Source organism: Polyangiaceae bacterium, from assembly GCA_016715885.1.
GTDB lineage: Bacteria > Myxococcota_A > Polyangia > Polyangiales > Polyangiaceae > Polyangium.
In genome coordinates this window covers 115,343-173,013 of record JADJXL010000028.1, presented here as the reverse complement: position 1 = coordinate 173,013, position 57,671 = coordinate 115,343, and the positions used below count along the sequence as shown (strand labels likewise).

The 57,671-nt window shown below is 60.5% G+C and carries 52 protein-coding genes and 2 pseudogenes (2 of these 54 running past the window's edge); 20 read left to right on the top strand and 34 right to left on the bottom strand.

Annotated features, from left to right (window positions below; genetic code table 11):
* Positions 1 to 245, top strand: partial view of an ankyrin repeat domain-containing protein gene (locus IPM54_41955; protein MBK9266338.1) — the final stretch only. The gene continues 448 nt to the left of window position 1, outside the view; only the last 245 of its 693 coding nucleotides appear in the window; its start codon lies beyond the left edge, outside the window; the stop codon is at positions 243 to 245.
* 203 nt (positions 246 to 448) lie between these two features.
* A complete protein-coding gene (locus IPM54_41950) occupies positions 449 to 2,725 on the top strand; it encodes a VCBS repeat-containing protein (GenBank protein ID MBK9266337.1) in 2,277 nt (758 codons plus the stop codon).
* 54 nt (positions 2,726 to 2,779) lie between these two features.
* Here the strand turns inward: IPM54_41950 and IPM54_41945 are convergent, their stop codons facing one another.
* The 9 genes and pseudogenes from IPM54_41945 to IPM54_41905 all read right to left on the bottom strand — a co-directional run bounded on the left by IPM54_41945 (position 2,780) and on the right by IPM54_41905 (position 12,372).
* Entirely contained in the window at positions 2,780 to 4,411 is a 1,632-nt protein-coding gene (locus IPM54_41945) for a serine/threonine protein kinase (GenBank protein ID MBK9266336.1), read from the bottom strand.
* 97 nt (positions 4,412 to 4,508) lie between these two features.
* Entirely contained in the window at positions 4,509 to 6,116 is a 1,608-nt protein-coding gene (locus IPM54_41940) for a DUF2330 domain-containing protein (protein ID MBK9266335.1), read from the bottom strand.
* Positions 6,117 to 6,198: 82 nt separating this feature from the next.
* Entirely contained in the window at positions 6,199 to 6,825 is a 627-nt protein-coding gene (locus IPM54_41935; GenBank protein MBK9266334.1) for a hypothetical protein, read from the bottom strand.
* 107 nt (positions 6,826 to 6,932) lie between these two features.
* Entirely contained in the window at positions 6,933 to 8,153 is a 1,221-nt protein-coding gene (locus IPM54_41930) for a metallophosphoesterase (GenBank protein ID MBK9266333.1), read from the bottom strand.
* 163 nt (positions 8,154 to 8,316) lie between these two features.
* Positions 8,317 to 8,811, bottom strand: a complete 495-nt coding sequence (locus IPM54_41925) for a hypothetical protein (GenBank protein MBK9266332.1) — start codon at positions 8,809 to 8,811, stop codon at positions 8,317 to 8,319.
* A gap of 337 nt (positions 8,812 to 9,148) precedes the next feature.
* A pseudogene (locus tag IPM54_41920) lies at positions 9,149 to 10,296 on the bottom strand (acyl-CoA dehydrogenase family protein).
* Positions 10,297 to 10,331: 35 nt separating this feature from the next.
* The gene (locus IPM54_41915; GenBank protein ID MBK9266331.1) at positions 10,332 to 11,165 is read right to left on the bottom strand and encodes an enoyl-CoA hydratase family protein; all 834 of its coding nucleotides are present in this window, start codon (positions 11,163 to 11,165) and stop codon (positions 10,332 to 10,334) included.
* A gap of 24 nt (positions 11,166 to 11,189) precedes the next feature.
* Positions 11,190 to 11,595: pseudogene (locus tag IPM54_41910) on the bottom strand (RidA family protein).
* A gap of 15 nt (positions 11,596 to 11,610) precedes the next feature.
* Entirely contained in the window at positions 11,611 to 12,372 is a 762-nt protein-coding gene (locus IPM54_41905) for an SDR family oxidoreductase (GenBank protein MBK9266330.1), read from the bottom strand.
* Positions 12,373 to 12,489: 117 nt separating this feature from the next.
* Here IPM54_41905 and IPM54_41900 point away from each other — a divergent pair, with 117 nt between their 5' ends.
* A complete protein-coding gene (locus IPM54_41900; protein MBK9266329.1) occupies positions 12,490 to 14,568 on the top strand; it encodes a hypothetical protein in 2,079 nt (692 codons plus the stop codon).
* The gene (locus IPM54_41895) at positions 14,568 to 15,311 is read left to right on the top strand and encodes a hypothetical protein (protein MBK9266328.1); all 744 of its coding nucleotides are present in this window, start codon (positions 14,568 to 14,570) and stop codon (positions 15,309 to 15,311) included. Before IPM54_41900 ends, IPM54_41895 begins: the two co-directional genes overlap by 1 nt.
* A gap of 3 nt (positions 15,312 to 15,314) precedes the next feature.
* Here the strand turns inward: IPM54_41895 and IPM54_41890 are convergent, their stop codons facing one another.
* Both IPM54_41890 and IPM54_41885 read right to left on the bottom strand, forming a co-directional pair.
* Positions 15,315 to 16,013 carry a hypothetical protein gene (locus IPM54_41890; GenBank protein ID MBK9266327.1) on the bottom strand — a complete coding sequence of 233 codons (699 nt, stop codon included), beginning with the start codon at positions 16,011 to 16,013 and terminating at the stop codon, positions 15,315 to 15,317.
* Positions 16,014 to 16,085: 72 nt separating this feature from the next.
* Complete coding sequence (locus IPM54_41885; protein ID MBK9266326.1) at positions 16,086 to 16,607, bottom strand: tetratricopeptide repeat protein; 522 nt, start codon at positions 16,605 to 16,607, stop codon at positions 16,086 to 16,088.
* A 150-nt stretch (positions 16,608 to 16,757) separates the two neighbouring features.
* Here IPM54_41885 and IPM54_41880 point away from each other — a divergent pair, with 150 nt between their 5' ends.
* Positions 16,758 to 16,970, top strand: coding sequence for a hypothetical protein (locus tag IPM54_41880; GenBank protein MBK9266325.1), 213 nt, complete (start codon positions 16,758 to 16,760; stop codon positions 16,968 to 16,970).
* 666 nt (positions 16,971 to 17,636) lie between these two features.
* On the top strand, positions 17,637 to 19,211 hold the full coding sequence (locus IPM54_41875) for a hypothetical protein (GenBank protein ID MBK9266324.1): 1,575 nt from the start codon (positions 17,637 to 17,639) through the stop codon (positions 19,209 to 19,211).
* Positions 19,212 to 19,224: 13 nt separating this feature from the next.
* On the opposite strand, the gene IPM54_41870 is transcribed toward IPM54_41875, so the two are convergent.
* On the bottom strand, positions 19,225 to 20,199 hold the full coding sequence (locus IPM54_41870) for a hypothetical protein (GenBank protein MBK9266323.1): 975 nt from the start codon (positions 20,197 to 20,199) through the stop codon (positions 19,225 to 19,227).
* A 140-nt stretch (positions 20,200 to 20,339) separates the two neighbouring features.
* Entirely contained in the window at positions 20,340 to 21,368 is a 1,029-nt protein-coding gene (locus IPM54_41865) for a class D beta-lactamase (GenBank protein MBK9266322.1), read from the bottom strand.
* Between IPM54_41865 and IPM54_41860 the strand changes: the two genes are divergently transcribed.
* A complete protein-coding gene (locus IPM54_41860; GenBank protein MBK9266321.1) occupies positions 21,367 to 22,005 on the top strand; it encodes a hypothetical protein in 639 nt (212 codons plus the stop codon). The genes IPM54_41865 and IPM54_41860 overlap by 2 nt on opposite strands.
* Positions 22,006 to 22,444: 439 nt before the next feature.
* Positions 22,445 to 22,984, top strand: a complete 540-nt coding sequence (locus IPM54_41855) for a hypothetical protein (protein ID MBK9266320.1) — start codon at positions 22,445 to 22,447, stop codon at positions 22,982 to 22,984.
* Positions 22,985 to 23,006: 22 nt separating this feature from the next.
* Here the strand turns inward: IPM54_41855 and IPM54_41850 are convergent, their stop codons facing one another.
* Positions 23,007 to 23,717 (bottom strand): hypothetical protein, encoded by a 711-nt coding sequence (locus tag IPM54_41850; GenBank protein ID MBK9266319.1) that lies wholly within the window; start codon positions 23,715 to 23,717, stop codon positions 23,007 to 23,009.
* A 459-nt stretch (positions 23,718 to 24,176) separates the two neighbouring features.
* Here IPM54_41850 and IPM54_41845 point away from each other — a divergent pair, with 459 nt between their 5' ends.
* The 3 genes from IPM54_41845 (at position 24,177) to IPM54_41835 (ending at position 26,921) form a co-directional block, all read left to right on the top strand.
* Complete coding sequence (locus IPM54_41845) at positions 24,177 to 25,469, top strand: AAA family ATPase (GenBank protein MBK9266318.1); 1,293 nt, start codon at positions 24,177 to 24,179, stop codon at positions 25,467 to 25,469.
* On the top strand, positions 25,466 to 26,275 hold the full coding sequence (locus IPM54_41840) for a hypothetical protein (protein ID MBK9266317.1): 810 nt from the start codon (positions 25,466 to 25,468) through the stop codon (positions 26,273 to 26,275). The genes IPM54_41845 and IPM54_41840 overlap by 4 nt, the downstream gene beginning before the upstream one ends.
* A gap of 61 nt (positions 26,276 to 26,336) precedes the next feature.
* On the top strand, positions 26,337 to 26,921 hold the full coding sequence (locus IPM54_41835) for a hypothetical protein (protein MBK9266316.1): 585 nt from the start codon (positions 26,337 to 26,339) through the stop codon (positions 26,919 to 26,921).
* Between the two features lie 168 nt (positions 26,922 to 27,089).
* Here the strand turns inward: IPM54_41835 and gcvPA are convergent, their stop codons facing one another.
* The 9 genes from gcvPA to IPM54_41790 all read right to left on the bottom strand — a co-directional run bounded on the left by gcvPA (position 27,090) and on the right by IPM54_41790 (position 37,401).
* Positions 27,090 to 28,463, bottom strand: a complete 1,374-nt coding sequence (gcvPA, locus tag IPM54_41830) for an aminomethyl-transferring glycine dehydrogenase subunit GcvPA (protein MBK9266315.1) — start codon at positions 28,461 to 28,463, stop codon at positions 27,090 to 27,092.
* 35 nt (positions 28,464 to 28,498) lie between these two features.
* Complete coding sequence (gcvH, locus tag IPM54_41825; GenBank protein ID MBK9266314.1) at positions 28,499 to 28,897, bottom strand: glycine cleavage system protein GcvH; 399 nt, start codon at positions 28,895 to 28,897, stop codon at positions 28,499 to 28,501.
* A 20-nt stretch (positions 28,898 to 28,917) separates the two neighbouring features.
* Positions 28,918 to 30,039 (bottom strand): glycine cleavage system aminomethyltransferase GcvT, encoded by a 1,122-nt coding sequence (gene gcvT / locus IPM54_41820; GenBank protein ID MBK9266313.1) that lies wholly within the window; start codon positions 30,037 to 30,039, stop codon positions 28,918 to 28,920.
* A gap of 134 nt (positions 30,040 to 30,173) precedes the next feature.
* Entirely contained in the window at positions 30,174 to 30,683 is a 510-nt protein-coding gene (locus IPM54_41815; protein MBK9266312.1) for a hypothetical protein, read from the bottom strand.
* Positions 30,680 to 34,315, bottom strand: coding sequence for a hypothetical protein (locus tag IPM54_41810; GenBank protein MBK9266311.1), 3,636 nt, complete (start codon positions 34,313 to 34,315; stop codon positions 30,680 to 30,682). Before IPM54_41810 ends, IPM54_41815 begins: the two co-directional genes overlap by 4 nt.
* An 11-nt stretch (positions 34,316 to 34,326) precedes the next feature.
* Positions 34,327 to 34,965: a pilus assembly PilX N-terminal domain-containing protein gene (locus IPM54_41805; protein ID MBK9266310.1), complete on the bottom strand. Its 639-nt coding sequence runs from the start codon at positions 34,963 to 34,965 to the stop codon at positions 34,327 to 34,329.
* Positions 34,962 to 36,239 (bottom strand): prepilin-type N-terminal cleavage/methylation domain-containing protein, encoded by a 1,278-nt coding sequence (locus IPM54_41800; GenBank protein ID MBK9266309.1) that lies wholly within the window; start codon positions 36,237 to 36,239, stop codon positions 34,962 to 34,964. Before IPM54_41800 ends, IPM54_41805 begins: the two co-directional genes overlap by 4 nt.
* Positions 36,239 to 36,847, bottom strand: a complete 609-nt coding sequence (locus IPM54_41795; GenBank protein ID MBK9266308.1) for a prepilin-type cleavage/methylation domain-containing protein — start codon at positions 36,845 to 36,847, stop codon at positions 36,239 to 36,241. Before IPM54_41795 ends, IPM54_41800 begins: the two co-directional genes overlap by 1 nt.
* The gene (locus tag IPM54_41790) at positions 36,844 to 37,401 is read right to left on the bottom strand and encodes a prepilin-type N-terminal cleavage/methylation domain-containing protein (protein ID MBK9266307.1); all 558 of its coding nucleotides are present in this window, start codon (positions 37,399 to 37,401) and stop codon (positions 36,844 to 36,846) included. The genes IPM54_41795 and IPM54_41790 overlap by 4 nt, the downstream gene beginning before the upstream one ends.
* Positions 37,402 to 37,727: 326 nt before the next feature.
* Between IPM54_41790 and IPM54_41785 the strand changes: the two genes are divergently transcribed.
* On the top strand, positions 37,728 to 38,780 hold the full coding sequence (locus IPM54_41785) for a hypothetical protein (GenBank protein MBK9266306.1): 1,053 nt from the start codon (positions 37,728 to 37,730) through the stop codon (positions 38,778 to 38,780).
* Between the two features lie 109 nt (positions 38,781 to 38,889).
* On the opposite strand, the gene IPM54_41780 is transcribed toward IPM54_41785, so the two are convergent.
* The 4 genes from IPM54_41780 to IPM54_41765 form a co-directional block, all read right to left on the bottom strand.
* The gene (locus IPM54_41780) at positions 38,890 to 39,747 is read right to left on the bottom strand and encodes a peptidylprolyl isomerase (GenBank protein MBK9266305.1); all 858 of its coding nucleotides are present in this window, start codon (positions 39,745 to 39,747) and stop codon (positions 38,890 to 38,892) included.
* A gap of 96 nt (positions 39,748 to 39,843) precedes the next feature.
* On the bottom strand, positions 39,844 to 40,692 hold the full coding sequence (locus IPM54_41775; GenBank protein MBK9266304.1) for a MaoC family protein: 849 nt from the start codon (positions 40,690 to 40,692) through the stop codon (positions 39,844 to 39,846).
* 40 nt (positions 40,693 to 40,732) lie between these two features.
* Positions 40,733 to 41,494: a hypothetical protein gene (locus tag IPM54_41770; protein ID MBK9266303.1), complete on the bottom strand. Its 762-nt coding sequence runs from the start codon at positions 41,492 to 41,494 to the stop codon at positions 40,733 to 40,735.
* Positions 41,491 to 43,506, bottom strand: a complete 2,016-nt coding sequence (locus tag IPM54_41765) for a protein kinase (GenBank protein ID MBK9266302.1) — start codon at positions 43,504 to 43,506, stop codon at positions 41,491 to 41,493. Before IPM54_41765 ends, IPM54_41770 begins: the two co-directional genes overlap by 4 nt.
* A gap of 72 nt (positions 43,507 to 43,578) precedes the next feature.
* On the opposite strand from IPM54_41765, the gene IPM54_41760 reads away from it, so the two are divergent.
* Both IPM54_41760 and scpB read left to right on the top strand, forming a co-directional pair.
* A complete protein-coding gene (locus IPM54_41760) occupies positions 43,579 to 44,670 on the top strand; it encodes a segregation/condensation protein A (protein ID MBK9266301.1) in 1,092 nt (363 codons plus the stop codon).
* Positions 44,660 to 46,336, top strand: a complete 1,677-nt coding sequence (gene scpB, locus IPM54_41755; protein ID MBK9266300.1) for an SMC-Scp complex subunit ScpB — start codon at positions 44,660 to 44,662, stop codon at positions 46,334 to 46,336. The genes IPM54_41760 and scpB overlap by 11 nt, the downstream gene beginning before the upstream one ends.
* A gap of 78 nt (positions 46,337 to 46,414) precedes the next feature.
* On the opposite strand, the gene IPM54_41750 is transcribed toward scpB, so the two are convergent.
* Entirely contained in the window at positions 46,415 to 46,765 is a 351-nt protein-coding gene (locus tag IPM54_41750) for a helix-turn-helix transcriptional regulator (GenBank protein ID MBK9266299.1), read from the bottom strand.
* A 1,119-nt stretch (positions 46,766 to 47,884) separates the two neighbouring features.
* On the opposite strand from IPM54_41750, the gene IPM54_41745 reads away from it, so the two are divergent.
* Together IPM54_41745 and IPM54_41740 are read left to right on the top strand one after the other, a co-directional pair.
* Positions 47,885 to 48,361, top strand: a complete 477-nt coding sequence (locus IPM54_41745) for a lamin tail domain-containing protein (GenBank protein ID MBK9266298.1) — start codon at positions 47,885 to 47,887, stop codon at positions 48,359 to 48,361.
* A 424-nt stretch (positions 48,362 to 48,785) separates the two neighbouring features.
* On the top strand, positions 48,786 to 49,430 hold the full coding sequence (locus tag IPM54_41740) for a helix-turn-helix domain-containing protein (protein MBK9266297.1): 645 nt from the start codon (positions 48,786 to 48,788) through the stop codon (positions 49,428 to 49,430).
* 51 nt (positions 49,431 to 49,481) lie between these two features.
* Here IPM54_41740 and IPM54_41735 read toward each other — a convergent pair whose 3' ends face one another.
* The 4 genes from IPM54_41735 to IPM54_41720 form a co-directional block, all read right to left on the bottom strand.
* Positions 49,482 to 49,802 (bottom strand): hypothetical protein, encoded by a 321-nt coding sequence (locus IPM54_41735; protein ID MBK9266296.1) that lies wholly within the window; start codon positions 49,800 to 49,802, stop codon positions 49,482 to 49,484.
* An 11-nt stretch (positions 49,803 to 49,813) separates the two neighbouring features.
* On the bottom strand, positions 49,814 to 50,131 hold the full coding sequence (locus tag IPM54_41730; protein MBK9266295.1) for a hypothetical protein: 318 nt from the start codon (positions 50,129 to 50,131) through the stop codon (positions 49,814 to 49,816).
* Between the two features lie 94 nt (positions 50,132 to 50,225).
* Entirely contained in the window at positions 50,226 to 51,608 is a 1,383-nt protein-coding gene (locus IPM54_41725) for a TldD/PmbA family protein (GenBank protein ID MBK9266294.1), read from the bottom strand.
* A gap of 39 nt (positions 51,609 to 51,647) precedes the next feature.
* The gene (locus tag IPM54_41720) at positions 51,648 to 52,289 is read right to left on the bottom strand and encodes a hypothetical protein (GenBank protein ID MBK9266293.1); all 642 of its coding nucleotides are present in this window, start codon (positions 52,287 to 52,289) and stop codon (positions 51,648 to 51,650) included.
* A 145-nt stretch (positions 52,290 to 52,434) separates the two neighbouring features.
* On the opposite strand from IPM54_41720, the gene IPM54_41715 reads away from it, so the two are divergent.
* The 4 genes from IPM54_41715 to IPM54_41700 all read left to right on the top strand — a co-directional run bounded on the left by IPM54_41715 (position 52,435) and on the right by IPM54_41700 (position 56,209).
* Positions 52,435 to 53,109: a glutathione S-transferase N-terminal domain-containing protein gene (locus IPM54_41715; GenBank protein MBK9266292.1), complete on the top strand. Its 675-nt coding sequence runs from the start codon at positions 52,435 to 52,437 to the stop codon at positions 53,107 to 53,109.
* A 123-nt stretch (positions 53,110 to 53,232) separates the two neighbouring features.
* On the top strand, positions 53,233 to 54,021 hold the full coding sequence (gene larB / locus IPM54_41710; protein MBK9266291.1) for a nickel pincer cofactor biosynthesis protein LarB: 789 nt from the start codon (positions 53,233 to 53,235) through the stop codon (positions 54,019 to 54,021).
* Between the two features lie 22 nt (positions 54,022 to 54,043).
* The gene (gene larC / locus IPM54_41705) at positions 54,044 to 55,441 is read left to right on the top strand and encodes a nickel pincer cofactor biosynthesis protein LarC (protein MBK9266290.1); all 1,398 of its coding nucleotides are present in this window, start codon (positions 54,044 to 54,046) and stop codon (positions 55,439 to 55,441) included.
* Positions 55,442 to 55,471: 30 nt separating this feature from the next.
* Positions 55,472 to 56,209: a glutathione S-transferase gene (locus IPM54_41700; GenBank protein ID MBK9266289.1), complete on the top strand. Its 738-nt coding sequence runs from the start codon at positions 55,472 to 55,474 to the stop codon at positions 56,207 to 56,209.
* 182 nt (positions 56,210 to 56,391) lie between these two features.
* Here IPM54_41700 and trxA read toward each other — a convergent pair whose 3' ends face one another.
* Positions 56,392 to 57,033, bottom strand: a complete 642-nt coding sequence (gene trxA / locus IPM54_41695; protein MBK9266288.1) for a thioredoxin — start codon at positions 57,031 to 57,033, stop codon at positions 56,392 to 56,394.
* Between the two features lie 40 nt (positions 57,034 to 57,073).
* Positions 57,074 to 57,671, bottom strand: the 3' end of a protein-coding gene (locus tag IPM54_41690; protein MBK9266287.1) for a DUF790 family protein. It continues 614 nt past the right edge of the window; the window shows 598 of its 1,212 coding nt (coding positions 615-1,212); its start codon lies off the right edge, out of view — the gene reads right to left on this strand; it ends in the stop codon at positions 57,074 to 57,076.

Below are 57,671 nucleotides of genomic sequence, written 5' to 3'. Positions count from 1 at the left end.
TCCAAGCTGGTGTGCCGGTTGACGTAAAAAACGCCATGGGTCAAACGCCGGCATTACGCCTCGCGTACTTGAACCAATACGAAGACGTTTATCGTTTGCTCGACTTGGGCGCCGATCCCGATGCCCAGGATCAGGTCGGTCTGACCATTCGCAAGCTCGCAGCGCGTCCCGTACCGAAAGCGGACTCGCCGCTCGAAGGGTGGCGAAAACAAGTCGCGAAACGATTGGGAATCGCGGTGGATTGAATCGAGCCGCCTGCGCCCAGCAGCCCGTTGAATTATCGTCGTGAGCGCCCGAAAGCTAGGGCGACTGAGCGAGGAATACTTCAGTATTTCGAGCGATGTCGACCGACGATTTTGGGTGCGAGCAGATAAATCGACGGGCTGCTAACGGCTTGACATTTCCGCGCTCGAGTGCTCCAATGGATGGTCTTTGGAGAGGTGCGTAAATGCTTCGATCATCGAATGGAATCGACTGGCGCTTGCTTGGGGTATCGCTTGGTGCAGTGGTTGCCGTCGCCGCTTGTGGCGATACCGGCAGCAGCACGTCGTCATCGACGGGATCCACTGGGACTGCTGCGGGCGGCAATGCGGGATCTGCGGGGTCCGGCGGAATGGGTGGCTCTGCGGGCAATGGCGGAATGGCCGGTGCCGGCGGCGACGGAGGTGGATTCGTCGTGGGATGCCCGTCGGGCATCGTTTGTGGATCAGGCGAATGCTGCGGTGCCAATCAGGAATGCGTCATCAGCGCTTGCTTGCCGACGTGCGCGACGGAGGTGCGTTGCGGCGCCGACTTGTCCGTGTGTTGCGGCGCTGGCGAAGTGTGCGTGGCGGATCAATGCGCAAAACCGGGCGCCACGTGCCTCGATTGGGCCGATTGCAACGATGGCGAATTTTGCGAACCGACCCTTGGGCAATGCATTCCTCAACCGCCCGCGGGCGAGAAAACCTGCGAATACAAGCCTCCGCCCGGGCCGCTCGAACCGGTGCTCGAATGGTCCTGGGAATCGACCGCGATTCATCCGACGTTCGTGCAAGTGATCAATATGCCCGTCGTCGTGGATCTGGAAAAAGACGGCACGCCCGATGTCGTCATCGTCACGAGCGACAATTTCAACGCCTCGGGAGCGGGATATCTACGTGCTCTCAATGGCAAAGACGGCGTCGAGAAGTGGAATGAAGCATCGGACACGTACAAAACGGAAAACCGCGTCTCTTCGCGCGTCACGCCCGCTGCGGCCGATATCGACGGCGATGGGTTCGTCGAAATCGTGACAGGCAAAACGGGCGGGGGACTCATTGCTTTCGAGCACGATGGGACATTCAAATGGAACGCGACCAACAGCGACGGAACGGCTTGGACGACGGGGATCGAATCGGCCACCGTGGCGATTGCGGACCTGGAAGGAGACGGCAAACCCGAAATCGTCGTCGGCGGCGCTGTATTCGAATCGACCGGCGTGCTCCGATTCAACGCGGGCGTGCACGTGGGCGGAAACAATGGCACGTATGGGCCCGTGAGCATCGTTGCGGACCTCGATGGCGTCATGCCGCAAGAAATCGTTGGCGGCAGGAGGGCGTTCCGTGCAGATGGATCGCTGTATTGGGACAATGGTCTCGTCGATGGATATCCGGCCATTGCGGATTTGGACCTCGACGGCAAACCCGAGCTCGTCGTGATTTCCGCGGGCAACGTGCGCGTGCACGACCCGCTGACCGGCGCGCAGCTCGCATTGCTCGACATGCCTGGAACGGGGCAGGGCGGGCCTCCCACGATTGCCGATTTCGACGCGGATGGTGTTCCCGAAATATCTGCGGCAAATGGCACGGCGTATTCGGTGTTCGAATACGTTGGAGGCGGCACACCGATGCTTTCGGTCAAGTGGAATCAGCCGACGCAAGATGGTTCGTCGAATCGCACGGGGTCGAGCGTTTTCGATTTCCAGGGCGATGGGGCTGCCGAAGTCGTCTACAATGACGAGTGTTACTTCCGCGTGTATGCAGGTGCGGATGGCGCCGAGCTTTACAAGGAGCCGAATTCATCGGCGACCATTCATGAATTTCCCGTCGTGGTCGACGTCGATGGTGACAACAATACCGAAGTCGTCGTGGGCGGCAACGATTTGAACCACAAGGGCGGCTCGCCGGCGTGTCCGTACGGCGTTGCCGGGGCGCGGCACGGGGTTTTCGTGTATGGCGACAAGGGCGACAATTGGGTGCGCACGCGGCGCATTTGGAACCAGCATGCGTATCACTTGACGAACATCGAAGCATCCGGAGCGGTGCCTGCGCCGGAGCATCCGAGCTGGGTTGCGCCGTTTGGTTTGAACAACTATCGGCAATCCAATCAAGGCGCTGGCGTCTTCAATGCGCCCGACCTGAAAGTGAGCCTCGAAGCGTCGCTCGAACCGTGTCCATCGGCGGTCATTCTACGTGCCTTCGTGCAAAACAAGGGTGCGCTGGGCGTGCCTGCCGGCATCAACGTCAGGTTTTACCGCGGAAGTGATGCGACGGGGCAATTCATTGGCGAGGCGCAGACGACGAAGGCGCTTTTGCCTGGCCAATACGAGCTCGTCACGATGAATTACCTCGTGCCGGGGATGGACGTCATGTCGTTTTACGTCGAGGTCGACAAGGACGCGATGGGCGGCGGCAGTCAGAATGAATGCCTCGAGGACAACAACACGGCCACGCTGGATGGCGTGGAGTGTGGAAAGTTCAATTAGGCGACATCGGTGCCGCCTGCCTGACGTGGGTCGGCGCGCCTGTCGAGCAGCTCGCTATTCCCATTGAAACTCGGAAGGCTGATAGGGCTCGAGGCCGTCAATCGGAATAGGCCCTTCGGGGGTGCCGTTGCATACCTTGACGCCCTCCTCATCCGTGCGTACTGGATAGGCATTCTTCAATTTCGACGTCACGCAAAATGGATATTTGCCGTCTTTGAGGAGGAGGCGATACTTGCTGGTTGGGGCGGCCCGGCGCGTCGATGAAAGCCCAGTGGTCGAGGATGGCGTGCGGGTATTGGAAGACGTGGCCATTGCGCGAGAGCTACCGCTCGCCTTGTCCTCTCGAGGTGTCGCATCGTCCGCGCTCGCACGCGTGTCGTTGGCGGAGTCTTGCGAACGAAAAACGAAGAAGACAATGGCGAGGCAAACGACGAAAAGGAAAGAGCCAATCACTGCAATCATTACAAAGGGCGGTTTCGAGCTTGCTCGTGCGCTGGTTGCAGCAGCTCGAGGCTGCGCGGACGTGTCCATGGGGGGTTGCATCGTTTGGGCGGGAGCGGCATTGGCGCCCGAAATTCGCGCAATGTCTTCACGCATGGCGCTGGCCGTTGGATAGGGAGGCGATGGACTTCGGGTCGGTAAAGGTAGCTGTTCACCGGGCGCTACCGTCGCCGCAAATGCAAGCGAATGCGTGTCCGATCCTGTCGTCGCAGGCATATTCGTCGCGTGCATGACGACCGTGTTCGACGATTTGTGTATTGAATCCGCAGGCAACGATTGCGATGGCGTTTCGCCTTTCATTGCGCGGAGGGCCTCGGTGACCGTGGCAAACCGCTCGTCGGGAAGCTTGGACATCATGCGATAAATGGCGGCATCGAACGCTGCGGGCACGTGTGGAGCGAGCTCGACCGAACGCGGTATGGGCGCGCCGACGTGTTTCATCACCAGCTCGGCATAGTTGACACTCGTGAAAGGTTGCGAGCCTGTGAGCATTTCGAAAGCAATGATGCCGATTGCATATTGATCGGCACGCCCGTCGGCGGTTTGACCCATGACTTGCTCGGGGGCCATGTATTGCGGCGTTCCGAAAACCGCGCCGGCAGCGGTCAGTGCCGTGGGGCCTGTTTTGAATATTTCGCTGTTGATGCGTGCGATTCCGAAATCGATGATTTTGACGATGTCGCGCTCGGTGCCTCGATCGAAGACCAGAATGTTTTCTGGTTTGAGATCGCGGTGTACGATCCCCATCGAATGTGCCAAGTCGAGCGCCGTGGCAATTTGTTCCAAAATACGCAGCACGCGCTCCACGGGCAAACCCTGGCCCGGTGGAATGAGTTTCCGCAGCGATACGCCGTCGACGAGCTCCATGACCAGGTACAGCGTTCCGTCTGGCAAGCTCCCGTAGTCGATCGCTTCGGCGATGTTGGGATGTCGCAGATTCGCTGCGGTCACAGCCTCGCGCTCGAAACGCGCAACCATTTCCCGATTGCTGTTGATTTTTTGTTGCAAGAACTTGATTGCAACGGGCTTGCGCAGTGCTTCGTGCACGCCGCGATACACCGTGCCCATACCGCCTTCACCGAGCGGCGCGATGATCCGGTAACGACCGGCGAGCGTCGATCCAATCCGCGGATCGTTGGGCGATGGTGCTACTGCGTCCCTCGGTCCTGTGCCTGGTTCAGTCATGCGAAGTGCTCCGTGCGAACGGTAAAGCATGCCCGATTGCCCGGGCTCGTGATTCAAGTATTCACGCCTTCTCGAGCCAGAGCCCTCGACGTGCTGATCATCGCTCGGACGAGCTGCGTCGTTTTCCTCGCCTCACTACGAATCCGGCAATCCCTGCCAAACCTGCAATCCCTGCCATCCACGCAGCTCGGCCGGATACGTCGCTCGCGCCAATGAAACACGATGCGCATCCGCCGCGCTGCAATTCCGCCGCTGGAAGCCCTCCGGCCTGGGGAACCTTGTCCGGCGCCGCGGCAACCAGTCCAATTTCGGGCACGTCGTGCTGAACGAATCCCGCAAGCTGCAATTGTCCACGCGGCGCAAATGCGAGGTCCTGCGCGACTTGCGTACCATGGGATTGCTCGCCTGCGGGAGGTCCGCCCCATACGCCGCGTTTCGGGTTCATGCAATTGATGGCGCCTTTCCAAGCATGCCGAATGGCGTACCGTCCCTGGAAATTGCTCACGCCGCCGCCCTCCATGATGCGCGCGCCCGTTTCGAGCTTCCCATTTTCCTGCAAATGCTCGCGCCCGCCGACGATGGGCGGTGCTTCGCGAAAAACCAAATCCTCGCCGAGCGACTCTTTCCCATAACGCGCATGAAGTCGCGTGAGCACCATGCTGTTGCGCGGATCGAATTGATCGCCCTTGGATGGAGGTATGACGTCGCCACCAAGCGTCGCGAAATCGGCCCCTTCGAGCGGCGAGCTCGGGCAAGGATCGCATGATTCCGCGCCCCACGAATATTCCGTAACGACGGCTCCAGGGTTTTTCGCGACGGTTTCATCGAAGAGCGCTGCGTAAAACGCACCAAATTGCGTACGCGCTTCCTCGGACACGTCGAGGTTCGTCGGAATCGTCACGTTTTTGTAGTTCGCCGCTTCATAACGCACGCCGCGCGCCAAGATGTGCACGATGAGGTCTTGCGTGCCGCCGGAATTGATGAGCCCCAAACGAATGGGCAGATTAAATGATTCGCTATCGTAATGGAAGCGAAGCGGCGAAAGTTTGGCCATTCCCTTGCTGTCGAATTTGACTTTTTTGACATCCACCTTCGCCACGAAAAACTTCATTCCACCCTGAATGTACGGCCTGAGCAAAGGCGCCGCGCCGGAAGGAATTTTGTATTTGTTGTCGACGAGCCATTCTTCCAGGCCCGTGGCAAACTTGGCGCTCAAAATGACAATTTCATATTCACCGACGGCAAACTTGGCTTCGACTGTGACGCCGGCACCTCGAGGCATCATCGCCGCGTCGTCCGCGGGCGCCGCCGACGGGTAGGCTCCCTCCATTTCACTATGTTTGTACACGGGCGGTTCGTAACAAGGATCCTGCTCCCAGTATTCGACGAGCCGCGGGGCTGCGAGCTTGTCCACGCGATCGAAAATGGCATCCGGGAGCGTTTTGACGTTGTCTTCCTGAAGCACGATCGGCACGGGCACGACCATGGCAAAATTTTCCGGCGGCCCCTGGTAATTGTTTTGCATCGAAAGCACCGTCTTCGTGCCTTCGCGCATCATCACGACCATCGTCGCATTGTTGAAAAGTTTTGCATCGGCTCCCGCGATGTAAAACCCACAGAACGCATCCGCGTCGTGCGAAGTCGTGGCTGCTGCAAGTGCGAGGGGAACGGCCAAGGCCAGGGTGCGTGCGGAAAAGTGGCGCATGGCGCGCATCGTCGCATGAAACCAAACGACTTTGCAAGCGACCGATGCGTGTGACTTTGGTATTTCCGTGGCGTGGCGGGATTCAGAACACCAGCGCCAGCGCCAATGCTTCCTCGATGTTGTGCATGACCTGGTTCGGCATGAACATCGGCGAATACGTGACGCTCACTTTGAGCGCCAGCGGCGACGCAATCCACCATTCGAACTTCGCCGTACCCTCGGGAGAGAGCGGAAACCCGAGCGCATCCTGCGCACCTTGATCCTGGGCTGTTTCGAATTGCGCATCGGCAAGCTGCTGGCTCGCCGTGAACTTGCCGAATCGAACGCCCGCACCGAGCACGATTGCAAAAGGCCAATCGGCCTCGCGGAAGCGCACGTTGGCTCCAGCCGATACGGAAACCTGAGCAAAGTCGGGCACGCCTTGATCGACACTCTGTTGCAAACGCGCGATCACGGGGATTGAAAAATGCGGGCCGAGATGCAATTCAGCACCAACGCGCGGGTAGATGCCAGGAACCCATCCTCCTTGCCCGACGACTTGATAAACCCCCGCGCCCGCTTCGACATGCAAACCGATGCCGAAGAGGCCATACGAGATCTTCTTCTTCGGAGCGTCATCATCGGCTCGGGCAGTCGTCGCCGCGAGCAGAATGGCAGTGCAACCAAGGCCGAATAGAGCGGATTTCAGTAGGCGAACGGCAGGGCGCATGCCATTTTTCTATCGACAAGAGCCGATTGCCGTCAAGCATCGAGCACGGGTGCGGGCATTTTGTGTAGACGTGCGCGAACCACGCTGTACGGACGGTCACGCGCGACTCATGGCTTGATCGGAACGGTGAACGTGTCGCGCGTGGCGCCCGTTTCGTCGATGACCGTTCCGACGAATTCCGTCGCCTTGACATCGATGACGACGCCATGTCTGAATGCGCCCGAAGCGACTCGTTGCGCGCACGTCGGCCGATCGATGTTCTCGTCGATCTTCCCAAGCGCGCCACCTCCGCCGCCCGCCGTGAGGAACGTGCGCCCGTCCAAATCGAATCGTTCGTATCCGTGCATGTGCGCCTGAATGACGATGCGCACGTTGTTCGCATTGAAAATAGGCTCGAATTGCGCCCGCGCGCTCGTGTCCTGCGATTTGTCCCCGCACGTTACCCACGGTTTGTGGAGGTACACGATGGACGCGCGAAAATTCGGCTTTGCCGATGCATCCGCGAGCTGCTGGGTGAGCCAAACGCCTTGCGGAGAATTGATGTCCAAGTCCTGTTCGGTGTCGACCGAGAAAAACCAAATGCCCCCCGATTCGAACCGGTAGTATTCGTTGTTTCCGTCGAACCCGGCTCCACCAAAAAAGCGCTTGTAGTATTGCTCGTACTCGTCCGGTTTCTCGAATTCGTGATTGCCGACGGCCGGCAAAAACGCTCCCTGCGCCAAGAGCGGCTGCATGCGAGGAAACCAGGACGCCCATGTTTCGAGCCCCGAGTCGTAATACTGAATGTCGCCCCCGTGCACGGTGAAGTCGAATCCATTCGGTAAAACTTGCTCCAAGAGTTTCTCCGTAATGCCATTGAGCCCCGGATTCGTGTCACCGATGGCAAAAAATCGGAACGACGCATCGGCCGGACGCGCCGTGCATACGCGTCCCGAGAGAGCTGCGTCAGCCTCGAGTCGATATCGGTAACACGTGCCCGCAGAAAGCCCAGTCAGCGCGGATTCGTGCATGTAATACGTGCCCGCTTCGTCCTTGGGCGCGCTTGGATCGAACGGCGCCGAGTACGTGTTCGTCACTTCGAACGCGCTCTCGACCGACGCACTCGTCTGTTTGTCCCCGCCCCCCTCGGGCTCGAAAACCAAGCCGCCCGTCGTGCCTGGTCGACACGCTTCCCAGCGCACGACCGCGGACGAGCCATCGACACGCAGCGACCACGGGCCTTTGCTGACGCCCGAGGCGCTCGTGCAGCGTTCGTCGGTTGCATCAGGACCGGCGTCGGCTCCGGTGCTGGATGCCGTCGATTTCGAATCGCATGCGGGAAGCAGCAATGCGGTGAAGAGAATGCATGTAGCGGGGGAGGGAGGGTAAAGCGCATGCAGCGACGATAGCGCATCTCGTGAGCGGATCGCTATCGTGAAGCATCAAGGTTCGGACGTGAATGTTCCGGTGCGCGTCTGCGTGAGAATGAACGAGCTTTCACTGTCGAAGATGCTATCCGCCGTGCCTTTGCGCGTGCGCTTCATCTCGACGTTGACGTCGCAGTTTTCGGGCATGTCCGCCTTGACCGACACCAGCGTGCCGCCCGTGATCGTGTGCATCCCCGGATCGCCGGGAACGTCGATGGTACGGGTTGAAGATGCAATTGCCGGTGAGTTCGATCGTCATCGCGTCATTCGTGCCCGCAGGAGCCCACGTGATGACGATGTCCTTCGCACGCGACATCGTCATGTTCGGAACGACCATCGAGAATGGTCCTGGCAGCTTGCCAACGCTCGCCGGCGCGTCGTCGTCCTCTTCGCGTTGCAAGTCCACCAAGAATTCCGTGTCGGCGGCAGCCGTATTGAATTCGGCTTCGTATTTGCCCGCGCCTTGCGACTGCATCTCGACGCGCGAGTCTCCGCCTGTGGCGAAAATCCTATCCCCGCCTGCAAGATCGACATACGTGTTGCTGCTGGCGCCACCCACTTTCAGCGTTGCGGTCACCACCGTCGCCGAATCCGTCGTTGCGTCGGCCCGAAGGAGCGCCGCGATTCCTGCGGTTCAGAATGTTTTCGAATCGACCGTTTCGGTACAGGCACTCAGCAAAAGAAGCCCCACGCAAAAGAGCCCGGTCTTCAAATTCTTGCTCATGGTAAGTTACTCTTTCTTGGTTGGAAGCTCGACCTTTCAGCTTGCGCACGCACGTGATGCCAGCGCAGCCCAAGGGCCAGCGTATCGCAAATGGACGCGAGTGCAGCAGCAAAATACGTGCTCGTGTAGTGCCAATGATCTCGGAAGTTTATCTCTGAACCCGACGGCTGGACCCAGGACGAGGCGTTTGTCCCTACGAGCGTTTGTCGTCGCTCAATAACGCACGCGATATCACCAGCTTCTGAATCTCGGTCGTGCCTTCGTAAATACGTAGCGGGCGAATTTCGCGATAAAGCCTTTCGACCTCGCTGCCTTCCAGCACACCCAGGCCCCCATGAAGCTGCACGGCCTTGTCGATGATGCCTTGTGCACTTTCGGTCGCATACATCTTCGCCATTGCCGCCTGCGCCGTCACTCGCTGCCCGCTCGTGTCGCGCAGGTGCGCAGCTCGAGCCACGAGCAGCCGGGATGCTTCGAGCTCCGTGGCCATTTCCGCAAGATACGCCTGCACCATCTGCTGCTGCGAAAGCGGCGCCCCGAATTGACGACGCCGCTTCACATGCTCGATAGATGCCCGCAGCGCGCGCGCCGCCATTCCATTGGCTGCCGCACCCACCGAAATACGAAACGCATCCAGCGTCTCCATCGCAATGCGGAAACCCGCACCGACATGCCCAATCACGTGCGCATTCGAAACCCGGCATCCTTCGAGTCGAACGCGCCCAATGGGATGCGGAACGCTCATCGGAAGCGGCTGCAACGTCAAGCCCGCCGTGTGTTTCGGAATGTAAAACGCCGTAATCCCTTTACGCCCAAGCGACGGATCAGCATTGGCAAAGACGACATAATGATCCGCAATGGGGACGTTCGATATGAACGTCTTTTCGCCATCCAGAATCCAATCGTCACCCTCGCGCCGAGCCACGGTTTGGAGTGATGCAACGTCACTTCCCGCCTCGGGCTCCGTCAGGGCAAACGCTCCGATGTGTTTCCCTCGCACCACATTCGGCAGCACGTCGGCAATCAAGTCCTGCGAACCGCCCAGCACGATGGGATACGCCCCGAGCCCCTGCACGGCAAAATCGCATCCGCAAGCGGCGAGATTTGTCCGAGCGCCTCGCGCACGAGCACCAAACTTCGTACGTCGATGAACGATACGTCCTGCGGCCGTCCCGAAGCAGCGCCGCCATACGCTTCGGGCACCACGTACGCATAAAGCCCCAGCGGATCACCCAGCAGCGCTGCAACACGCGCCGGATCTTCCACACCCGAAAGCACTTCGAGGTGCTCCGTCTGCAACTGCGCCGCGAGCGCCGTGTGACGCGCATCGAAAAACGGCATCAAATCCGGCACGGACAACGAAAACCTGTCGCTCTTCACTTCGCGCTCCCGCCGTTTGCCCCGACAATCTCCGCCCCGATGAACCGAGGTGAACGTTTGTCGCGATTCGCATCGAACGCCTCGCGAAAGTCCGGATGCGCCATGCACAGCGCTTGCGCTTGCGCCTCCGCTTCGATCGCTTCGCTCAGCGTCATCCCGTGCTCGCTCTCAAGCATCTGCTTCGTCATGCGATGCGCAAACGCGGGGCCTGCTGCGAGCCGTTCGGCCCACGCGCGCGCCGTCGGAAGCACTTCCTCGACCGCCACCACGCGATTGGCAAGCCCGATCCGATACGCCTCGTCCGCCCCGATGATGTCACCGAAGAACAGCAATTCCGCCGCTCGTCCTCGACCCACGATACGCGGCAGGAGAAACGATGCGCCCATGTCTGCACCCGACAAACCCACACGAGGAAAGATGAAACCGATGCGTGCTTTCTCCGCAAAAATGCGCATGTCGCACGCCGCCGCGATCACCGCTCCCGCACCGACCGCCACGCCGTTGATCGCCGCGATCACCGGCTTTCGCACCTCACAAATCGCCTGAATGAGCGCTCCCGTCACCCGCGTGAACTCGAGCAGCCCGCTGATGTCCTTCGCAAACAGCTCCGCAATGATCCCTTCCACATCGCCGCCCGAACAGAACCCACGCCCCTTGCCCGTGATCACGATCGTGCGCGCTTCCGCCACGCCATCGAGCGATCGGAACGTGCGCGCCAGCTCCCCGTACACCTCGAACGTCAGCGCGTTCAGGCGATCGGGACGGCTCAGCGTGATCTGCGCGATGCCACGAGATACTTCGAGCTCAAAGGAATTCGGCGATAGAGTCACGGTTTGTCCTTTTCTTCTTGTGATTCACGCGTCCAGCACGGCGACCGCTTCGATCTCGATCAGCGCTTCGCGTTCGACGAGCCCCGCGACGCCCACCAGCGCCATCGCGGGAAAATGCTTGCCGAGCCTCTCGCGCCACATGCGACCGATGTCGCGAATGGGATCCGCGATACGCATCCAGGTCCGTCACGTAGACCGTCATCTTCGCAATGTTCTCGGCTTTTCCACCAGCCGCGTGCACGACCGCCAGCACGTTGTCGAGCGCTTTGCCGAACTGCCCCGCAAGGTCCTTGCTCTCGAACACGCCCTCGGCGTTCCAGCCGACTTGCCCTGCGACGTACAGCGTCGGGCCGCGCGTGATGACGCCGTTCGAGTACCCCTTGGGCTTCGCAAATCCTTCCGGCTGTACGAAGGTGAGTTTGTCGTTCATGAACTCGGTCGCCTCCTACTTCATCACTTGCCCGCCGTCGACGGCGATCGCTTGCCCATGGATGCTACGTCCCGCGGGCGCGCACAACATCGCCACGACATGCGCCACTTCTTCGGGCTCCGTGAAGCGCCCTTGAGGTGACATGTTTTCGAGCGCCTTGCGCGCAGCATCCGCCGGTCGCCCCGTCTTCTTGGAAATGCGATCGATCGCCTCTTCGCTCATGCGCGTGCGAGTCCATCCAGGACAAACCGCATTCACAGTGACGGGCGTTTTGGCAATTTCGACCGCAAGTGCGCGCGTCATGCCCACCATCGCGTGTTTGGAAGCGCAATACGCGACGCTGTAGGCATAACCCGAAAGCCCCGCGTTCGACGCGATGTTCACGACGCGCCCGAATCCCCGCTCGATCATCCCCGGAATGAAAGCTCGACACAGCGCGAACGCGCTCGTCACGTTCACCTCGAGCAAGCTGTCCCAAAGCTCGTCGCTCGTGCGCTCATACGACACACTTTCGGCAAAGCCCGCGTTGTTCACCAGCACGTCGATGTCTTCCGACCGCACCTTGATCGCATCGATCGCGGCCCGGACGCTCGAACGATCCGCCGCATCCATCCGGATGGCGACTCCGCCCAAGGCAAGCGCCGTTTCGTCGATCTCCGTCTCCGTTCGACCCGTGACGATGACGCGGGCGCCTTCACTGACCAAGCGTTCGGCGATCGCGCGGCCGATACCGCGACCTCCACCCGTGATGAGAGCCGTCTTTCCCGCGAGCCACATGGTGGGCCACCTATAGTTCGTTCACTCGTCCCGCACAACGAGCGCCGTTCAGCCTCCGTCGGAATCGTGACATTGGGCTTTCCATCGCGGAGCAATAAAGGATGCAATAATGGGCGCATGCGCTCCAGCATTCATATTTCTTGCACACTTGCTTTGCTTCTCGGGATCGGCCTCGTCGGTTGCGGTGAACCGCCCGAGCCACCAGCGGCGCGGTCCAACGCCATCTGGATTGCCGCCGCAGGCGAGCCGGAAGCCGAGCTTCCCCTTTCGGAGCTTGGTTCCGTCAAAGCGGAGCCTGGTTTTACCGAATTCTTCGACCATCCCTGGCCGAGCGATCTGCGTCTCGACGGTGGCAAGGTCAAACTCACCCATTTCCCCGATCCTCGCTTCTCGGGAAATATCGCGTCGTACGTCAAGTATATGGACGGAAAGCTCGATGGCTTCTCCCCTGCCGCTGCGGGATTCGTTCGTTTTGACGGACCACTCGACGACGGCTCGTTGCCAATGCCCGATGCGACACTAGCGGCCGATGCATCCGTCCAGCTCATCGATATCGATCCGGCCTCCCCGGATTATGGCAAGCGAAATCCAGTCTCCCTCAAGTTCCGTTCTGCCAAGGGTATTTATTATCCGGAAAATACATTGGCGTTCATGCCATCCCCTGGTTTTCCCCTGCGCCCACGCACGCGGTATGCCTTCGTCGTCACGGACAAACTTCGCAATGCGTACGGCGGGCCCCTCGTGAAAAGCCAAGACTTGGCGGAGGCATTGGGAGAAAAACCTGCCAGCCGGTCGGCGACCGAAGCCGTTCATACGGCGCTCGAACCAGCGGTCCTCGAAATTGAAAAGGCCGGGGTCACACGTCAACGAATCGTTCATCTCGCCGTTTTCACGACCAACGACCCGACGGAAGAGCTGTTTGCCCTGCGCGATCACTTGCGCGCAAATGCGCCGGCGCCGAATGTCGATCCCACCCGATGGCGCATCGTCGCCACGAGCGACGTTTCAGCCGAATACACCGGGGTATACGGTCCCTCTCCCAATTACCAAGAGGGAATTCTTCCCTTCGCAAGCCCCAAAGACGGCGGTGGCTTTCATTATGAAAATGGCGCGCCCGCCATCGTCGATACGTTCGACCTCCGATTTTCCCTCACGATACCAACGTCGGATGCATGCCCTCCGCCGAAAAATGGTTATCCCATCGCGCTCTACGCACACGGCACGGGTGGAAGTTATCGCAGCTACGCGCGCGATGGAACGGCCAGAAGCTTGGCCGCGAAATGCATTGCGTCCATGGGCGTCGATCAGATTTTCCACGGAAAACGCCCGGGATCGCCCCCCGACGACGCGGAAAATGCCGAAGCACTGCGCTTCTTCAACGTCGACAACGTCATCGCTGCCCGCACGAGCAATCGTCAATCGGCACTCGACGAAGTCCAGCGCGCACGCCTCTTCACCGAAACGAAAATCGAAATACCCGCCGCCGTCTCCATTTGGGGCGATACCATTCGGTTCGACCCGACCCGCGTCACGTTCTTCGGCCACTCCCAGGGCGGCCTGAATGGGCCTCTCTTCCTCGCCGCGGATGACCAAGCGCTCGGAGGCGTGCTCTCCGGCTCGGGCGCAATCATGTCGATCACGCTCACGCAAAAAACCGCACCACCCCCGTCCGTGGCCGACATCGTCAAATCCGTCATGCTCGGGCTTCGTCCAGAAGAATTCGAAGAGGTGGACCTGTTCCACCCGGCGCTTTCTTTTGCGCAAATGCTCGTCGACGTCACCGATCCCATCCATTACGCACGCTACATCGTTCGAGAACCCCGCGGCGGTATGGCTCCGAAGAGCATTTACATGACCGTGGGCGTCAATGGGGACGGCCTCGGAGATAGTTATTCGCCGCCCGATGGCATCGAAATGCATGCCGTCGCCATGGGTCTGCCGCTCATCGGCAATTCGCTGCAGCGCGAAATCCCCGAAATGGTATGGTCCGGCGGACCGGGAATCGTGTATCTGCCTGCGAATGGGCTCTCGAATAACCTCGCCAGTGGCCAGGCGACCGGTGGCGTTGCCCAATGGGCACCTCAGGGTTCCGATGGGCATTTCGTCGTGTTCGATGTGCCCGGCGCCCGAGCCCAGGCAGACACGTTCATCCAAACCCTCGGGTACGACTCAGTCGCCATGCTGAAGCAATTTTGATGAACGACTACGCCCGGCGTTTGGCCGATATCCTCGCATCTCCGCGTTTGGTCGCAAAACGGCCAAATGCGGAGGCGACCTGGCCCTTCGAATTCGATCCTCCCGACGACATCGCGGCACTTCATGCGGCTTGCGACGGCATCCAGCTCGACGATGGCACGCGCATTCTAGGACGCGCAGAATCCGGCATATCCACCCAATGGCTCCGCGACGAAAAGTCCTTGGCGTGGGCTGCCGACCTCTTCGTCATCGGCGAACGGGACGATTTGGTCATCGTTCGGGACATCGATCGCCAATGTTTACGCGCAGGCGGCGGCGTCCTCGAAGCCCCCACCGATGGCCTCGAATCGCTCAGACGCATTTCCCTCGACATCGTAGGTTATCTCGAATTACGCATGGGCCTCGTCGATCCTCGACCGGCCCCCGAGCTGCTCGCAAAAAAGGCCATTGCCGACCGCAATGCCGGCGCCCTCGCGCATGTCCTCTCGTCGGCGTTCTACCCTGGAAATGAAGCAGATGCGGCCCTCGCAGCCCTCACGCTCGGCGACTTGCGGGCGCGTGACGGTGACGAAGAGGGTGCGCTCCGCGCATTCGAACAATATGCCGACATGCGCACGCGATCTGCGCGACGTGGTGCCGAGGCCATCGAGCGCGCTGCGGCATTTCGCGCCGCCGCGCGCGCCGCCGAAGCTGCGGGCGCAACAGCCCTCGCCGAAGCTTGTCGCACCCGCGGCAACGGCTGACAATCATCCCACGCGGCCGCGTACGCGCACGCGGCGGCGTCTCGCCGCAAGTCCCATGCCCACGACCACGAACAACCCCCACCCTGATGCATCCGACGCACCCGCGCTCGACATGCTGCATCCCCCTTCGATGCTTGCATCGCCTCCGCCCGATTCATTCGGATTGGGCGGCCCATCAGGAGGCGTCGAACACCCACCATAATCGAACTCGCAATCCGCCGTGCATCCAAGCATCCCTTCACCCGCTCCCACGAACGCACAATTCGTTTCTGCAAACAAAGTGCCGTCACACGCTTCGTTCGCTTCGAGCACTCCATTGCCGCAAACAGGCGGCGGCGCAGATTCATACACGCCAGGATTCGTCAAGAACCCTTTCGGATCAGGATCCCCAGGCTTCCAAACACAATCCGGATCTCCCAATTCCTGCCCATTCGTCCACCCGTCTCTGTCCGAGTCGAGCGCGCACAGAGGTGTCCAATCCACGTGCTGCGTCGATACGGCTCCCACCGGAATCAAAAAATTCCGCGCGTCCGATCCGAAATCCGTGTTGTAACTGGCCTTGAGATCCCCATGGCAGTTCAAGCACGTAAACTTGCTCCCGTTCGGAATATCGTCCACGCGAAACGGCCTGGCTTCCGCACGAGCGGCGATCATCAGCGACAAGAGCGATACGACGACAAGCGAAGTTTTTGTAAGCCGCATTGTGGTAGGGTAGAAGCTTTTACGTACCCTTGCAAGGGTATCATCCGCCGTTTCATCTCGAACGGAGGTTCGTCATTCGAACTCGACCGGGCCATTCTGATCATCGATACCCAGCATTGCGAGGATTTGTTCCACTTCCAGTTGAGCTTCCAATTCGGGGTTCGTGGCCAGGAACCCTTGGAGTTGCTTTTTGGCCGTCTTGCGATTACCTCGCGCGGCATTCGCAAGAGCTGCGGCATAAAGCGCGTCACCGTCTCCCGGAAACTGTCGCAGCGCCTCGTTCGCCTGCGAAAGCGCCCCTTGCGCATCACCGAGCTTGCGCAGCACGTGCGAAAGCGACACCCGCGCCCCCAAGTAACCCGGCCGCAGCCGCAGCGCTGCACGGTACGCATCTCGCGACGCTTCGAACTGCCCCGTCTCGTAAAGCGCACCGCCGAGGAAGTTGTACGCATATGCGTTTCTCGGATTGCGCTTGATCACGTCGCGTAGCACCACGAGCGCTTCGACGAACTTGCCTTCGTTCATCAGCTCGGTCGCTTCTTCCACTGCATCCCAGTGCGATGCATCTTCCGCGTCTCGGATTTCCGTTGCCATGCGCGCATCATACTCCGCGCCGAGACAATCGGCCGCTCATGTTGCAGAAGTTCTTTCGAACGGGGGCATGCTTACGGCGTTGTGCACGTGGTTTGTCCCAAAAGCTTTTCGTCTCGACAGACGACCTCATGGAGTGGTAGTGTCGGGGTCATGGGTCCTCGTCGCTCGAGTGTTGCGGAGCTTCTTCCCTTGGAAGATGACGAAATCGATCCCGTTTGGGCTGCGTTCGAGCGTGCGCCGTTCGCGAAGGAAGACGAGACCGACGAGCAGCGCAGGCTTGCCGATGAAGCAAAACGAGGACCGTTCCGGCCGGCGCACGTCGTGAGTGCCGAGATTGCCGCAAGATGCGAACGTGGCGGCTGAGCTGGTCCATTGTCGCTGAAGGAGCGCTTCGTGCGATACCTTGGCGCGATGCTGCCCGTGTCGATGCAGCGTTAATGCGCTTTGCCGCCACGGGAGAAGGAGACTTCGAACGCATTCCCAATGATCCGACCGGAGCATGGCTACGTGTAGGCACATATACCGTGCGCATTGTTTTAGATCGCCGTGAAAGACTCATTTCCGTTCTGTATGTCTGGCGGTCCTTCGACAAATAAGACTTGGAGTCGTACCTCCCTCCCCCTCGACCTCTGGGCCGCCTTCGTTGTCCTCGCCGTCGGCCTCGCCTTCTGGCTACCCGCTTTCTCACGCACCGGCGGCCACTTCCCTGTCCCCCTCGACGACGTCTACATCCACTTCGCCTTCGCCCGCTCCGCTGCCCTCGGACACCCCTTCGAATGGTCCATCGGCAATGGCTACTCGTCCGGCGGCACCAGCCTCACGTACCCCCTCGTCCTCGCCCCCGGTTGGCTCCTCGGGTTTCGCGGCGACAACCTCGCCTGGTTCGCCGCAATCATCACCTGCCTCTGTCTCTGGGACACCTGCCGCTCCATTCGCAAATTCCTCGGCCCGTCCCCCAAAACCATCCTATGCCTCGTTCCCCTCCTCTTGTTATCCGTGCCCCTCGCCGATTGGAGTTTTTACTCTGGCATGGAAACCGCTCTTTTCGCCGCAGTTCTTGGTCGATTCGTCGTATCCGCACAAAAGGCCACTACAATCGAACCATCGCTCCGAGCATCCGCACAATTCAAAGCGGGTCTATGGGGCGCCCTCCTCGTCGCCACGCGCCCAGAAGCCGCAGCCATTGCCGGCCCCATGGGCATTGCAATCGTGTACGCTGCTCGGTCGCTCGGCACCATCGCATCCCTCCTGCGCGCGCTCGGTCCCATGTTTGCCTTTCTCGCGGCCCAAGCAAGTGCAAACCTCCTATTGACATCCGAAGCTAGCCAAGCCGGCGCCGTCCGCAAATTGGTCGGAACCAACCCCTACATCACACCCGCAGAATCGGCCATCGAAGTCCTCAAAAACCTCGTCGTATTGCGCACCCAAGCCTTCGACGCAGCCCTTGGAGGCGCCCCCTTTTCATTCGGCGCCCTTGCCTTGGCGCTCATTGCAATCGCATCGCGACGCATGCGTCTTGCAGCATCGCCACTCGTCCTCGGCGCCGTCGGCATGCTCCTGCTCGTCTCGCTCAATACCACCGCCCGTTATCAAAACCTCCGTTATGCCGTGCCTTCGCTCCTCGCCATTCTCATGGCTGCCGCAATGGGCCTTCGAGCGCTCGCGGGAAACGGCCGAGCGACGCACCTTGTAGCGATTGTTTTGGGCATTGTCGTCGTAGCTGCTCCAGCTCGGCACTTTGCCCGTCAAATCGATCACTTCGCCCGCGCATCCGCCAACATCGAAGGCCAACAAGTCGTCGTCGGAAGACGTCTCGGCGAGCAAATCCCCAAACCGCGCCGCGTCTTTCTGGGTGACGCGGGCGCCATTCCGTATTTTTCTGGCCTGCCAGCCCTCGATGGCTTGGGACTCGGCGGCTATCACGATTTCCCCTTTGCCCGAGCTTCCGTGCATGGAGTCCCCGCGGTCATCGAGCTCATCGAACGATTGCCGGAAACCGAAAGGCCCGATGTATTGGCCATTTATCCGTCCTGGTGGCCGGACATCGCGCAATCGTTTGGAAAGGAATTGTTTTCGGTCCACATCGACGACAACGTCATGTGCGCCGCGCCCGACAAAGTCGTTTATGCCGCCGATTGGTCCACGCTCGCAAAAAGCGACGAAGCAAGGCCCGGTGTGATCGACGAAATCGACGTCGGGGACCTCGTGAGCGAACGGGCGCACCGTTATGCTTTCCCGCGGCCCCAAGGCGGCTGGATCATCGGCACCGCGTGGAAGGATGCCCAACGCCAAAAACGTTACGACGCAGGCCGCATCATTCCCGAGGGCCGCACGGAAGCCTTCACGTTGTCCTCATCGATATCGCCTGGACCCGCGCGCCTCGTCTTGCGCACCGATTTGGATGCTCCTGCCACCATTCGCGTGGAGCTATTGCGCTCGGATGAAGTGGTTTTCCGCGAAGAGCGTGCAATTGGTGCACGAATTGCCGAATCGTGGGGCGAAGTGATTTTTGATTTGGCGGATGTGAGGGGCGGGGACCGCGTTCGAATCACGGCTGTTGCGAATGCCTGGCGGCATCATCACGCGTGGCTGTTGCGGGATTGAATGCCACCCGCGCTCATTTCGGCGGCGGTTCGATGAGCGGCGCGCACGTCGAAACGCCTGCGCCCACGATCCGGAATCCCACGTTCGTCATGTAAAAGTTGTCGATGGTCCCCGCGACCGGATCGTATTTCGTCACGTTCGAATTCTGGAAGCCCGACGCCGCATACAGGTAGAACGACCCGCCCCAGAATGAAAATGCCCACGCCGACGGCGTTTGCAGTCCCGTGATTTCCTTCGGATTCGTTACCGCACCCGTTGCCTTGTCGATCTGACCCATTTGCACCGGCGTCGTCGTGAAGTACCCATAAAGCCGCCCGTCGCCCGTACCCGTCAGCTCCGCGCTTTGCCCCGTGAATGCTCCCGGCGAGAAACCCGCAATCGGATTCAGCGTGTTCATCGCATTGATCTTCCCAATCCCCGTCCCGCTCGTCCCGCTCACGAAAAGCGTCTCGCCCATTCCATCGGCGTCCTTCGAGAATCCCATGCCGATGCGCGCCCATCCCGACACCAGTTGCACCGTCGGCGCCGCATCGCAGCTCGCATCCTTCGTGCTCACCTTGAAAATGACTCCCTGCGAATCGAAGGAGTCCACATAATTCACCCATGCAACCGCATTGCGATCGACCGCCATCGAATTCGGCGACAAGCCTGTATTGCAATTGAGATTGCCGATCTTCGTGAACAGCTTCGCAGGCGGATCGAAGCTATACAGCTCGTTCGCATCCGACAACACGTACACCAGCTTCGCTTCGTCGCTGCAATCGTCGATCGGCCCGCCTCCGCCACCGTCCGTGGGCGGGATGAAACTTCCCCCGTCGCCTCCGCTACCATCGTTCCCGCTATTTCCTTGCCCCGAATTGCCCTCTCCGCCCGCGCCGCCACCGCCCACATTTCCAAACGTCCCCGTGCCGGAAGTCGCACTGCAACCCACGGACACGACGAACCCCAACAAGCCGACGAAACCAAGCCATTTATACGAAAGCGACATGTCAACCTCCTCTAGCGGCGACCGAGTATAACGGAATCACCCGACGCCGTGGAGGAAATGTATCGAGCAGACTCGGGTGGGCGATGCTGGGTGCAGGAAGACGATGGCAAATGGAGACAAGGGAAAGTTGTGCTGTTCTTTTACACCATCCCCCGCGACTTCAATATCTCATATGCAATTCTCGCCGCCTCCGTCCCAATCTTCTTTCCATCTCCCGACCGCAAACGACACGCAAATACCCACCTCCGACCATCTCGCTCCACAGCTCCCACGAACCAACCCACCACATCCAATGGACCGATCTCCCCACTGTCGGGCATTGCGCTTCCCGTCTTGCCACTCAGCACCACGTTTTCAGCAATCCGATCCACGAACGGCAATCGATCACGCACGTGCTCCTTCGCCTCGCCCCGCAATTCCAACGTTGCTTTTACCAAATCGACCGCTCGCGTCGACACGCGCAGCTTCCCTTCGTACATCGATGCCAAAAAAGAAACCTGCTCCCGAGGCGATATGGAAAGGCGCCCGTTCTCCAGCCAAAACAGCGTCACATCCCCCGAAGGATCCGCATTGCCATAATGGAATGCCGATAGATACGTCCGATAACGCTCGGCACCCACCTGCGTTGCAATCTCTTGAAAAAACGGAACCACCGAATGCCACATCGCCGTCGGCAAGGCATGATCGCGATTCCAATTGTCATTCCAGCGCTTCTTGCCGTCCCATTTCAAAATGGTCTTTTCGTCCTTCAAGACGCCCGTATCCAGTGCGATGATCGCATTCGGTATCTTGAACGTCGATGCCGGCAAGGATCGCTCGCCGCATTCGTCCCCACCCATCTCGAACGTTTCGCCATTGCCAAGCTCGCGCATCGAAAAGCAGCCCCGCGCTTCACCGAAAAAGTCACGCGTATCGATGGGCTTGGTCGCTGCCTGGGCGACGGGCTTTGCCTCGTTTGCTCCGCCGCATCCGGCAAGCATCGAGACACCGAGGAAAACCAGAATCGTTCGCATGACGCGCATGCTGGCACGGTGCGTCTCGACAGGCAAAGACGCGCGCCATTTTTGATGATGAAACGCCCCGACCAAGCTACAGTGCTCGGCGAGGATGCCCACGCCCGCAGCCCAAAAGCCTCCGCGAATCCATCGAGCTGCGTCGATTCTCGTCATGGCCACGATGCTCGCGTTCGTGCTGCTCGTCGGTATCGCGATGGCGCTCTATCCAGGAGGCACGTGGCTCGATCCGCTCGCGCCCGGGCACGATTTCTTGCGTAATTTTTTCTGCGACCTGACAGCCCCCAAAGCCTTGAACGGTCAGCAAAATCCCGGCGTCGTGTTTGCTCGAAGCGGCATGATGATGCTCACTCTGGGCCTATTTCCATTTTGGCTGCTCGTGACGCGCCTTTTTGCACATGCTCGCCCGCGATGGGCCAACGTCGTTTTCGTATTGGGCGTTCTGTCGACTTCGGCTGCGATGCTCGTGCCGCTCGTTTCGTCGCAACAATACGGCATTCTTCATCCGCTGCTCATTCTCGTTGCGGGGGTGCCTGGTCTCCTTGCGGGTGGGCTTGCTGCGGCTGCATTGGCCATGACGAAAAGCGCGCCGCGAATGGCCTCGATGTTCGCGCTATCGACGGTGCTCTTCGTATCGGTGGACGGTGCGCTTTATGCGGCGCACGTGATTTCGGGGCAGGCCATCAGCTCGGCGTGGCTTCCGAGCCTGCAAAAGTTTGCGGCGATGTCGCTCGTGGCGTGGATGCTCGCGACGGCGGTGGCAAGCGATCGGCGAGGCTCGGCACCTTCATGAATTCGTACGGGCCGTCCTCGGGTGCATGCTTGCTGCAAAGATATCGACGCGATATCATCGTGCACATGATCGATGGTCGCGAAGCCTTGGCACAAAGGGAGATTCGTCTTGCCGAGCTTTGCCGCGAAGGTTTTCGCCTTGCAGAACACGATGAGGGCTACAAGTCAGTCGTGCTCACACGCTTGCATCCCGAGCTTACGGTCACGCCGGATGATCTGTGGACCGCGATTCCATGGATCTGGGCAGGCGCCCTGGGCGCTCCGCCGCCCGCGACGGGATTGTTTGCACCAGCGGTCATCGATGCAATCTCGGTTTTATGCGAATGGTTCAGCTCGGACGAACCACTGGATGTGCTTCGCTCTCATTGGCATGCAAGAACTGGAAATCGACTCGCGCTTGGGAGTACATTGAGGTCTCACCCTTTCGCGGATCTTCGATCATGGTTCATCCGACCGCAGTTCGCCGCATCGTCATTGACGTCGCGCGGCTCGTGAAATCAGGCGAAATCGTAGTTTTTGGTAGTGCGTCCCTTGCGTTCTGGTTGCAGGACGCGCCCACGTCGCGTGACGTTGACGTTTGGATAACTCCATCTGACCGTGGCGAAACCGTCGAAGCTTTGATGGGCGAATTGTCATGGTACCATGAGCGGCACGATGCATACGTCGAGGTGCTTGGGCCGGAGACATTTGCGGGGCCTCGTACCTGGCGAGAACGAGCATTGCGAATTTCGGTACCTGAAGCGCCTGCTGTTACGATCTTCGTGCCGCATCCCCACGATGTGCTCATCGCCAAGCTTGAACGATTCGAGCCGTCCGATCGCGATCACATCATGAGGATCCTCGCTGAAGCCCCCCTCGACCGCGAACGTCTCGATAAGCTCGCTGGTGAATCACCCTATAGGACAGGCGATGCACCTGCCGAGAGCATCATTGCGTTCGAGCGTCATCTTTCCGAAATTCGTACAGGTCTCGCCCGATAATCGAACGTGCTCGACAGCCTCGTCAACCCGCCCCGGGCGCCTTCTTCACTTTCTTCTCGCGTCGATCCGCCAATTCATCGATGTACGCGAATACGCGCTGCTCCAAATCCCGCGGAAGCGACGCATTCGCCGCAACTTCGTCCCTGAGAGCATCTCGGAGCCGTCGCAAGAGCCCAATCGTATTCGCTCGAAGCGTCGCCGCCGCCGTGCCTGTCGCCGCAGCTTCAATCGTCGAACGATCGCTCAAGAGCTTGTCCAGCGAATCTCCCGCATCGAGGAACCCATTGACCCAATCGAGGAGCGTTTTGCCATCCGGCACCGGCAAGCTCTTCAAATCCCCTTCGAGCTCCGCGACCTTGGGCCGATTCCGCTTCGCCCGCGCCGCTTCCTCCGCATACGTATCCCCAAGAACGCTGCGCTCCGGAATGAACACTTCGCGCACCCGCAATGCCGCATTCCGCGCCGCATCCGACATGCCCGGCGTCACGAGCACCGCTTCGGTATAAAGCCAAATACCCTGCCCAAACCCATCGTGCGTACCGTCCGCATCCGCAAGCTCCGTGACATTGGCGCGCGTCGTTCGTCGCTCGGTCACGTCCTCGAGTTGCTTGGTACGGGCAGTGAGTTGGGGAACGTACACAAAGCCAATGGCGGACGCTTCGAGGTCCACGCGGCGAGTGGTCAGGAGATCCTTGAGACCCAGGTAAAGGTCGTCAATGGTTAGCTTTCGCATATGCGCACGTTGCCACGACTAGTGCGGACGAATCAACAGGAATCGACATGCGTGTGCTGATCTACACGAAGTGGGGTCGAAGGCATGTCGAGCAGGTCGCGACTTGGTGGGGTATGGGGTCGAAGACATGTGGAGCAGGTCGCGACTTGGTGGGGTATGGGGTCGAAGGCATGTCGAGCAGGTCGCGACTTGGTGGGGTATGGGGTCGAAGGCATGTGGAGCAGGTCGCGACTTGGTGGGCTATGGGGTCGAGGGCATGTCGAGCAGGTCGCGACTTGGTGGGGTATGGGGTCGAGGGCATGTGGAGGAGGTCGCGATTAGGTGGGCTATGGGGTCGAGGGCATGTGGAGGAGGTCGTGATGAGCGAAGGAAGAGCTCGAGCGGTGCATCTTGGCTTCCCGTCAAGGTTTATTTCTGGTACACCGCACGCGGTTCTGGACGGGAGCATCGAGGTTCCGCGTGTACCTGAAGAAAATCGGGATCGAAAACATCCGCTCCATCGAGCATCTCATGTGGGAAGTCTCGAAAGATGATGCGGCGGGATGGCACGTCATCATTGGTGATAACGGGGCAGGGAAGAGCACCGTGCTTCGCGCAATTGCACTGGCGCTCGTGGGACCTCGTGAGGCACCTGCGCTCCGGCAGGATTGGAATGATTGGCTGAAGCGAGGAACGAATAAGGGTGAGATTTGGCTTGCCGTTGACTGGGAGCCAAAGTTTGACAGATTTTCCGGCAAGGGGAATAAGCCATCGCCAACCAAGCAAAATGTCAATTTGACTCTGGCAATTATGCGTGCGGATCCTGCAACTGTGGTACTGCACGTGCCTGATGTAATACCAGCAGCCGATCGTCATGTGTGGGGACCAGGTGCAGGATGGTTTTCCGCATCATATGGCCCATTCCGCCGCTTCAGTGGTGGCGACAAGGATCAAGAGAAACTTTTCTATTCGAATCCAAAACTAGCACGGCATTTGTCGGTTTTTGGTGAATCGATTGCGTTGAGCGAATGCCTAGTATGGCTCAAAAACTTGCACTATAAGTTTCTCGAAGGCGATCCGGAAGGCGATTTGCTCGAACCCGTAAAAAAATTCGTCAACCAAAGCGATTTTCTGCCGCACGACACACGACTCGAATCCGTGTCCTCCAAAGGTGTTCGCTTCGTCGACGGCAATCGCTGCGAGGTGGATGTCGAGAGCTTGAGTGACGGGTATCGCTCGATTCTCAGCATGACCTTCGAGCTGATTCGGCAACTTGCGGCAACCTATGGTGCAGATGCTATTTTTGCCAAAGACGATCCCACCAAGATCGTCGTTCCCGGCGTCGTATTGGTCGACGAGATCGATGCGCACCTGCATCCAACATGGCAACGCCGCATTGGGCAATGGTTTTGCGATCATTTTCCGATGATTCAGTTCATCGTGACCACGCATAGCCCGCTCGTTTGCCAATCCGCCTACAAGGGCAGCATTTTTCGGCTTCCTCGACCAGGAAGTGAAGAAAAGCCGGCAATGGTGACCGGGCTCGAGCGGGACAGGCTTCTCTACGGTAATGTTTTGGATGCTTATGGCACGGGAGCATTCGGTGATGTCGCAGCGCAATCGGACAAGGCGCTGGAAATGCTCGAACGACTCGCCATGCTGAACCAAAAGGAGCTCACGGAGGGGTTGACGCGAGCAGAACGGCAAGAGCAAAGGAAACTGCGCGCAATTCTCCCCACGGCTGCCTCTGCGATGCCGGAGGATGACGAATGATTCGGTGGCCGGATCGGACGTTGCCTCGGCAAGCGCAGAAGCAACTCGAGCAATACCAACGAGCAATCGATGGAGCTGCGGATTATCAAGAGCGAGTCGAGCGCGCGAAAACCGATTTTGACAGGTACAATTGCAAAGGCAACAAGACGTTCGATGCGATCAAGTATGCCCTGACAAAAATGTGCTCGGGTGCGCAGCGGTGTGCGTACTGCGAGGATTCGGCTGCCGACGAGGTCGAGCACATCAAACCCAAGAACCTCTATCCCGAAGCAGCATTCGTTTGGTTGAATTATGTGTATGCATGCGGTCCTTGTAATGGGCCGAAAAACAATCATTACGCGGTGTTCGATCAAAGCACGGGGCAGCTCGTCGATGTGAGGCGCAAGAGGAACGATCCCATCGCGCCACCTCGAGCTGGGGCGCCAGTGTTCATCGATCCTCGCGCAGAAGACCCGTGTGTGCTCTTGTCACTCGAGCTTCGCAGTACGTTTTTTTTCGTTCCTCGGCACAAGCCTGACACCATCGAGTATGAACGGGCGTATTACACCATCAAAACCCTCCGCCTCAATTCTCGTGATTATCTCCCCAAGGCCCGACGTGAGGCTTTCAAGGATTACCTCGCGCAACTGAAACAATATCGAGCCGATCGTGATCAGGGCGCGTCGCTCGTAAAACTTCGGTCCATCGAGAAACACATCCGCGGGCGTGGGCATCCCACGGTGTGGTCGGAAATGAAGCGCCAACACGATGTCATCCCCTCCCTGAGAAAACTTTTCCGCGACGTTCCCGAAGCTCTGAGCTGGTGAAGCCTCTCGCGGCGCATCATCGATGATGCCCTCGTCGTCAAAACGTGGTACGTGCCCGGCCGTGCGAACGAAAGCTAGCTTCATCGGATTAGGCATCACCTGCGCCCTGCTCGCCGCTCCTGCCGCGGCCTGGGCCGATGCGTCGGCGTGGACCTTTGCGGGCGGCGGAGCGCTGATGCTGAAGGAAGGCACCGAAGAGCTGACCCCGCGCGGCGCCATGTCGTTCGACGTCGGCATGGGGACCAATCCGGATGGGAAGTTCATTCTGGGAGGGCTTTTCCGTTTCACGTCCGTTTTTGGGCTCGGACCCGACGCAGCCCTGATGGTTCGTGCCGCAACGCATGGCTTTCAGGCATCACGCTTCGGCGCCGCACTGGATGTGGGGTATTTCCAGCGGCTATGGGGATCGTATTCGCGAGGCATCACGGGGAGCCTGACGATTGGCTTTCCGCTGGGCTTTTCGCTATCGGTTCATGGCATCTACGCGACGAACGATACGATGGGATTCGGCGCCATTGCAGGGATCGATTTCTTGCGCCTGACGGTGTATCGGCAAGTATTGCTGGATGTCTGGCCAAACCCATCTCCGGCGCATAAGATTCCGCCGGCCGAAGCGCGTTTGACGGGGCCGTGGGCGAGGTTTTGATTGCCTCACCCCCCGACCCCCTCTCCCTATCGGGAGAGGGGGAGAAGACCTCACCCCCCGACCCCCTCTCCCTATCGGGAGAGGGGGAGGCTCATTCCCCCCTCTCCGCTTGCGGAGAGGGGGCTAGGGGGTGAGGCATGTTCCCCCTCTCCGCTTGCGGAGAGGGGGCTAGGGGGTGAGGCAGGAATACGCCGCGAGCGCGTCGACGAATCGATCCAAATCCTCACGCGTATGGCGCTCGGTGACCGCCACGAGCAAATCGCTCTGGCGGTCCTTGAAGAATCGACCGAGGTCGAAACCGGCAATGATGCCTTTTTCCGCAAGCGCCGTGCAAAGCTTCTGCGCGGAGCCTCCACGCACCCGCACGACGAATTCATTGAACGTCGGCGCTCCGAGCGGCAGCGAATACCCCGGTAAGTCGGCAATCTTCGTTTTCAGGTACTCGGCCTTGGCGAGGCATTGACGCGCAGCCTCGATGAAACCTTTTTTGCCGAGCATGCACATTTTGATGGTCATCGCCGTCGCGCATAGACCACTGTTCGTGCAAATGTTGCTCGTCGCGCGATCGCGACGAATGTGTTGTTCACGCGTGGCAAGCGTGAGCACATACCCGCGATTGCCATTTTTATCGACGGTTTCTCCGACCAACCTGCCGGGGATTTGCTGCAGGTATTTGCGATCGTCTCGGCACGCAAAAAGCCCAACGCCCGGACCTCCGAATTGAGGAGGCAATCCAAGCGGCTGACCTTCTCCCACGGCAATGTCCGCGCCGAATGCCCCGGGAGGCTCGAGCAGCGCCAATGCAAAGGGATCCTGCGTCGTCGTAATGAGCAGCGCGCCTTTTTCGTGCACGACTTTGGCGAGCTCGCGCAAATCCGCAATCGAACCGTAGAAGTTGGGATAACCGACGACCACGCACGCCGTTTCATTCGTCACGGCCGCGCAAAGCGCCGCAATGTCCGCGGAACCATTCGCAGCAACGGGCACCATCGTCAGCGATTTCGTGCCGTGCCCAATCTGCCGCACGTGCGTTTCGATGGTCTGCACGTATTCGGGATGCACACCTGCCGAAATGACCGTGTGCTCGCGACCGACGAGCCTTCGCGCCATCAGGACAGCTTCGGCCGCGGCACTGGCGCCGTCGTACATGGATGCATTGGCAACGGGGAGGCCGAAGATTTCGCTGACGATCGTCTGAAACTCGTAGATGACCTGCAGCGTGCCTTGCGCGACTTCGGGTTGGTACGGCGTGTACGCCGTGTAGAACTCGCTGCGCAAAAGGAGCTGATCGGCAGCAGGCGGGAAGTGATGGTCGTAGGCTCCGGCGCCGAGGAACGAGAGCATGGAGGCGGCACGGTTTTTCCCGGCCAGCTCCTCGAGGTGCCGCATGAGCGACGGCTCGTCCATCGCCGGAAGCATGTCGAGAGGCTTCTTCAGGCGTGCGCGTTCGGGGATCGGGGCGTGGAGCGCTTCGAGCGACGAAAGGCCAACGGCCTCGAGCATCAAAGCGATCTCCTCGGAGGTGTGGGGGAGGTAGCGCATGGCGTTGGAGAGATGGAACAGATGTTGGCGATGGGCTAGTGAGCGGCCGTTTTCAGCAATTCTTCGTAGGCGCCGTGATCGAGCAATTGGTCGAGCTCGTTCGGATCCGACGGCTCGAGCGCAATCATCCACGCCTTCTCGTAACAGTCTTCGTTGACGAGCTCGGGCGTGTTTTCGAGCTTGTCGTTGATGTGCACGACTTTGCCACTGATGGGCGCAAAGAGATCGCTCAGCGTCTTGACACTCTCGATGGTGCCGAACGCCTTGCCCGCGGTGATGACTTCACCGGGCTTGACGTCGATGTTGACGAGCGTGATGTCGCCGAGCTGATCGACGGCGAACGCGGTGACGCCGATGTACACCTTGTCGTCTTGCCGCTTCGCCCACTCGTGATCCTTTGTGTACCTACGATCCGAACGTACATCCGTTGCCATGACGAGCACCTCCTCTCAGTTCACGAACGCTTGTAAAAGGGTGTTTTGACGACGACTGCTTCGACCGAGCGACCGCGGCAGTCGACGACGAATTGGGTTCCGATTTCGGTCATGGGCGCGGGGAGATACCCAAGGCCGATGTTCTTGTTGACGGTGGGCCCTGGGCCGCCGCTGGTGCACACACCGACCTTGACGCCTTCTTTGCTGAGCAGCGGGTAACCGTGCCTCGCGATGCCTCGACCGACCATTTCGAAGCCCACGAGCTTCCGGGACAAACCTGCCGCCTTGATGCGTTCGAGCGCCGAGCGACCGAGGAAGTCTCCTTTGGAAAACTTCACGACCCAACCAAGACCCGCTTCGAGTGGGTTTGTCGTTTCGTCGATCTCGTTGCCGTAGAGCGATAGGCGCGCTTCGAGGCGCAAGGTGTCGCGAGCGGCGAGGCCTGCGGGGAGCAGTCCAAGTGGTGTGCCGAGTGCGACGAGGGTGCGGAAGATCTGCACGGCGCCGTCGGTGGGGCAGAAGATTTCGACGCCGTCTTCGCCGGTGTAACCGGTGCGTGCAACGGTGCAATGCACGTTGGCGAGCGACACGTCGCGGAAGTGAAACGACGGCAATTCTGCGAGCGCAGGGCCGTCTCCGCCGGCGAGGGCGAGCACTTCGAATGCCTTGGGACCTTGGAGCGCGATGAGGGCGGTCCTGTCCGAAGCGTCTTCGAAGTCGCAGTGATTCTCCGCTGCGGCGCGGAAGTGCGCGGCGATCTTTTCGCGATTGGATGCGTTGCAGACGACGAGCCACTTGGTCTGCGAGATGCGGTAGATGATGAGATCGTCGAGGATGGTTCCGGTATCGTTGCAAGCGACGGTGTAGAGCGCTTGGCCGTCGACGAGTCGAGCGACATCGTTGGTGATCAAATAATTGACGACGCTCATGGCGTGCTCGCCACTCAAGATGAGCTCGCCCATGTGGGAGGCGTCGAAGATGCCCGCAGCGCTACGGACGGCGCGGTGTTCTTCGGTGATGCCCGAGTACTGCACCGGCATTTCCCAGCCAGCGAACGGAACCATTCGTCCACCGAGCGCAACGTGCTCGGCATGGAGGGGCGTCTTTTGGAGTTCGGCAGGAGTTACGGCGGAGGTCGACACGTCGGGCGATGTAGTCCGAATCGAGTGCGAAGTCGATGCTCTATGCGCGTTCATGTCGTGGCCGCACTGCGTCGTGGGGCAAACGCGCGGCCAAAAGCGGCATGCGTCGTGAACGCCACAGGCGGGCAGGCAGATCAGTTGAGATGGGAGGGGTCGATGAGCTCGCCTTGCGGTGTCATGCCGACTTGTCGCCAGCGCTCTTCTTCGGTGAGTCCAGGTTTGGCGGGAGGGCGTGTTTCGTCGCGCACGACGAGGTTGGTGCGCGTCGAGCCATGCGCAATGACTTCGATGCGAAGCTTGTGCGTGGGCGCGGCCTTGGACGTCGCTCCTTCGAACACGGTTTTCGTCGGCAAGGTGGTGACTCGTTCGGCGATGACGCGTTCGCGCACGTAGTTGACGACGTTTTTGGCGGGTACGTCGGCGCTGGCGAAGACGGCGTCTGGAAAGCGCGTGTCCACGTTCATCACGCGCGGGAGCTTGATGCCGAAGGCGTCGACGGTGCCTTCGGCAAGCTCGCCGGGACGAAGCTGATCCGGTGGTGGAGGGGGAGCAGGCGCGACGGGTGGGGCCGGACGCTGCTTGGGTTCTTCTCGACAAGCGGGAAGCAGAACGGCGAGGAAGAGGGATATGGCAATGAGCTTCATTCGAGAACCAAGCCCCAAGAATCGATACGCACGGATGTTCGCGGAGGTGGAAGCGGTTTGGTGACCGAGTTTGTCTTGGAGGGGCCGCCATTTCCGCCCGCTGGCTCGCCGGTTTGGTAAACCAATTGGAATTGCCCGGCGGTCGAATTGCCAACCGACGTGAACGAACCGAGGTATGGATCGGGATAGGTGACTTCTTCGTAGCAGTTTGGCGTTTGCGCGACGGAGACACCGAATAACGCGGCGCCTGGCGGTTGGTCTTCGAAGAACGACAAGGCTGCGGGATTGTTGATGGGGTCTTGCACGAATCTTGCGCAAGGCCAATCCGTGGGCGGCGTCGGAGCGTTGTCGCCGCAATTGTTCGCCTTCAAGAAGTCGACGCCCCAGATCGAGCCAAACCCGTCGGAGCAGCTATTGAGCTGCGTGCCGGTGGGCGTGAAGGTGGAGAAATATGCGGCGCCATTGAAGAGCGAAATGGGGCCGGTCACGCGAATGCCATTCTCGAACGGAATGACCCAATTCGATTTCGTGACCAAAACGCCGTTTTCTCTGGTCTCGCTGATGGACCAAAGCTTGGTTCGGACATTGGTGCTCTTGGTGAACGTCTCTTGATCACCCGTCGATATGAGGATGACAGGATTGCCAATGGCATCGACCGTGGGAATGGGCGGCGTTTCGATGGGCTGACGATGGGCGACCGCGTCATTGCTCATCGAATACGAATCCCACACGAGATCGACGGTCCAATTGGCCGGTTTGGGATCGCGCATGTCGACGCGCCACAATGCGCCATCGGCATCGCCGACGTAGATTCGATCGGATACTTGGCCCGCTTGCGAAGGATAAGCCACGGGAACGCCGGTGACGGGCGAATCGAATACGCCCGTTTTGACTTTGGTGGCCGGAAGTGCCGGGCCATCATCGACAGCGCCGCGGAAATTCATGATGATTTCGCCATTGTCGATACGCACGATCGTGAGCGAACGGGCGGGACCAACTTTATTCGTGGCATCGTGCCAACAGCGCACGGAGCCGCCGCCGAGTTTCGGTTGGAATTTATCGAGTGACCAAACGGTCGAGCCCGCGGTGATGCGGCCGCATGTGCCTGTCGCGAGCGGTGTTGCGCCGCCGGGAAGAATGGCGACGGCCACTTCGCGCACGTCTTGATTGCCATCGTCGAGGGCGACGGTCGTAATGGTTGGTTTGACGGTTTTGTTGGCGAAGAGCGGTTCGCCCGCGGTATTCGTCGATAGTTGCCACAAAAATTGCGGCGCCGCAGGGTCCGTCACGTCGAGCGCATAATAAAACCCGCCGCCTGCGCCGCCGGATCCGACGACGACGCTGCGCCAATTGACGCCGACGGCTCCACCTTCGGCTTGCGCGCGTGTGCGGCTGAAAACGACATCCTTTGCGATCAAACTACCATCGAGGAGGAGTGCTTGACGACCGTAGGTGGGCAAAATGCCGGGCAATACGTAAGGCGGGATGAACGACCAAAGCTCGTTGTTGCGCAATTGATCGGTTGGGAGCAGGTCGCTCGGGTCGTTGGCTGCGACTTTGAAGCCGTGCAGCTGTCCGTCGGTGGTGGCCGCGTAAAACATGAGCGGCCGCTTTTGAATGACCGGGTCGGCCGCGAAGGCGGCATACGATTCGTCACGCAAGTATCCGTTTGGCGTGCCAACCATGACGGGCGCTGCATGGTAAATGCTTCCGAACGCGTTGCCATCGCGGCTCTGCGGGACGCCGGGCATACCAACTTCCCAACGAATCGTGGTATCGGCGCAGGACGAAGCGGTGGCGCCCGCGCCAGCGATGGCCTTGCATTGCTCGGGAACGGGAGACGCGGGGATTTCGAGCGCTTTGGGCTGAGAAGCGAGCGTCGAGGCGAAACTCGAGCCTTCGAGCAATGACGTCACCGAGCCACCATAAAGGCCCAATCCATCGTCGCTCGTGAGGTTTGGCCGAATGGACCTCTTCGAGCGAACGAATCCGCCGACTTCGGTGCCGATGACCGTGAAGAACTTGCGCGTCGGATTGTTCGTATTGAGGTTTGCCCCGAAATCGTCGCCTTTGGCGGGGTCCATGGGGGCCAAGACGGGTTTGAGCACGCCATTTTGATTTTCGCAGACGTACCGCTTGCGTTCGAGGTTGCCGCTCCAAAGCGCGCCCGGCGCTGCATTGAAGGAGGTATTGAATTGGTAACCCGACGCCGATGCGTTGCCTTGGGCAGCCGCCGTGCCGGCTCCGGAAAACGTGGGGAACGTACGCGTGGTGCTGCCGGCTGCGACAATCGACAAGACGCTGTCGAGCACGGATTTCAATGTCGGCAAGTCGTCCGCGAAATACGCGCGGTCGGTCCCGCCTTCGTACGCAATGCGCGCGAGGTTGCAGCAGGCTTTGAGCGGCCCCGTGGCCGTTGCGCAAATGCCGTTCGCATCCGTCAATTGTGCCGGCGTGAGGTCGCTGCATTTTACGCCGTTGGATTGCGACAAACCGAAACCGACGGCGAACGTGCGGATCGGATTCGACATCGTGGCGAGCTCGTGGGCGATTTCGTGCGGTCTGGGGAATGGGCATTGACCATTGCCCGCGGCGCAATCGTCGCGCAGATCCAAATTCGGTTCACCGTCGGAGAGCACGATGATGAATTGATTGCGACAACCGCCGAGGTAATACGGATCTTTCGAAGGGCCGAAGTATTCGCTGGGATTGGCCGGATCGGTCGAAATGTCCTCGAGCAAAAACGTCCTGGCGTCGGCCATTTGCCCTGCGAGCGGCGTCGCGCCATACGGGCGCATGGAGAGCAGCGCCGATTGAATGCGCGCATTGTTTTGCTCGTTTTCGTTCGTCGTAGCGTTGCTCCCGCCAAACCCGATGAGGCGGCCTTCCCAAGGAGGTGCGGCCGGGTTTCTCGCGCCAAGCTCGAAATCGGACGGCGCGCAATCGGGTGGATTGCCTTTCGCCGCCGCTCCGCCATTGTTCCAATTGAGGTAATAACTCCAATTGCCTTTGACTCCATCCGCGTGCGCAATGGTCCCGGCGCTCAGGCCGGTGCCTGCATTCGGCGTCGAATCGAAGGTCATCAAGGCGAATCGCACGCGGTCGCTGTACACGTCGAGGAGCCCGTCTTTGGCTTGTTCGAAGGGCGTAGCGCACGTGCCCAAAGGGTTGTCCCAAGGATGCGACTTGATTGCATCGGCGGGCCAATCCCACCAATTGCTGCCCAGATTTCCGGGGCCATAGGTGCAGCCATTCGAGAGCACGCGATGAAATGGGAGGTAATATTTGTAATCGAGAGGCTGAACGTTGCCGGGAAGCGAATATTCGTTCAAGAATTCGGTGGTATTTCGAGGCTGCGCAACGCACGAGAAGTTTTGAATCGTTCCCGTGAGCACCGTGAGGAGCGATGCCCAGCGATTGAGCGGCGTGGCCGTTCCCGGAATGCACGCTGCACCGGCATCTTCGGGCGCCGTGCCCGTCGTCATCAATTCCATCGATCCCGACGTATCGATGAGCAAAAGCACGTTGGGCAGCGGCGGATTGACGTCGAGCTGCGCGCCCGCTATCGATGCCGAACAAAGCAATGCCAGCGCGGTGAGAGAAGCTGAAAGAATTCGGGAGGGATTACGCATGGTGAAATTCCTCAGGGGCCGCCGACGGGCCCGACAATGAGTTCGGCGCGGAAAGTGGTATTGGCGAGCGTTCTGGCCGTGCCACCGGCCGGGGTTTGTCGGATGCGACCCGTACCGTGCAGCATGACGCTCATGAAATTGACATTGGCTGCGCCGGCCGATGTGTAATCGAATCCGCTGATGGGTCGGTCGACACGGAACAGGTCATTCATTTCCACGAGCATGTCGGCGTTCGTGTCTGGAATGCGTCCGAGCGTTCCGTGGGCGCCTGTTTGTTCGTCGTACCCCTGGAACAGCAAGAGGCCGAGCTCTTGCTCGATGTATCCCCGGCCAAACTGTGAGCATTGGGGATAAAATGGATCGGCTAGTTGTCCTAGACAAACCTTCGAGTTTTGCTTGGCGAGAAAGTTGACGTGCGAGCCGAGGTCGCGCGAGAGTTTGGCCATTACGGAATTCATGGCGGTTTCTGCGAAGTAGCGACTTTGCGTCGATACGCGTGCCGCGCCCGTGGTGCTCGTGGCAATGCTGCTGGCCTGCGCGGCAAAGAGTCCAATGCCCGTGAGCATGGCGAGGACGAGGACGACGACGAATACGGTCGCGCCGCGTTCGTCACGCCTCCGAATTGCGCGATTCCGAATGCGGGATTTCATCGAAATCCTCCCTTCATGTTGACCAGGTTGAACTCACGCTCGAGCGTGCGCACGCGGGCAAACTTTTCGGCTCCTTTGGCCGTGCTCACGAAAAACCGATAAGGACGCCCTGCTTGTCCGGGCAATGCGGTGGGTCGATCGGGTGCACGCGACCTCGTCGAAAGGCGCACGTGAACGGAACGAATGCTTTCAGGCCGCGAGCCAATGACATCGGCCGGGCCGGCGATCGTGTAAATTTCGCTGTTCGGCGATGGATCGAGAATGGGGAAACGTTCGAGAATGGGATTGTCCGGCTGCGAATTGATGGCGAGCGCCGTCAGACCAAAACGCATTCCCAGGGCAAACTCGGTAATGAGCTCTTCGGTTCCGGGCATGACCGTATCGTCCGGCGCGAGCTCGGAACGAATCAGCTCGGTGCGAATATCGTCCCCGACGACCATATTGATGGGTTGAACGTAATCGGCGAAAGCGGCGTCGTTGACGACCGAGCGAACTTCGTATCGGACGCGTGAAATGACGTGAACGGGGAATCCGCTGCCAAACCCTTTGATGGCACAAGGCAACAAGCTTTGCGGCTGCATGGGAACGGTGGGTGTGGCTTCGAGCGCCACGGAAATGGCGTCGACGGGAGCGCCCGATACCGAAAACCCTTTGATGCGACCATAATAATCGCTCGTCGGTCCTTCGATGTGCAGGATGCGGCCTGCGCGAAAGATTTCTTGTAAACGCGGCGTGATGTCGCCGCCATTCGCGAGCGCGGTCAAACGGCGCACCGCGCGGCTTTGCGGTTGCAGGACGATGGTTGCGCCCGTCGCACCAGGCAGGGTCGTATTCATGACCCAGTTGTCGCCCGAATCCATATCGCCGGCGATGGTAATGCGTTCGTTACGAATATCGTTTCCGGCATTCTGCGGCAAATCCGGCAGAAGCTCGATATGTACGGGCGCGAGGCGTCGCATTCCGGTGGGCCAATCGGCAATGCCGAGCCAGCATACGCGCACGTCGGTACGCGGGTTTTTCGTCGTATTGCGCCCAGCGTGCTCGATGTCGATTCCAATCCGTCCGAGGCCGTTGGCCACGGCCATTTGAGCGTACGACATGCGCGCTTCTTCCTGGAAGAGGCGCACGGCGTTTTTCGATAGAAGCACGGCTGCCGTGGCGACGAGCGATCCGGCTGCAATGGCAACCAAAAGCTCGACGAGCGTAAAACCACGCGCAGAGACGCTGGCGGGCGAGCGCGCGGAGAGCGCCTTCAAAACGCGAGAAATACGCATCAGTTCGATGCCTCCTCTTGCCCGATCATCGTCGAAACGTAATAAAAGCCGTAGCGACCATCGTTGGTTTCGATGTCCGCCGGGGCCGTCGTGCGACATTCCGTCATTGGCGAGAGATCGCGACGCCAAACCACGCGCACGATGGCTCGAATCGCAATGGGATGCGTCTGCCCCCCGAGCGAATAGGGTTTTTCGACGGCGCGCGCCAATTGTAAATGCGTGCAAAACACGCCATCCGATACCGGCGCACCGGAAAAACTATCGGCTCCATGAACGTCGGCCAACGGCGAGCTCCAATTGGGAATCTCGGGCGCAAGCACCCAACTCGCTGCATTCGGCGGGTTTTGCGCATTGTACACGCCTGCGACATTGAGCCACCGCGTATCGGCGAGATCCGGCATGCCCATCGGATCGTTCCATTGAAGCGAGTCCGACTTGAGCCGTTCGACCCACGTCCCCGCCACTTGCCTGGCCGCATCCGCCATTCGAGCGTTCGTATTTCCGACGAGCGACACCTTTTGCAGCGCAATCACGCCCGTCGTCCCGACGGCCAAAACGCCGAGCGCCATCATGACTTCGATGACTGAATATCCTCGTGAACCCTTCATTGGATCAACCTCGGCAATCCGTAGGAAGGAATGAGCACGCGACGCATCACGTTCGACTGGAGGTTTTTTACGTAAATCCTCCCAGCTCCGGGCATGTCGGTGAATACCCCTTCATCGTAACGCACGTAGGCTCGACGCTGAGAATAACAAACGTCGGCCTTCGGTTTTTCTTCGTTCGTATTGGTCAAATACCCTACCGAAGCATATTGAGGAATAGACTTCGTTCTGATATTCAGCACTTGTCGCAGATGCGCAGGATCGGTCCAATCGATCGCATTGCAACGCCTCGGCGATACCAGCGTCGGAAACGGCGTATCGAGCGTCGCCTTGACCAATTCAATATTAGGTTCATTGCCGCCCGTCCACCTCACGAGATACGTCGATTGCTCGGCAGATTCGATGTATGCCTTGCGGTAAATCTCGGCAAATTGCATGTTGAGCCGACTGAGGCTCGTGTCGCGCATGACCTTGATGAACGACGGCGCAGCAACGGCCGCGAGCACCGCGATCATGAAGACCACCACCATCACTTCAGTCAGCGTGAAGCCGCGCAAGCGTGACAAACGCCTTGCGCAGGGGCGAAAATCGACGGGGGCAGAGGAAGGACAAATCACCAAATCCAGATTGTAGCAAGCCTCGTGCCCCCAATGCCAGACTTCTGAGCGCGAAAAAAACGGCATTATGCGCAGCCTCGGCGCCCTTCGAGCTAGCAATGATTGCGATGCCACGCAAAAAGTGCGAGCCCCACATCGATCGACCAGGTTGCGTATCGGAAGGAGCCGTTGCATCAGGGAGCATCATGAATCTCTCCCCGGCCTTCGCCCCCACTCGATCGAACATGCTCCGAACGTGCGTCCACGCCGCCAGCTTGGCAGCCATCGTGACGCTTTCTTTCGGCTGCAAGAGCAATGAATCGAAGGGCACGCCGCCTCCGCCCGCAGCTCCTCTGCCCAAGGCAAATGCATGTGAAGCAGGTGGCGGCACGCTCAGCGATCCGCAAACGGCGGCCGTGATGCCTCGCAAATCGAGCCATTTCTGCCTCGATCCAAACGGAGGCGACAAGGTCTATGGCGAGGGAGCATCGCTGCCCATCGATCAAATCTGCGACATGTTCGATGGCGAGTGCGAGATCTACAAAGGCTTCGGCGTCAAGCGGGTCGTCGAAATGCGCTACGTGGATGGCGGAGGGAGCGCCGCGACGATCAACGTGTACCTGTCCAAATTCGGCTCGGTCGACGGCGCTTATGGGATGTTCACGAAGCGCGTCGTGGGCGATGGAGATCCAGCAGGTGAAGACACGCCGCGAGCCATCGAAGGAGGCGGCGCCGCAGCGCTTGGTGTCGGCAACGCGTACCTGTGGCGCGGCGCGTATCTGGCAGAGATCACGTACAACGACGATGCCGCAGCGGAAGCAGCGATCAAAGCAGCTAGCGACAAACTCCTCGTGCCGCTCGTGAAGCAGATCGGGGACAAACTCCCGGGCGATACGGATCTGCCCGCAGCCGCGGCCGCACTACCCAAAGAAAAACGTGTGGCGCTCGGGATACGACTGTTGACGAAGGACGTTTTCGACATCGCAGGCGTGGGCCCGGGAGCGTTCGGGTATTACCGCGACGGGGACAAACGCTATCGCTTCGCCGTGATGATTCGCGCTGACGAAGAGCAAGCGAAAGACGTGCTCGCGACGTTGGGGAAGCAGCAAGGCGCAACGAAGGAAAAGGGCATCGGTGATGGTGCGGTGCGCCTCATGCGCAGCGAAGAGGGGCCCGCGGTCGAGTGGCTGTTTGCACGCACGGGCGCAAAACTCGTGGGGATCGGGGACGAAGAGCGCGCGCTCCGTAGCGGCATGACCGCTGAGGAAGTGGCGAAGGTGTCGCTCGGGAAAGACGACAAGGCCACGCGCCTCAAGGAAGCGCTCGCGCAAAAGCTTTGAGGTGCAACGGTCTCGCATCTCACGCCTCACCCCCCGGCCCCCTCTCCAACTTCGCGGCTTCGCCGCTTCGCGGAGAGGGGGAGAGTGGAGGCGTTGACGCCAGTTCGAACTACTTCGTCCTCAAAATGACGTGGTAGCCGAAGGGCGTTTCGACAAGGCCGCTGACTTCACCGACCTTGATCTTCTCCAAGCCTTCTTGGAACTGAGGCACCATGGCGCCTTTGGGGAAGGTGCCGAGATCGCCGCCGCGTTGCCCCGCGCCCGGTTCGTCCGAGTACTCGGCGACAATCTCTTCGAACTTCTTGCCGCCCTTGACCTTCTTCAGCGCCTCTTCAGCGCGCGCTTTGGCTTCTTCCTTGGTGCGCGTGATGGTCGCAGGCGCACGCATGCTGCCCTTGTACATCACCAAGAAGTGCTTCGCGCCAAACATCTCGCGCTGCGGTTGATTCTGCATCGGCTGAGGACGCGGAGGCGTTGCGGGCTGCGGAGGCGTTGCAGGCGCTGCCGCCGTCGTCGTCTCGGTCGCAGGAGCGCCGGCGGGTTTGGCCGCGAGGAATCCGAGAGGCTTGTTGAACATGCCGAAGAAGCCAAGGATGCCGACGAGAACCAGCACGCCAAGAACAACGTGAGGCGTCCACCAGTAGGGATCCTCTTCGTCCCCATGGGCACCCGCATCCTGCCCTTCGGTTTCCCCGTGAGCGTCCTCTTCGTCGTCCTCTTCGTCGTCTTCTTCGTCGTCCTCTTCCTCTTCGTCCTCGTCGTCCGCTTCATCGGCATCATCTGCTGAAGCAGCCTTGGAGGTATCGTCGGACGCTTCTTCGTCGTCCTCTTCCTCTTCGTCCTCGTCCTCGTCCTCTTCGCCCTCTTCCTCGCCGTCTTCTTCTTCCTCTTCCTCTTCTTCGTCTTGCTCTTCGTCGAGCTCCGGATCTTCTTCGTCCTTGCGCTTTTTGTCGGTCTCTTTGCTCATGTGGCCTTCTTGATGAGGGGGGCTTGGCCCAAACGTTGCGCCGTCCGGACGGCGCGATCCTTCGAGTGGTCGATTAGCACGCGATCACGCGGTTCGTTAGACGATCTCCGCGTAGCCGCTCGTCAGAACAGGCTCCGATCGTCCCTTGACGCTCGCATGGAGCGCCACTTTTCCGCCTTCGAGAAGGAAGCCCTGCGTGACGATCGTATCGCCGGGCCAGACGGGTCTTCGAAATTGTGCGGACATCATGCGCAGCCGCGATGCGTCTCCGCCCGCAAGGTGCTTGATGACGGCGCGAGCGGCAAATCCATAGGTGCAGAGGCCGTGCAGAATCGGGCCCTGCGGAAAACCAACCGACGCAGCAAACTCGGGGTCCGCATGCAAGGGGTTGTAGTCGCCGAGCTGCCGGTAAAGCAGAGCTTGCTCGGGTGACGTGGTTTCTTCGTGCGTAAAGGAAGGCTCGCGATCCTTGGGCATCGAGGGTTCGTCCGGGTCCGCCGGCGGGCGTGGCCCGGAAAAACCTCCTTCGCCACGAAACAAGATCGCCCACGTCGTCTCGAAGACGGGTTCGGAGCCGAGCGTGCTTCGCGTGTCGATGACGACCTGCGCGAGCTTTTTCATGTCGTAGATGGCGCGGATGGTCGCCGTCGTGAGCAGCGTGCCCGAAGGCGGAAGCTTTGCGAGTGAACGAATTTTTTGACCGCCGTGCACCACCATGGCCAAGTTGCCCCCGGTGCGTACGAGCGACTCGAAGAGCGGCGGATGCGCAGGGATGACGGCGAACGTCGGATACGACGCGATGCCGCCGGGACTGCCTTCGTAGAGATACGCAAGCTCGTCGCGCTTGGCGCCGATGCCGAGCGCATACAAGGCAAGGTTTTTCCAATCGTACGTGTACGAGTGCGGTTCCGTGGTGAAACCGACGCTCGAAAGATCCAGCGCCATCGCGTCTCCCGTACCGATGCTGCGTGTGCGAGTCAATCGGCTAGAGCGCGATTCGGTACGCGATGAGCAGCCCAAAGTCGAGCACGTCGACGTTGCCGGAGAGCGATGCGCTGTCACCCGTCGGAGCGTGGCGCGGTTCATCTGGCAGCAGCCACTTGGCGTAACGCATGGTCGTGCCGAGGAACCAGTTCGGAGCAACCGTCCACTCGCCACCGATGGCGACGCCGGCTGCAAGGCCTTCCGTGGAGATCATGGCCGACTGCGGACCCACGTACGCGGTGTCCGAATACGGTTCGCGATCCGTGATCACGCTCCACGTGTCCTTGATGATGACGCCGCCAAGCGTGACGCCTCCCCACCACTCCCACTTGCCGGCACGGATGCCGTAGTAGCGAGCTTGGGCCTCGACCAGAAAGTAGCTGCGGTCGTGCTCGCGTTGAAGCTCGGGTGCACCAGGAGCAGAACCAGCAACGAGCGACCCTGCCCATGCAATGCTGGCCCCAAGTCCGATGCGGCCAAACCGATACTGGTTGTACACGCCAAACGCGCCGCTCGTCTCGCCCTTCTCGCAACTCGTACGCGAACGAGGACAAACATCTGCAGCAGGCAAGCTGAGAAGACCGACGTTCAGGGACACGAGCGTGTGCGTGTAGTTCTGATCGACGGCCACAGATGCGCGCCTGGCCGCCGCCGATTCCTGGTTGTCCGCTCGAGCTGGTCCGGACAAACCGACGAGTGCTGCGACAAACGCGACGCCGAACCACATCCCGCAAGCGGCTCTTTGCCGGCGCGTCACAATCATGGGCCCCCTCCAGAAGCCTGCGACGGGCGACGATTCATGTCGTTCTTCGGATCCGCCGTGCTCGACGTCGCGCTTGGTGCGGGTGGCATTGCCGCTGAAGGCAAAGGCGATGCGTTCGGCAACGGCTTTCCTTCCAGCTCGGCGACCAAATGCTGCGCCGTCGTAAGCGACGGATGAAGCGACACGGCAACACGCGCTAGATGCAGCGCCTCCGCTGGATCACCGGCGTACTTGCGACCGAGAGCGCTCGTGACGAGACGCTCGGCAGCTTCGCGCCTCAGCTCGAGCACGCGAGCATCGCCGGGCCACTTCGCCAGAGCTTTGTCCAAAATGTCTCTGACGTTGTCGTCCGCAGGCGCATCCCACGCTTGGCGCTTCATGGCATCTCGCGCGGCTTCGAGCCTTTCGGGGAGCGAATCATCCGAGCTCGTAGCGACCAAACCGAATCGTTTGCCCCCGATGACCGCGACGAACGGTACGACCACGATGCACAGCGCGACGGCCACGATACGCGTGAGGCGCGAACGCCGCTTTTCATCGCGCGCGTGCTCCGCGTGCTCACCGAACGGCTTCTCCGTCCCCTGCATCGTCAGCTCGGGCGACGCGGGCGAATGCAGCGCGGTTTCGGTTTTCGCGGCTGCTTCGAGGTCGGGTTCGGCAGGACGAACGCTCGGCGTTGCCTCGTGCGGCGGCTCGACATCCTTGGACGACGGCGACTGCGTCTCCGGCGTGGCGTCCGCGGACAAACCCGCCTTCGATGGATCCACCGATGTCGCCTGCGCCTCGAGCGCGGTCGGCTCAGCCGCTGACGTGGGCTCCGATGACGCCGGCAGCGGCGTCGATTCCGCCGTGCGCGCCGGAATGCCCCCGATGCGCGCCGCAAGCTCGGGCGAAAGGTCGAGCGACTTCGTGCGCTCCTTCGACGGAAGCTTGACCGCTCCCTGCCTCGCAGAAAGCAGACCCGCGTGAAACACCTCGTCCGGATCGAGCCCGCTCTCACGCACCGCAGCGAAGAGATCCTTGCCGAACGCACGAGCATCCCGAGCGCGCTCGTCGGGCTTCTTCGACAAATTGCGCATGATCACGTCCGCGATCGGCACAGGCACGTAACTCGCCCGCGGAATGGTCCTCAAATCCGGCGCCGGCGCGTGCGTGTGCTGCACCAAAATCTGCACGGGCGAATCACCTTCGAACGGAGTTCGTCCGGCCAAACATTGGTACAACATCGTAGCAATCGAGTAGACGTCGGCAGCCGGAGTGACCGGTTTGCCCTCGGCACCCTCCGGCGAGATGTACCGGGCAGTGCCGAAAATGAGGCCCGCCTGGGTGGCCATCGAACCATCGGTCCAATCGAGCCGGGCGATCCCGAAATCGAGGACTTTGACGAAGTCCCTATCGTCGCCGCGACGAATGAGCATCACGTTCTCCGGCTTGATGTCGCGATGCACGATGCCCTGCGCGTGTGCTTCTCCCACCGCTTCGCAAACCTGAATCACGATGTGAAGCGCTCGTGAAAGCGGCAGCGCCGAAGGCACTCCGCCCGTGCCCGCTGCGGCAAGTGCCGACAAAAGCGACATGCCGTCGAGGTGCTCCATCACGAGATACATCTCGCCACCCACACGCGGATCGCCCTTTTGCGGAATCGATCCCGCCATGAGCACGGAGACGACGTTGGGGTGCGACAGGCGGCTCGCAATCTTCGCTTCGCGATGGAATCTGCCTACCAGCTCCGCATTGCCGCTCAGCTCGCGATGAAGAATTTTGACAGCAACGTCGCGTTCGATCCCGCCCTGAAACGCGCGGTAAACGCGTCCCATCGAGCCGATGCCGATGAGATGCTTGATGCGAATGTGCCCGGCGAGCTCGAGGCCCACGTAGAGATCGATGTCGGCGTTCGAGATGGCCGCGCCCCGAAGGTTGGCGAGGGGCGTTCCGTCCTGCGGACAGAAGAGAACATCCGCGTCGTACCCCTGGGCGCACGACGGGCAACTCTTCGAAGAGGACGAGGTCATCGGCAAGCCCGAGTGTAGCAGGGTGCGAGAACGCATGGATCCCGCGCTGGTGACAGATTACCGTCCGCCCCGGTGAGCAAGGCCAAGGCAACAGCAATCAGCTCCGCGAGCGCTCGACGTACACGTACGTCCGCGTCGGCTGCTGCATCGGTCGCCGCACAAAAGCCTGCACCGGAAGCTGCACCGCACCCAGAGACCGATCAGCTCAACGATTCGGTCTACCGCGTCCAGCTCCCCTCGTTCGAAGGCCCGCTCGACCTGCTGCTCCACCTCATTCAGCAGCACGAGCTCGATATTCTCGATATTCCAGTGAGCTTTATCACGCAGAAGTACCTCGAGTACCTCGCGTTGATGCAGTCTCTGACGATCGACGTGGCAAGCGAATACCTCGTGATGGCGGCGACGTTGACGCACATCAAGTCGAAGATGCTCTTGCCGGTCGTGCCCGCGGGACAAGACGGTGACGGGCTGCCTGAAGAAGAAGTCGATCCGCGCGCGGAGCTCGTGCGGCGGCTGCTCGAGTACCAGAAGTACAAGACCGCTGCGGCGGAGATCTTCGAGCGAGGAACGCTGGGCAAGGACGTGTTCGGCCGCGGGATTGCAGAGCCTGTGCCCGAGGGGCCTGCGCCGTTTGCCCCCGTCGGAGTGTTCGCGCTTTTCGATGCGTTCGAAAAACTGCTGAAGCGCACGAACGTCAAGGTCGATCACGAAGTCGTCTTCGATCGCATCACGATCACCGATCGCATCGTCGAGCTCACGGAGCGACTGTCGGAACGCAGGCGATGCACGTTCGAAGATTTGATTTTGAACGATCCGACGCGGCAGGGAGCTCCACTCACGCGGTTCGACATCGTCATCACGTTCCTCGCCATTCTGGAGATGGCCAGGATGAAGCTCCTTCGGGTGTATCAGTCCGATCCTCTGGCGCCCATCCATTTGGAGATGACGATGTCGTCCGAGCCGAAGGACGATGGCGACGACGCGCAGGGTGCGTCGGGACGAGCGGACGGTTTGTCCGAGGAAGCAGAGCCCGATGTCGAGCTGGGACAAACCGATGGTGAACCCGAGCAGCTAAGGCTTTTCGAGGACGACGACGTGGAGCACGGGGCGGAAGAAGCGGCTGCACCAGTGAGTGGCGATTCCGAGGTCGAGGATGGCAACTGACGGCGGGCCGAAGCAACGGCGGCCTCGCAAGCCGCTCGTCGTGCGTGAGCGCGAACGCGAGCCGGAGGAGCTCGCGCCGGACAGCGAATCGCCTGAACGGCTACGGCGTAGCGCGTGGAGCTGGTTTCGGAAGGACGAACTCGCTGCGCAAGACGCGCCCGTCGAGGTGGAGGAGCCGGCGTCCGAAGTGCCGCCAGCACCAGCCGTTTCCGTTGCGGATGCGCTCGAAGCGGTCGCCGAGGTCGTTGCTCACGCTTCACCGGAAAACGTCGTCGAAAGAGCCGATGTGGTCACCACGGAGCCGCCTCCTGGCGAAGGCGAAGACGTTGCTCCACCGGTTGAAGCGCCGCCCGCGGAAGCTGCTCCGGCGGAAGGCTCCGCAGAAGCTCCAGCCGATGCCGTCAAGCGCAAACGTGGGCCGCGCAAGAAGGCGAAGCCCGAGCCCGTAGCTTGGTTTCGCGCTCGGGCGGCTGCGTTTTTCCGTGCACGAAGGCAGGCCTCCGCGGATGCATCCGTCGCGGGCGATGACGAAACGACGGCGCCGCTCGAAGACGCAACGAAGACGGCGGGGAGCGTTGCGCGCGCGCATTTGAAAGGCGTGCTCGAAGCTTTGATTTTCGCGTCGGAACATCCGCTGTCGTCGCGTGACTTGGCGCGATCGGCCAAAGCGGAACATCGCGTGGTCACGTCGCTGCTCGCCGAGTTGATGGACGAATACCGAGGTCGCGGGGTTCGGCTCGACGAAGTCGCCGGGGGCTATGTGTTCAGGACGAGCCCTGCATTTGCGCCGTTCGTGCGCGAGCATGTCGCCAAAAAGCCAGTCAAGATGACGCGAGCGCAGGTGGAGACATTGGCGATCATTGCGTACAAGCAGCCGATCACGAGACCGGAAGTCGACGAGGTGCGTGGTGTGGATTCAGGCGCGATCTTGAAGTCGCTACTCGAACGCGATCTCGTGCGCATCCTCGGCAAGAAAGAAGAAGCAGGGCGACCGCTGCTCTACGGCACGACCCCACAGTTTCTCGAATTCTTTGGCCTCAAAGCTCTTGGCGACCTGCCCACGCTTCGTGAATTCACCGAGCTGACCGACGAGTCGAAGCGCATGTACGAACGCGAGATGGGCGAAGAGCCGCTGGATCCGGCAGTCGTCTTGACGAACGCGCAAGGCTCCGGCACGGAGGGGGCTCCGGACGGGTTTGGATCGACGAGCGGAGGGCTGATGGGTGGCGAAGGAGAGTTCCGCTCTCCCGCTGCTCCGTCCGTTAATTCCCAACACATCGAAGAAGAAGGCGCAGCAGATGGAACCCAAGACGGCCAAGTCGCAGCAGAGCAAGGGGAGGCACACATGACGAACGAGCACGCAACCGAGATCGATGACCTCGAAGTAAGCGCTTTGCGCGAAGAGGACGAAGACGAACAAGACGAGGACGAAGATCTCGACGACGAGGACGAGGACGAAGACGACGAAGACTTCGACGACGAGGATGAGGACGAGGACGACGAAGACGACGAAGACGACGAGGACGAGGACGAAGACGAAGACGACGAGGATGAGGACGAAGACGACGAAGACTTCGACGATGAGGATGAGGACGACGAGGACGACGAGGACGACGAGGACGACGAGGACGACGAGGACGACGAGGACGAGGACGACGAGGAATAGCGAAGCGCCTCGTCACGCTTTTTACGCCTGACGGGATGCGAAGGCGCCCGTCAGGTTTTTCTCGTCCACATCAGCGATTCATCCACCGCCCGATTCGTCCGCCGGATCGGGGTAGTTCTCGGCTAGCTTCAGCACTTCGCGTCGCAAATCGGCGTGGGCCACGAGTTTGCGTATCAGCCGCCACGTTGTCGGATCCGCAAGGACCGCCATGGGCGACGTCGCTGCGGCTGCTTTTCGCGGCTTCCGTGGGATGGCGCTCTTCCCGGCGCTCCGGAGCGCTTCCATTTTCGTCACGAAGCGCTTCGTCGGAAACAGCTCGCCCCGTTCCCAAGCGAGAATGGTTTCCTGCTCCACGCCCAGGGCGGTGGCGAGCTCTTTGGCCGTGCAGTCCAGTTCTGCGCGCAGACTTTTGACGTCCTCGGGGGTCATCGAACGCGAGCCTAACAATTTTACGCAACTGACGGCGCGCCCAAACGATGTTCCTACATGAAGGAACATCTTCTCCCCCAAGGGCCGTCCAAATTCCTCCCCCCTTGTCTGTCCGTCGTGCTGCTGACGTTTGTCATGACAGGCTGCCGGCCAGACCTTCCCACACCAGGATCCAATCCTTTGGCGGGCCTGCAACCAGCCGAGCTCGTCGTGACGCTCCAGCCGGAAGCTCCGCTGACTGCGGCGCCACGCGTCATGCGAGCGCGCGTGCACTGGCCGGGTTCCATCGATGCGGCGCGTGTTTTTCTCGTCCGTGGTGAAGTCACCGATCACCATCTGCGGCAGATCGAGCGTGACGATTTGACCAAGACGCTCATGGAAAGGATCGTGCCGGCGGTCGTGTGGGCGGAGGACGAAGAAAACATCGTCGTTGCTCCGACGGTCGTCCTCGAGCAGGGACAAACCTATGCGATTGCCAGCGGGGATCCGCGCAAGGCGGTGCATTTCGACGTTCGCACCGAAGGTGAGTTGCCTTTGCTCACGCGCGTATGGCCCCCAGTCGACACGCCCGCACGCTTTGGAATTTTTTGCGGAGCTACGGTTTTGCCGGATGTCGAAGTCGACGTGACGCTCGAGCCGGGCGGTCTCTTGGGCACTTTGTCGCGAGGCGTAGCGGCACATGGGCCTGGGCCGAATTGCATGCGGGTCCGAATCGAAGGGCGATGGCCGGCCGAAGAATCGGGCCCGATGGTCTTGCCCCCGGTCGTCGAAATACCGGAGCTTGGTGGAGGGCTCGTGCAAATCGAGCCCATGGCGTTCGAGGCGGGTGAGCTCGTCGAGGAAGAGATTGCGCCGCTCGAGTGTGAGCGTGGCGAAATGCGATTTGGTGTTGGGTGCGCTGACGTAATGGACGATCGCGCAATCGTCCGAGCTCCAGCAGGAGAGCTGCTTTGGGGCGTCGAGGGCGAGGGGATTGATTGGGTGGCAAAAGTGGGGAGCAAGGAAAGGTTTGTCATCAAAGGATTGCCGCCGGAACGCGACATTGCGCTCGACGTCGTGACCATCGATCGACTCGGACGAGCTCAACGTCGCAGTTTCACGGCCACGACGAACGCGCTCATGGCGCACGTGGTTTTGAATGAAGTGATGGCGAATCCGATAGGTCCGGAGCCACATCAGGAATGGGTAGAGCTCTACAATGATGGACAAGCGGACGCGGCATTGAGCGGTTATCGCATTCTCGACATTGGTGGGGAGACCGTCTTGCCGGAAGCACTACTTCCGCCGGGGCAATTTGCGGTCGTCGTGAACGAAAAGTTTGTCGCGGACGACGAGATTGACGTCGCCCCGGATCCTTCCGCCATATTGGTGCGTGTTCCATCGCTTGGAAGAAGCGGACTGAGCAATTCGGGCGAGCTACTTCGGCTCGTTCATCCGGAAGGGCATACCATTTCGAGATTTCCTGCGCTTCCCAAACCCAAGGCGGGTCAGAGTGTTTCGCGCCGAACCCCGAGCGCTCCAGATGGTGTTTCTTCGTCTTTCCTGATATCGGAACCAACGCCAGGATTGCCAAATGCAGTGATGGCAGACCCATGAATGGCGCGTTTCCGCGTCAAGTCGAGGCCGCTCGTCCAGCAATTTGGTGCTCCGGGGTGGACGGGAGCGATGGTTTCTGTCACGTCCCCGTCGTTCGTGAATGGCTCGCTTTCCGATGCCGTCGTTTGGGCGGCATCGGGGGTGAGGTATTCACGAGCAAAAGAAGAAATAACGTAGGAACAAATTACGTAGAAGGCAGCCGCCGAAATGCTACGCGTTCGTGGCGAACGATGAATTCGCCCCGGGCATTGAAGTGAGGGATAATGTGATCCACACTTCATGAAAGATGTGGCGGGCGGGGCTGTGGGAGCTAGGTTTGGCTACAGAAGGTAACAGGGTGGGTGCTTCGGAGGCGCAGCTCGGTTCGCCCGAGTGGTGTCTGGGATCGGGCGGGGTGGCACACCTTTCGCGTGGAGTTCGGATGATGGCCGGAGTACGGGGAGAGAAGTTGTTGACCGCGTCCGACCTTGCAACACTTTGCGAGGTCGACTTGAAAACCATCCATAACTGGGTGGATCGCGGCAGGATTGCGCATTTTCGGACGCCGGGCCGCCACTTGCGGTTTCGCGCGGCGGATGTTGCGGAATTCCTGCGAGCTTGGGGGTACAGCGTTCCGCGTGAGCTTGCGAGAGCGAGCGCACGAACGGGGCTCGTCGTGGGATCGAAGGAAACGGTTTCACATGTCACACGCGCGCTCGGTGACGCGATGCCGCTACGTGACGTGAAACATCCTTACGATGCGCTCGTCATGGCGGGCGCGGATCCACCGGACGTGTTCATCGTGGACGCCAAATCGGTCGGGGCCGACGTCGACCTCGAACGATGGCTCGATGCCCTCACTCGGTCTTGTCCTGATGCACGGCTCGTCGTGCTCAGCGACGAGGCATCGGAGGTCCCGCCGTTCGCGACGCACATCGCGCGGCTGGACACGCAGGGGCTGCGGGCGCTTCTGTTGCCCGAAGCACCGGCACCTGCTGCAGCAGCACCGGCTGCTCCGGCGGCGGAACAGCCGCCGGCTGCGGCAGTGCAAGGCGCCGAAGGTTTGGCGCGAGCGGTCGGGAGTCGCTGATGCATTGAACCAAAGCGGCCGCACGATCTCGATGGTGCGGCCGCTTTGCTTTCAGCGAATGGCGGAATTGTCACGAATGCATTCATCGACATCGGCGATGTCGTCGATGCATTCGAGCTCAGGCGTGAAATTGTCCGCCAGGCAGTCGTTGTTCACCATGACGCAATCGTGCGCGATGTAGAAATCGTCGGAGCAACCATAGGTTGCTGCGGTGTCTTCCGTCGCTTCGTATTCGATGAGGCATTCATCGTAATCGCGATCGGAACAGCCCTCGCATTCACACGCGAGATCACAGTATTCCCCTGCTCGGCTGCATCCCGTGGCCACAGGCGCCAACACGAGGCACGCGAGCATGGTCAAGACGATTCGCATAGCCATACCTCCTAGTTGACGCAATCCCGATAGTCGTCCCACTCGTCGCTACAGTCGCCATCGTCGGTCCAGATGTCGCTGCTTTCGCAATGCGACCGCTCGACACGACAGTCGATGTACCGGTTCCAGAAATCGGAACAACCATGCAGGCTCGCCAAGTCGTCCTGCGATTCGTAACCGATGACGCACGCATCGACGTCCGCGTCGTTGCCATCTCGGCAATCCATCTCGTCAACGCACATCGTGCTATACGACGTGCATGCGCCAAGTAGAGTGCAGGCGGTCAGCAGCTTGATCGCCGAGCCCAAAGTTCGAGGAAGTTTTCCCATTGCTTGAACTTCCACCTCCGGGCCCGAGACTACGAGAAAATCCGTCCTTTGACAGACGAAAAGTGGCGCGAACCCGTGCTCTGAAGGTGCGAATTCAGCTTCCCGCGATCGTCATCGACGAGACGCGAAGCGTGGGGGACGCCGTCGCCGTGCGCAGATCCAGATCGTTGCCCACGGCGTCGACACGCTGCCAGAGCTGATCGAGATTGAGGCTGATCGTGACTTCACTGACGGGATGTACGAGCTCGCCGTTTTCGATCCAGAAACCGGCTGCTCCACGAGAAAAGTCGCCTGTCACGGGGTTGTATCCAAATCCCATCATCTCCGTGACGTAAAGCCCGCGCGCCGTCGTCTTGACGATGTCCGTCGCGCGGGTGCCCGTGGGCAAAAGCATGAAGTTGGACGTCGAAGGACCGACGCCTCCCCCGCTACCTCGTGAAGCACTTGCAGTCGGCGGGCGCGAAAGCTTGCGACCGCTGTAGCTGTCGCAGAGGTAACTCTCGAGGATGCCTTGACGCACGACCATGTTCTTGCGCGATGCGAGTCCTTCGCCATCGAACGGACGTGAACCTGGTGCTCGCGGCACGAGCGGATCGTCGACGATGGTGACGAGATCGCTCGCGACGCGCGTGCCTTCGCGACCGAGCAAGTAGCTCGATTTGCGCCAGATGCTGCTGCCCATGATCGCCCCGGACAAGAGGCCGAGCAGCGCTCGTGCCGCGTCGGGATCGAAGACGACGGGTGCTTCGCACGTGGGAACTTTGCGTGCGCCGAGCTTTCGAACGGTGCGACGGGCAGCTTCTTTGCCGACGTCTTCGGGTGAATCGAGCGCATCGAGATGACGCTTCGCGGTGTAGTGAAATCCGCGGCGCTTCTTGCCGTCTGCGTCGTCGGCGATGGGCGACACGACCAGTGACGCGTACGATCCAGCGTAGCCCCCGGTAAAACCCCCCGACAGAACGATGGCGAAGGCGCCAGCCGTGCGACTGAACGTCGCGCCTTCGCTGTTCGTGATGCGTTTGTCCGCGCTGCGTGCAGCTTGTTCACCGCGCCGAGCAAGCTCGACCGCTTCCGCCGCCGTCACTTCGCCTCCCTTGGGATCGTAGAGATCGAGGTCGAGGAAGGGGCCGCTCGCGATGAGCTTTGGATCTGCGGGACCGGCGAACGGATCTTCTTGCGAGATGTCGACGAGCTCGAGGGCGTCCTTGACGAACCTGTCGATGCCGCGGGCGGTCAAATCGGAGGTCGAGGTGAGCGCAACGCGACCTTGCTTGATGACGCGCATGCCGAGGCTTCGGTGCGACGCTTCCTCGACGAGCTCGGGTTCGCCAAGACGAACCTTGGTGGTGAGTTGCGAGCCTGATCGAGCGATGGCTTCGGCGACGTCGGCGCCGCCTTTGCGGGCGCGAGAAACGACGTCGCTAGCAAGTTCCTCGAGGCTGGTGATCTCTTGTTCGAGCCGGTTTTGCGCGGTCATGTGGGCGCTCAGAGTGGTGGACAAGTGGGCCGTCGTCAATCAGCGCGGTGCGCCTCCGCGCCCAAGAAAGCGCTTGGGGCCATCGTCTTGGACGGTCTGCTCGACTGGGGCGGAAACGACGGGTGCCGGCGCGGTTTGTCCCGGCTGCCTGCCCGAGGCGAGCATTCGTGCCGTGATGACGGTTCCGGCGACGAGGATTCCGTCCATCCAGAGCAAGGCGACGCCCAAACGACTCGTGAGAAGCGGCTTTAGTCCAAAGTCGCTCGCGAACTGATCGTAGGTGCCGTCGACGCTCAAGCGATCGCGCAGTGCGGCAACGGCGACGAGCACGAGGGCGAGGGGACAACCTGCGAGCCAGACGAGCTCGTTTGGAGCGCGTCGTTCGAGCGCCCTTCGACCGGCGAAGAAGCCGCCGACGACAGCACTTGCGGCGACGAGGACGAGCGTGAGCGATAGGGCGGACGGGACGTGGCGACCGTCGACGAGATACGCGAAGGACCAGTCGGTCGCGAAGGCGGCGAAGTAGGCGGTCACGGGGGCGAACACGAGCAACGCGTAAAGCGCGACGGCGAGGGCGTGTTCGTTCCACAGGGGCTCGTCGGGGTTTGTCTCGGTACGAGCGCGCCAGGCGAGGAGGATGCCTAGGGCGAAGGCGATGAGCGGTGCGAGCGGGAGGGGCATGGCGGGAGATGTTTGGTGGACAAACGGATGTGACGATGCGTCATGGGTAGCGTGTCAGGTTGTCCGGGGCGGAGGCAAGCTACCGTCCATTGATTTTGCAAGCTTCTTGACGCCCGCTGCAATCGCGGAGATGTATTCATGAATCATGATGAAACTGATCTATTTTGGTGTGCGTGGGCGAGTCGAACCGGCCCGGTTGATGCTGGAGCTGACGGGGACGCCCTACGAATTCGAGGCCATTGCGGTCGACGCTTGGAAAGAAACCAAAATAAAAATGCTCGAGCGGACGCCGCTTGGGCAATTGCCCGTTCTGGAGGATGGCGAATTCACCTTGTGCCAATCAGGTGCCATCAATCGTTACCTGGCGCGCAAATTGGGCTTGGCAGGTGAAACCATTAAGGAGCAAGCTCGGATCGAAGAAGTGTGTGAAGTGGCAAGCGACTTTATTTTTCACGCGGCCATGTTGAACTGGGATCCTCAATTCAACGAGGTGCGCGAAAAAAAGCGCGAGGAAGCCGCCAAAGCTCTGGAAAACCTCGACAGGTATTTCGCTCGCACGGCAGTGAGTCCCGAATTCTGGATGACCGACGGGCGCCATACCATGGCCGACGTGATGATGTCTTATGCGCTCGAGACGCTTCTGCCATTGCATCCGGGGCTCGTGGAAAGCTTCCCAAAGCTTTATCACGTCATGAAAACGTTTTTCGCAACGAACGGCGTGCGTCAATACGTGCGCAGCGAAAGGCGACCTCGTACGTGGACCGTTCCCATGGCGGTTTTCGCCGGCAAGCCTGAAGAAACGCATCAGTGGGTGGACTAGCCCGCTGCCTTACTCGACCGACGCATCGTCCCAATCGGCGCATCATCGTATACGTTTCCGCTACCGGCGCCTTCGCTCACGCCACGCCGCCCCTCGCTCCACGAACATGCTATGGGGAGGCCCATGGATCCACGGCGCGTGCGTGAACTGCTCGAACTGGTGCGTGATGGCGACATCAACGTCGACGATGCCGTCGCGTCGCTGCAAGGTCTGCCCTTCAAAGACCTTGGTTTTGCGACCATCGACCACCATCGCGCGCTCAGGCAAGGCGTCCCCGAGGTCATCTTCGGCGAAGGAAAAACCGGCGAGCAGATCTCGAGCATCGCCGAGGAAATGATCCGGGCCCAAACGAACGTGCTCATCACTCGCCTCGAAGCGGACAAAGCAGCGATCGTGTCGAAGCTCGTGCCTTCGCTCAAGTATTCCACGATCGGACGAACCGGGTTTGTCGAAGTCTATGCGCCCGCCAAACGACCGTGCGCGCCCATCGCGGTGATCACGGCCGGGACGAGCGACATGCCCGTCGCCGAAGAAGCAGCCGAGACGCTGTACGCCCTGGGCCTCGAACCCAAGCGCATGTACGACATCGGCGTCGCCGGCATTCACAGGCTGCTTCATCGCGTGGACGAACTGCGAAGCGCGTCGGCCGCGATCGTGTGTGCGGGCATGGAAGGCGCCCTGCCGAGCGTCGTCGGCGGTGTCGTGTCGACGCCGGTCGTTGCTGTTCCAACGAACGTCGGTTACGGAACGGCTCTCGGCGGGTTTACCGCACTCTTCGCGATGCTCACATCGTGCGCGGCAGGCGTCGTCGTCGTGAACATCGGCAATGGATTCGGGGCCGCGATGGCGGTTCATCGCATGATGCCTCTGGCATCGCATGCGCCCGCCGCTCATGCAGCCAACGCGACATAATTCCAACAGCGAGCAAACAGCGATGCATTCAGGACACGACCACGACCACGATCACGATCACACGCACGATCATGGTCATGGCCACGAACACGCCCACCACGAGCACACGCACGAGCATACGCATACGCGCGCGCATGGCGGGCACGAGCATACGCACACCCATACGCACGCGCATTCGCACGGGCACGAGCACACGCATCCGGTGCGCTTGCCGCTGCTCGAACAAGGCGCCGGAGTCGACAAGATCCTGTTTTTCGATGCGTTCAGCGGCGTCGCTGGAGACATGACGATCGCCGCACTGCTCGATTTGGGCGTGCCGCTGCTCGTGATCGAGCGAGCGGTGGCGGCGCTTCCGCTCGAAGGGGTTTTCCTCGAACGCGGGCACAAACATCGCAGTGGGATCGTGGCGACGTCATTCGAGGTGCATGTGGACACGCCGCAGCCGGAGCGAACGTACGCATCGATCGACGCAATGCTCGAAGCCGCGCCGCTCGAACCCGACGTGCGTACGCTTGCGCGACGCATCTTCCGACGGCTTGGCGAGGCCGAGGCGGCGGTGCATCGAATGCCGCTCGAAGAAGTGCACTTTCACGAAGTCGGCGCGGTCGACGCGATCGTGGACATCGTGGGGTCCGCCGCGGCGCTCGTGTACTTGGGAGCGGAAGTTCGAGGCGCTCCGCTTCCCATGGGGCGTGGGTTTGTCAAGGCACGCCACGGGATCCTGCCCTTGCCTGCACCTGCTGCGATCGAGTGCTTGCGAGGCGTGCCGACGTATGGCGTGGAGCTCGATGCGGAGCTCGTGACGCCCACGGGGGCGGCCATCGTGGCGACGGCGGCGACGAGCTTCGAGCGGTGGCCAGCGTTTGCCCCGGAACGCGCCGGCTGGGGCGCGGGGCAGCGAGAATTGCCGGATCGGCCGAATTTGTTGCGTGTGGTGCTGGGAGCACGAAATGGTTTGTCCGATGAAAAGATCGTGGGCGCATCGCACGTGATGCTCGAAGCGAACGTGGACGACATGACGGGGGAAGTGGCGGCGCACGCGATTGAAGCGCTTCTCGCGGCCGGCGCATTGGATGCGTGGGCCGTGCCCATTACGATGAAAAAGGGCAGGCCGGCGCTCACGATTGCAGCCCTTGCACGAGCTCCCGAGGCCGATGCGGTGGCGACGGCGCTTTTGCGGGAAACGACGTCGATTGGCGTGCGCAAAATCCCGGTGACGCGTACGGAGCGGCCGAGGCGTACGGTCACGGTCGAGACGGCCTACGGGCGCGTGCGCGTGAAAATCAGCGAAGGGCCGTTCGGGCCACCGCAGATCAAGCCGGAATTCGAGGATTGCGCCGCAGCGGCTCGAACGCATGGCGTGACGCTTCGCGAAGTGATTCAGGCGGCCCTTACGGCGCTGGACAACGTGCCGGGTTGAAGGGAGGGAATGATGAGCAAATCGAAGGAATTGCAATACGAGCTCTACTACTGGCCGGGGCTGCAAGGGCGAGGCGAATTCGTCCGCTTGGCTTTTGAAGAAGCTGGCTGTCCGTACCTCGAAATGGGGCGATTGCCTGCCAAAGATGGCGGTGGCGTGCGTACGATTCAGCGCATGATGCGTGGAGAAGCGAATGGATTGCGACCGTTTGCCCCGCCGATTCTAAAATATGGCGATTTGGTCATTGCCCAGACGTCCAACATCCTCTTGTGGCTCGCGCCGCGATTGCACCTCGTGCCAAATGACGAAGAAAGCCGCATTGAAGCCAATCAGATCCAATTGACGATCATGGATCTCGTCTCGGAGGTGCACGACACACATCATCCAATCGCTTCTTCGCTTTATTACGAGGACCAAAAAGCCGAAGCCAAGCGGCGCGCAGAGACCTTCGTGAGCAGCCGAATGCCGCACTTTCTTGGCTACTTCGAAGCTCTATTGCAACGAAATGCGCATGGCCACGGAAAACACTTGGTCGGCAACAAGCTCACGTATGTGGACCTGTCGATGTTCCAGGTGCTCGAAGGCCTCACATACGCATTTCCGCAAGCGTTTTCACACCTGAACCCGTCGATGCCGCGGCTGCTCGCGTTGCGTGAGCACGTGGCGTCACGGCCCAACATTGCCGCGTACCTCGCGTCCCCGCGTCGAATTGCATTCAACGAGACGGGGATTTTTCGCCAATATCCGGAACTGGATGTGCAGGTCTAGAGCAGCGATCGGTTTGATGAGAGGTAAAAATCGGGGGGTATGGGGGGGCCGAGCCTCGCCGTGCTTTTGCGCAAGCAAAAGCACCGGGAGGCGAGCCTCGGCCCCCCCATCGTAAACTAAGCCTCGCGAAGCGCGCGTCCGACGCGCGCGAAGCGAGCGTTCAAATCAAGGCCCGGCCTCAATCAATCCGGCCGTTCGATCGGTAGCCCTTCGGCTTCCCACCCAAGAAACCCGCCTTCGAGGAACGTGATCGGCACGCCGCTCTGGGCAAGGGTTTCCGCAAGCTGCTTCGTCTTGTCGCCCGCGCGGCAGTAAAGCACCGGCTCGCCCGGAAGCATGTGCAGCTCGGCAAGACGCGTCTCGATCTCCTCGACCGGCATGTGGATCGCTCCCGGAATGTGCGCACGACCGAACGCCGCTGCCTCGCGCGTGTCGACGGGGACGACGCCTCCTCGCTTCAGTAGCTGCGCCAGCTCGACCGCTTTGATCGCTCCCTCGGCCCGCGGAAGAAACGGATCGAGCATGTCGCGCAGGCGCGCCTTGCGCACTGCACCTTGCTCGGCGGCAACCGGCCGGCCTCGGAAGAAGACCATGAGCGTCGGAACGGCTTGGATGCGCAGAGCCTGCGCCAACCGCTTGCTCTGATCGATGTTCACCTTGACAAACTTCGCCTTGCCTTCGAGCTCGCGCGAAAGCGCCTCCACTTCCGGCGCGACCGTTTTGCACGGAGCGCACCAGTCGGCGTAAAAGTCGATGAGCACGGGGAGTTCGCTGCGAAGAACTTCTTGCTCGAAGTCTTGCTCGGAGATGAGGGGTACCGGCATGGCAGCACGTTCATAGCCACTGTGCGGCCGAAAGGCAAGGTTACCCTTTGCGCCTGAGCCGTTCGAGAATCGCTCGAGGGGACATCGTAGCGCGGTAGACGTAAAGCTCGCCCGCGGCGTCCTCGTCGAGCACTTCTTCGCTCACGCGCAGTTGTTTCCCGATCGCCAAAAGAATTCGCGCCGGAAATCCTTTGCGGACGACCTCGATGCGCCTCCATACGGCATCGCGACTCCAAAAACCGAATGCTTCGAGGAAAACTTCTTCGCCCGTGTCTCGATTGGTGAAAACCAAGTCCGGCACGCAAACGACCTCACCCGGCATCGCAAAGATGTGATTGTTTTCCCGTACCGACCATTCCGATTCGAGCCTTTCGAAGGCCGCGCAAAAAGCATCCAAATCGGGCCCCGACGAAGGAAAATCGGTCGCGTGGGAAACGAGGCGATCTTTGGGGGTGATTTCGAGCGCGATGGGCTTTTTGTCTTTGCCCCAAAGAAGGTCGGCTCTCACGTGCCATTTGCGCATTCCCACGACGCGCGGAAGAAACATCGCGAGCCGCAAGCCATACTTTTGCACCGCATCGAACAAGCTGAAAGGACCGTTCAATGTAATGACGTAACCTTTCTCCGGCGTGCGCTCG

Excerpts from the sequence above, each read along its gene's own strand:
- IPM54_41950 (MBK9266337.1), top strand. The coding sequence starts at position 449 with ATGCTTCGATCATCGAATGGAATCGACTGGCGCTTGCTTGGGGTATCG.
- IPM54_41945 (MBK9266336.1), bottom strand. The coding sequence starts at position 4,411 with ATGACTGAACCAGGCACAGGACCGAGGGACGCAGTAGCACCATCGCCC.
- IPM54_41940 (MBK9266335.1), bottom strand. The coding sequence starts at position 6,116 with ATGCGCCACTTTTCCGCACGCACCCTGGCCTTGGCCGTTCCCCTCGCA.
- IPM54_41935 (MBK9266334.1), bottom strand. The coding sequence starts at position 6,825 with ATGCGCCCTGCCGTTCGCCTACTGAAATCCGCTCTATTCGGCCTTGGT.
- IPM54_41905 (MBK9266330.1), bottom strand. The coding sequence starts at position 12,372 with ATGTGGCTCGCGGGAAAGACGGCTCTCATCACGGGTGGAGGTCGCGGT.
- IPM54_41900 (MBK9266329.1), top strand. The coding sequence starts at position 12,490 with ATGCGCTCCAGCATTCATATTTCTTGCACACTTGCTTTGCTTCTCGGG.
- IPM54_41895 (MBK9266328.1), top strand. The coding sequence starts at position 14,568 with ATGAACGACTACGCCCGGCGTTTGGCCGATATCCTCGCATCTCCGCGT.
- IPM54_41890 (MBK9266327.1), bottom strand. The coding sequence starts at position 16,013 with ATGCGGCTTACAAAAACTTCGCTTGTCGTCGTATCGCTCTTGTCGCTG.
- IPM54_41885 (MBK9266326.1), bottom strand. The coding sequence starts at position 16,607 with ATGGCAACGGAAATCCGAGACGCGGAAGATGCATCGCACTGGGATGCA.
- IPM54_41880 (MBK9266325.1), top strand. The coding sequence starts at position 16,758 with ATGGGTCCTCGTCGCTCGAGTGTTGCGGAGCTTCTTCCCTTGGAAGAT.
- IPM54_41875 (MBK9266324.1), top strand. The coding sequence starts at position 17,637 with ATGGAAACCGCTCTTTTCGCCGCAGTTCTTGGTCGATTCGTCGTATCC.
- IPM54_41870 (MBK9266323.1), bottom strand. The coding sequence starts at position 20,199 with ATGTCGCTTTCGTATAAATGGCTTGGTTTCGTCGGCTTGTTGGGGTTC.
- IPM54_41860 (MBK9266321.1), top strand. The coding sequence starts at position 21,367 with ATGGCCACGATGCTCGCGTTCGTGCTGCTCGTCGGTATCGCGATGGCG.
- IPM54_41865 (MBK9266322.1), bottom strand. The coding sequence starts at position 21,368 with ATGACGAGAATCGACGCAGCTCGATGGATTCGCGGAGGCTTTTGGGCT.
- IPM54_41855 (MBK9266320.1), top strand. The coding sequence starts at position 22,445 with ATGGTTCATCCGACCGCAGTTCGCCGCATCGTCATTGACGTCGCGCGG.
- IPM54_41850 (MBK9266319.1), bottom strand. The coding sequence starts at position 23,717 with ATGCGAAAGCTAACCATTGACGACCTTTACCTGGGTCTCAAGGATCTC.
- IPM54_41840 (MBK9266317.1), top strand. The coding sequence starts at position 25,466 with ATGATTCGGTGGCCGGATCGGACGTTGCCTCGGCAAGCGCAGAAGCAA.
- gcvPA (MBK9266315.1), bottom strand. The coding sequence starts at position 28,463 with ATGCGCTACCTCCCCCACACCTCCGAGGAGATCGCTTTGATGCTCGAG.
- gcvH (MBK9266314.1), bottom strand. The coding sequence starts at position 28,897 with ATGGCAACGGATGTACGTTCGGATCGTAGGTACACAAAGGATCACGAG.
- IPM54_41815 (MBK9266312.1), bottom strand. The coding sequence starts at position 30,683 with ATGAAGCTCATTGCCATATCCCTCTTCCTCGCCGTTCTGCTTCCCGCT.
- IPM54_41810 (MBK9266311.1), bottom strand. The coding sequence starts at position 34,315 with ATGCGTAATCCCTCCCGAATTCTTTCAGCTTCTCTCACCGCGCTGGCA.
- IPM54_41805 (MBK9266310.1), bottom strand. The coding sequence starts at position 34,965 with ATGAAATCCCGCATTCGGAATCGCGCAATTCGGAGGCGTGACGAACGC.
- IPM54_41800 (MBK9266309.1), bottom strand. The coding sequence starts at position 36,239 with ATGCGTATTTCTCGCGTTTTGAAGGCGCTCTCCGCGCGCTCGCCCGCC.
- IPM54_41795 (MBK9266308.1), bottom strand. The coding sequence starts at position 36,847 with ATGAAGGGTTCACGAGGATATTCAGTCATCGAAGTCATGATGGCGCTC.
- IPM54_41780 (MBK9266305.1), bottom strand. The coding sequence starts at position 39,747 with ATGAGCAAAGAGACCGACAAAAAGCGCAAGGACGAAGAAGATCCGGAG.
- IPM54_41775 (MBK9266304.1), bottom strand. The coding sequence starts at position 40,692 with ATGGCGCTGGATCTTTCGAGCGTCGGTTTCACCACGGAACCGCACTCG.
- IPM54_41770 (MBK9266303.1), bottom strand. The coding sequence starts at position 41,494 with ATGATTGTGACGCGCCGGCAAAGAGCCGCTTGCGGGATGTGGTTCGGC.
- IPM54_41765 (MBK9266302.1), bottom strand. The coding sequence starts at position 43,506 with ATGACCTCGTCCTCTTCGAAGAGTTGCCCGTCGTGCGCCCAGGGGTAC.
- scpB (MBK9266300.1), top strand. The coding sequence starts at position 44,660 with ATGGCAACTGACGGCGGGCCGAAGCAACGGCGGCCTCGCAAGCCGCTC.
- IPM54_41750 (MBK9266299.1), bottom strand. The coding sequence starts at position 46,765 with ATGACCCCCGAGGACGTCAAAAGTCTGCGCGCAGAACTGGACTGCACG.
- IPM54_41745 (MBK9266298.1), top strand. The coding sequence starts at position 47,885 with ATGGCGCACGTGGTTTTGAATGAAGTGATGGCGAATCCGATAGGTCCG.
- IPM54_41740 (MBK9266297.1), top strand. The coding sequence starts at position 48,786 with ATGGCCGGAGTACGGGGAGAGAAGTTGTTGACCGCGTCCGACCTTGCA.
- IPM54_41735 (MBK9266296.1), bottom strand. The coding sequence starts at position 49,802 with ATGCGAATCGTCTTGACCATGCTCGCGTGCCTCGTGTTGGCGCCTGTG.
- IPM54_41730 (MBK9266295.1), bottom strand. The coding sequence starts at position 50,131 with ATGGGAAAACTTCCTCGAACTTTGGGCTCGGCGATCAAGCTGCTGACC.
- IPM54_41725 (MBK9266294.1), bottom strand. The coding sequence starts at position 51,608 with ATGACCGCGCAAAACCGGCTCGAACAAGAGATCACCAGCCTCGAGGAA.
- IPM54_41720 (MBK9266293.1), bottom strand. The coding sequence starts at position 52,289 with ATGCCCCTCCCGCTCGCACCGCTCATCGCCTTCGCCCTAGGCATCCTC.
- IPM54_41715 (MBK9266292.1), top strand. The coding sequence starts at position 52,435 with ATGATGAAACTGATCTATTTTGGTGTGCGTGGGCGAGTCGAACCGGCC.
- larB (MBK9266291.1), top strand. The coding sequence starts at position 53,233 with ATGGATCCACGGCGCGTGCGTGAACTGCTCGAACTGGTGCGTGATGGC.
- larC (MBK9266290.1), top strand. The coding sequence starts at position 54,044 with ATGCATTCAGGACACGACCACGACCACGATCACGATCACACGCACGAT.
- trxA (MBK9266288.1), bottom strand. The coding sequence starts at position 57,033 with ATGCCGGTACCCCTCATCTCCGAGCAAGACTTCGAGCAAGAAGTTCTT.